The sequence below is a fragment of the Curtobacterium sp. UNCCL17 genome, assembly GCF_000686685.1.
GTDB classification, from domain to species: Bacteria; Actinomycetota; Actinomycetes; order Actinomycetales; family Microbacteriaceae; genus Curtobacterium; species Curtobacterium flaccumfaciens.
In genome coordinates this window covers 115,027-167,681 of record NZ_JMLI01000022.1, presented here as the reverse complement: position 1 = coordinate 167,681, position 52,655 = coordinate 115,027, and the positions used below count along the sequence as shown (strand labels likewise).

The 52,655-nt window shown below is 71.9% G+C and carries 59 protein-coding genes, 1 tRNA gene and 1 pseudogene (1 of these 61 running past the window's edge); 34 read left to right on the top strand and 27 right to left on the bottom strand.

Features of this window, described 5'->3' with window-relative positions; all coding sequences use genetic code 11:
• Both BR70_RS23575 and BR70_RS0104585 read left to right on the top strand, forming a co-directional pair.
• Positions 1–632, top strand: a 632-nt coding sequence (locus tag BR70_RS23575) for a hypothetical protein (protein ID WP_027465105.1), incomplete at its 5' end; no start/stop codon positions are given.
• Positions 633–755: 123 nt separating this feature from the next.
• Positions 756–3,179, top strand: a complete 2,424-nt coding sequence (locus BR70_RS0104585; RefSeq protein ID WP_027465104.1) for an excinuclease ABC subunit UvrA — start codon at positions 756–758, stop codon at positions 3,177–3,179.
• Positions 3,180–3,233: 54 nt separating this feature from the next.
• On the opposite strand, the gene BR70_RS23110 is transcribed toward BR70_RS0104585, so the two are convergent.
• Complete coding sequence (locus BR70_RS23110) at positions 3,234–3,389, bottom strand: hypothetical protein (RefSeq protein WP_155896774.1); 156 nt, start codon at positions 3,387–3,389, stop codon at positions 3,234–3,236.
• Between the two features lie 234 nt (positions 3,390–3,623).
• Between BR70_RS23110 and BR70_RS0104575 the strand changes: the two genes are divergently transcribed.
• Together BR70_RS0104575 and BR70_RS0104570 are read left to right on the top strand one after the other, a co-directional pair.
• On the top strand, positions 3,624–4,454 hold the full coding sequence (locus BR70_RS0104575) for a serine hydrolase domain-containing protein (protein WP_027465103.1): 831 nt from the start codon (positions 3,624–3,626) through the stop codon (positions 4,452–4,454).
• Positions 4,451–4,756 carry a hypothetical protein gene (locus BR70_RS0104570; RefSeq protein ID WP_155896773.1) on the top strand — a complete coding sequence of 102 codons (306 nt, stop codon included), beginning with the start codon at positions 4,451–4,453 and terminating at the stop codon, positions 4,754–4,756. The genes BR70_RS0104575 and BR70_RS0104570 overlap by 4 nt, the downstream gene beginning before the upstream one ends.
• A gap of 18 nt (positions 4,757–4,774) precedes the next feature.
• Here the strand turns inward: BR70_RS0104570 and mtnN are convergent, their stop codons facing one another.
• The gene (gene mtnN / locus BR70_RS0104565) at positions 4,775–5,482 is read right to left on the bottom strand and encodes a 5'-methylthioadenosine/S-adenosylhomocysteine nucleosidase (protein ID WP_027465101.1); all 708 of its coding nucleotides are present in this window, start codon (positions 5,480–5,482) and stop codon (positions 4,775–4,777) included.
• A gap of 57 nt (positions 5,483–5,539) precedes the next feature.
• Positions 5,540–6,460: a serine hydrolase domain-containing protein gene (locus tag BR70_RS19545; RefSeq protein WP_035808065.1), complete on the bottom strand. Its 921-nt coding sequence runs from the start codon at positions 6,458–6,460 to the stop codon at positions 5,540–5,542.
• A 65-nt stretch (positions 6,461–6,525) separates the two neighbouring features.
• Between BR70_RS19545 and BR70_RS0104555 the strand changes: the two genes are divergently transcribed.
• From BR70_RS0104555 to BR70_RS0104540, 4 genes are all read left to right on the top strand, one after another.
• Complete coding sequence (locus tag BR70_RS0104555; protein ID WP_027465100.1) at positions 6,526–6,858, top strand: hypothetical protein; 333 nt, start codon at positions 6,526–6,528, stop codon at positions 6,856–6,858.
• A gap of 107 nt (positions 6,859–6,965) precedes the next feature.
• Positions 6,966–8,093, top strand: a complete 1,128-nt coding sequence (locus tag BR70_RS0104550) for an NAD(P)/FAD-dependent oxidoreductase (protein WP_027465099.1) — start codon at positions 6,966–6,968, stop codon at positions 8,091–8,093.
• Entirely contained in the window at positions 8,093–9,115 is a 1,023-nt protein-coding gene (locus BR70_RS0104545; RefSeq protein WP_197019617.1) for an arsenic resistance protein, read from the top strand. Before BR70_RS0104550 ends, BR70_RS0104545 begins: the two co-directional genes overlap by 1 nt.
• Positions 9,112–9,303, top strand: a complete 192-nt coding sequence (locus BR70_RS0104540; protein WP_155896772.1) for a hypothetical protein — start codon at positions 9,112–9,114, stop codon at positions 9,301–9,303. Before BR70_RS0104545 ends, BR70_RS0104540 begins: the two co-directional genes overlap by 4 nt.
• A gap of 121 nt (positions 9,304–9,424) precedes the next feature.
• Here the strand turns inward: BR70_RS0104540 and BR70_RS0104535 are convergent, their stop codons facing one another.
• Positions 9,425–10,027: a TetR/AcrR family transcriptional regulator gene (locus BR70_RS0104535; protein WP_027465096.1), complete on the bottom strand. Its 603-nt coding sequence runs from the start codon at positions 10,025–10,027 to the stop codon at positions 9,425–9,427.
• 154 nt (positions 10,028–10,181) lie between these two features.
• On the opposite strand from BR70_RS0104535, the gene BR70_RS0104530 reads away from it, so the two are divergent.
• From BR70_RS0104530 to BR70_RS0104510, 5 genes are all read left to right on the top strand, one after another.
• On the top strand, positions 10,182–11,108 hold the full coding sequence (locus tag BR70_RS0104530; RefSeq protein WP_035808062.1) for an alpha/beta hydrolase family protein: 927 nt from the start codon (positions 10,182–10,184) through the stop codon (positions 11,106–11,108).
• Entirely contained in the window at positions 11,105–12,082 is a 978-nt protein-coding gene (locus tag BR70_RS0104525) for an SDR family NAD(P)-dependent oxidoreductase (RefSeq protein WP_027465094.1), read from the top strand. The genes BR70_RS0104530 and BR70_RS0104525 overlap by 4 nt, the downstream gene beginning before the upstream one ends.
• Before the next feature lie 61 nt (positions 12,083–12,143).
• The gene (locus tag BR70_RS0104520) at positions 12,144–12,599 is read left to right on the top strand and encodes a GNAT family N-acetyltransferase (protein ID WP_111100045.1); all 456 of its coding nucleotides are present in this window, start codon (positions 12,144–12,146) and stop codon (positions 12,597–12,599) included.
• Between the two features lie 30 nt (positions 12,600–12,629).
• Entirely contained in the window at positions 12,630–14,096 is a 1,467-nt protein-coding gene (locus BR70_RS0104515) for an SDR family oxidoreductase (RefSeq protein ID WP_027465092.1), read from the top strand.
• 97 nt (positions 14,097–14,193) lie between these two features.
• On the top strand, positions 14,194–14,565 hold the full coding sequence (locus BR70_RS0104510; protein WP_027465091.1) for a hypothetical protein: 372 nt from the start codon (positions 14,194–14,196) through the stop codon (positions 14,563–14,565).
• 206 nt (positions 14,566–14,771) lie between these two features.
• Here BR70_RS0104510 and BR70_RS0104505 read toward each other — a convergent pair.
• Positions 14,772–14,843: transfer RNA gene (locus BR70_RS0104505), tRNA-Gln, on the bottom strand.
• Positions 14,844–14,922: 79 nt separating this feature from the next.
• Here BR70_RS0104505 and BR70_RS0104500 point away from each other — a divergent pair.
• On the top strand, positions 14,923–15,417 hold the full coding sequence (locus BR70_RS0104500; RefSeq protein WP_027465090.1) for a MarR family winged helix-turn-helix transcriptional regulator: 495 nt from the start codon (positions 14,923–14,925) through the stop codon (positions 15,415–15,417).
• A gap of 47 nt (positions 15,418–15,464) precedes the next feature.
• A complete protein-coding gene (locus BR70_RS19540; RefSeq protein WP_051596636.1) occupies positions 15,465–15,941 on the top strand; it encodes a VOC family protein in 477 nt (158 codons plus the stop codon).
• Between the two features lie 6 nt (positions 15,942–15,947).
• Here BR70_RS19540 and BR70_RS0104490 read toward each other — a convergent pair whose 3' ends face one another.
• The 7 genes and pseudogenes from BR70_RS0104490 to BR70_RS0104465 form a co-directional block, all read right to left on the bottom strand.
• On the bottom strand, positions 15,948–17,303 hold the full coding sequence (locus tag BR70_RS0104490; RefSeq protein WP_411913892.1) for an ABC-F family ATP-binding cassette domain-containing protein: 1,356 nt from the start codon (positions 17,301–17,303) through the stop codon (positions 15,948–15,950).
• A 23-nt stretch (positions 17,304–17,326) separates the two neighbouring features.
• Positions 17,327–17,795 (bottom strand): annotated as a pseudogene (locus BR70_RS23920) (ATP-binding cassette domain-containing protein); the annotation flags it as partial.
• 277 nt (positions 17,796–18,072) lie between these two features.
• Positions 18,073–18,471, bottom strand: coding sequence for a PLDc N-terminal domain-containing protein (locus BR70_RS19535; protein ID WP_051596635.1), 399 nt, complete (start codon positions 18,469–18,471; stop codon positions 18,073–18,075).
• A gap of 85 nt (positions 18,472–18,556) precedes the next feature.
• Positions 18,557–18,997, bottom strand: coding sequence for a molybdenum cofactor biosynthesis protein MoaE (locus BR70_RS0104480; protein ID WP_027465088.1), 441 nt, complete (start codon positions 18,995–18,997; stop codon positions 18,557–18,559).
• Positions 18,994–19,506, bottom strand: coding sequence for a MogA/MoaB family molybdenum cofactor biosynthesis protein (locus tag BR70_RS0104475; protein ID WP_027465087.1), 513 nt, complete (start codon positions 19,504–19,506; stop codon positions 18,994–18,996). The genes BR70_RS0104480 and BR70_RS0104475 overlap by 4 nt, the downstream gene beginning before the upstream one ends.
• Complete coding sequence (gene moaC, locus BR70_RS0104470) at positions 19,503–19,991, bottom strand: cyclic pyranopterin monophosphate synthase MoaC (RefSeq protein WP_027465086.1); 489 nt, start codon at positions 19,989–19,991, stop codon at positions 19,503–19,505. The genes BR70_RS0104475 and moaC overlap by 4 nt, the downstream gene beginning before the upstream one ends.
• Positions 19,988–21,220, bottom strand: a complete 1,233-nt coding sequence (locus BR70_RS0104465) for a molybdopterin molybdotransferase MoeA (RefSeq protein WP_027465085.1) — start codon at positions 21,218–21,220, stop codon at positions 19,988–19,990. Before BR70_RS0104465 ends, moaC begins: the two co-directional genes overlap by 4 nt.
• A gap of 106 nt (positions 21,221–21,326) precedes the next feature.
• Between BR70_RS0104465 and BR70_RS0104460 the strand changes: the two genes are divergently transcribed.
• The 8 genes from BR70_RS0104460 (at position 21,327) to BR70_RS0104425 (ending at position 30,579) form a co-directional block, all read left to right on the top strand.
• The gene (locus BR70_RS0104460) at positions 21,327–22,256 is read left to right on the top strand and encodes an MTAP family purine nucleoside phosphorylase (RefSeq protein WP_027465084.1); all 930 of its coding nucleotides are present in this window, start codon (positions 21,327–21,329) and stop codon (positions 22,254–22,256) included.
• The gene (locus tag BR70_RS0104455) at positions 22,253–23,323 is read left to right on the top strand and encodes an NAD-dependent epimerase/dehydratase family protein (protein ID WP_027465083.1); all 1,071 of its coding nucleotides are present in this window, start codon (positions 22,253–22,255) and stop codon (positions 23,321–23,323) included. The genes BR70_RS0104460 and BR70_RS0104455 overlap by 4 nt, the downstream gene beginning before the upstream one ends.
• A gap of 385 nt (positions 23,324–23,708) precedes the next feature.
• The gene (locus BR70_RS0104450) at positions 23,709–24,458 is read left to right on the top strand and encodes a glycosyltransferase family 2 protein (RefSeq protein WP_027465082.1); all 750 of its coding nucleotides are present in this window, start codon (positions 23,709–23,711) and stop codon (positions 24,456–24,458) included.
• On the top strand, positions 24,455–25,114 hold the full coding sequence (locus BR70_RS0104445; RefSeq protein WP_027465081.1) for a TIGR04282 family arsenosugar biosynthesis glycosyltransferase: 660 nt from the start codon (positions 24,455–24,457) through the stop codon (positions 25,112–25,114). Before BR70_RS0104450 ends, BR70_RS0104445 begins: the two co-directional genes overlap by 4 nt.
• The gene (locus BR70_RS0104440; RefSeq protein ID WP_027465080.1) at positions 25,111–25,773 is read left to right on the top strand and encodes a class I SAM-dependent methyltransferase; all 663 of its coding nucleotides are present in this window, start codon (positions 25,111–25,113) and stop codon (positions 25,771–25,773) included. The genes BR70_RS0104445 and BR70_RS0104440 overlap by 4 nt, the downstream gene beginning before the upstream one ends.
• Positions 25,774–25,897: 124 nt before the next feature.
• Positions 25,898–26,143, top strand: coding sequence for a hypothetical protein (locus tag BR70_RS0104435; RefSeq protein WP_027465079.1), 246 nt, complete (start codon positions 25,898–25,900; stop codon positions 26,141–26,143).
• Positions 26,144–26,288: 145 nt separating this feature from the next.
• Positions 26,289–27,908 carry a phosphoglucomutase (alpha-D-glucose-1,6-bisphosphate-dependent) gene (gene pgm, locus BR70_RS0104430; RefSeq protein ID WP_027465078.1) on the top strand — a complete coding sequence of 540 codons (1,620 nt, stop codon included), beginning with the start codon at positions 26,289–26,291 and terminating at the stop codon, positions 27,906–27,908.
• 223 nt (positions 27,909–28,131) lie between these two features.
• The gene (locus tag BR70_RS0104425) at positions 28,132–30,579 is read left to right on the top strand and encodes an MDR family MFS transporter (RefSeq protein ID WP_027465077.1); all 2,448 of its coding nucleotides are present in this window, start codon (positions 28,132–28,134) and stop codon (positions 30,577–30,579) included.
• Between the two features lie 154 nt (positions 30,580–30,733).
• Here BR70_RS0104425 and BR70_RS0104420 read toward each other — a convergent pair whose 3' ends face one another.
• Positions 30,734–31,240: a hypothetical protein gene (locus BR70_RS0104420; protein WP_027465076.1), complete on the bottom strand. Its 507-nt coding sequence runs from the start codon at positions 31,238–31,240 to the stop codon at positions 30,734–30,736.
• An 87-nt stretch (positions 31,241–31,327) separates the two neighbouring features.
• Positions 31,328–32,218, bottom strand: coding sequence for a DNA-methyltransferase (locus BR70_RS0104415; RefSeq protein ID WP_027465075.1), 891 nt, complete (start codon positions 32,216–32,218; stop codon positions 31,328–31,330).
• Positions 32,219–32,358: 140 nt separating this feature from the next.
• Here BR70_RS0104415 and BR70_RS0104410 point away from each other — a divergent pair, with 140 nt between their 5' ends.
• Positions 32,359–32,649 (top strand): GNAT family N-acetyltransferase, encoded by a 291-nt coding sequence (locus tag BR70_RS0104410; protein WP_027465074.1) that lies wholly within the window; start codon positions 32,359–32,361, stop codon positions 32,647–32,649.
• 37 nt (positions 32,650–32,686) lie between these two features.
• Here the strand turns inward: BR70_RS0104410 and BR70_RS22125 are convergent, their stop codons facing one another.
• The 3 genes from BR70_RS22125 to BR70_RS0104395 form a co-directional block, all read right to left on the bottom strand.
• Positions 32,687–33,016 (bottom strand): hypothetical protein, encoded by a 330-nt coding sequence (locus tag BR70_RS22125; RefSeq protein WP_051596634.1) that lies wholly within the window; start codon positions 33,014–33,016, stop codon positions 32,687–32,689.
• Between the two features lie 166 nt (positions 33,017–33,182).
• Positions 33,183–34,232, bottom strand: coding sequence for a lipoate-protein ligase LplAB (locus tag BR70_RS0104400; RefSeq protein ID WP_027465073.1), 1,050 nt, complete (start codon positions 34,230–34,232; stop codon positions 33,183–33,185).
• Positions 34,233–34,363: 131 nt separating this feature from the next.
• Positions 34,364–35,233, bottom strand: coding sequence for an alpha/beta hydrolase (locus tag BR70_RS0104395; protein ID WP_027465072.1), 870 nt, complete (start codon positions 35,231–35,233; stop codon positions 34,364–34,366).
• A gap of 105 nt (positions 35,234–35,338) precedes the next feature.
• Between BR70_RS0104395 and BR70_RS0104390 the strand changes: the two genes are divergently transcribed.
• The 3 genes from BR70_RS0104390 (at position 35,339) to BR70_RS0104380 (ending at position 37,846) form a co-directional block, all read left to right on the top strand.
• Complete coding sequence (locus tag BR70_RS0104390; protein WP_027465071.1) at positions 35,339–36,496, top strand: inorganic phosphate transporter; 1,158 nt, start codon at positions 35,339–35,341, stop codon at positions 36,494–36,496.
• An 11-nt stretch (positions 36,497–36,507) separates the two neighbouring features.
• A complete protein-coding gene (locus BR70_RS0104385) occupies positions 36,508–36,777 on the top strand; it encodes a hypothetical protein (RefSeq protein WP_027465070.1) in 270 nt (89 codons plus the stop codon).
• Positions 36,778–36,901: 124 nt separating this feature from the next.
• On the top strand, positions 36,902–37,846 hold the full coding sequence (locus BR70_RS0104380) for an acetamidase/formamidase family protein (protein ID WP_027465069.1): 945 nt from the start codon (positions 36,902–36,904) through the stop codon (positions 37,844–37,846).
• A gap of 180 nt (positions 37,847–38,026) precedes the next feature.
• Here the strand turns inward: BR70_RS0104380 and BR70_RS0104375 are convergent, their stop codons facing one another.
• Positions 38,027–38,779 carry an SDR family NAD(P)-dependent oxidoreductase gene (locus BR70_RS0104375; protein WP_027465068.1) on the bottom strand — a complete coding sequence of 251 codons (753 nt, stop codon included), beginning with the start codon at positions 38,777–38,779 and terminating at the stop codon, positions 38,027–38,029.
• Between the two features lie 95 nt (positions 38,780–38,874).
• Here BR70_RS0104375 and BR70_RS0104370 point away from each other — a divergent pair, with 95 nt between their 5' ends.
• Complete coding sequence (locus BR70_RS0104370) at positions 38,875–39,285, top strand: MarR family winged helix-turn-helix transcriptional regulator (RefSeq protein ID WP_027465067.1); 411 nt, start codon at positions 38,875–38,877, stop codon at positions 39,283–39,285.
• A gap of 5 nt (positions 39,286–39,290) precedes the next feature.
• Positions 39,291–40,619: an MFS transporter gene (locus tag BR70_RS0104365; RefSeq protein ID WP_051596638.1), complete on the top strand. Its 1,329-nt coding sequence runs from the start codon at positions 39,291–39,293 to the stop codon at positions 40,617–40,619.
• 196 nt (positions 40,620–40,815) lie between these two features.
• On the opposite strand, the gene BR70_RS19525 is transcribed toward BR70_RS0104365, so the two are convergent.
• Positions 40,816–41,709, bottom strand: coding sequence for an alpha-E domain-containing protein (locus BR70_RS19525; RefSeq protein WP_051596633.1), 894 nt, complete (start codon positions 41,707–41,709; stop codon positions 40,816–40,818).
• A 131-nt stretch (positions 41,710–41,840) separates the two neighbouring features.
• On the opposite strand from BR70_RS19525, the gene BR70_RS0104355 reads away from it, so the two are divergent.
• The gene (locus tag BR70_RS0104355) at positions 41,841–42,359 is read left to right on the top strand and encodes a MarR family winged helix-turn-helix transcriptional regulator (protein WP_027465065.1); all 519 of its coding nucleotides are present in this window, start codon (positions 41,841–41,843) and stop codon (positions 42,357–42,359) included.
• Positions 42,360–42,369: 10 nt separating this feature from the next.
• The gene (locus BR70_RS0104350) at positions 42,370–42,573 is read left to right on the top strand and encodes a hypothetical protein (protein WP_027465064.1); all 204 of its coding nucleotides are present in this window, start codon (positions 42,370–42,372) and stop codon (positions 42,571–42,573) included.
• 62 nt (positions 42,574–42,635) lie between these two features.
• On the opposite strand, the gene BR70_RS0104345 is transcribed toward BR70_RS0104350, so the two are convergent.
• The 6 genes from BR70_RS0104345 to BR70_RS0104320 all read right to left on the bottom strand — a co-directional run bounded on the left by BR70_RS0104345 (position 42,636) and on the right by BR70_RS0104320 (position 48,844).
• On the bottom strand, positions 42,636–43,472 hold the full coding sequence (locus BR70_RS0104345; RefSeq protein WP_035808124.1) for an NAD(P)-dependent oxidoreductase: 837 nt from the start codon (positions 43,470–43,472) through the stop codon (positions 42,636–42,638).
• Positions 43,473–43,545: 73 nt separating this feature from the next.
• Positions 43,546–44,466: a M23 family metallopeptidase gene (locus tag BR70_RS23570; RefSeq protein WP_197019616.1), complete on the bottom strand. Its 921-nt coding sequence runs from the start codon at positions 44,464–44,466 to the stop codon at positions 43,546–43,548.
• Between the two features lie 19 nt (positions 44,467–44,485).
• Complete coding sequence (locus BR70_RS0104335) at positions 44,486–44,842, bottom strand: hypothetical protein (protein WP_027465062.1); 357 nt, start codon at positions 44,840–44,842, stop codon at positions 44,486–44,488.
• 135 nt (positions 44,843–44,977) lie between these two features.
• Positions 44,978–45,724, bottom strand: a complete 747-nt coding sequence (locus tag BR70_RS0104330; RefSeq protein ID WP_027465061.1) for a lysophospholipid acyltransferase family protein — start codon at positions 45,722–45,724, stop codon at positions 44,978–44,980.
• Positions 45,725–45,811: 87 nt separating this feature from the next.
• Positions 45,812–47,686, bottom strand: a complete 1,875-nt coding sequence (gene recQ / locus BR70_RS0104325; protein WP_051596631.1) for a DNA helicase RecQ — start codon at positions 47,684–47,686, stop codon at positions 45,812–45,814.
• 9 nt (positions 47,687–47,695) lie between these two features.
• Positions 47,696–48,844, bottom strand: coding sequence for a CPBP family intramembrane glutamic endopeptidase (locus BR70_RS0104320; RefSeq protein ID WP_027465059.1), 1,149 nt, complete (start codon positions 48,842–48,844; stop codon positions 47,696–47,698).
• Positions 48,845–48,880: 36 nt separating this feature from the next.
• On the opposite strand from BR70_RS0104320, the gene BR70_RS0104315 reads away from it, so the two are divergent.
• Complete coding sequence (locus tag BR70_RS0104315; RefSeq protein WP_027465058.1) at positions 48,881–49,804, top strand: EamA family transporter; 924 nt, start codon at positions 48,881–48,883, stop codon at positions 49,802–49,804.
• Between the two features lie 7 nt (positions 49,805–49,811).
• Here the strand turns inward: BR70_RS0104315 and BR70_RS0104310 are convergent, their stop codons facing one another.
• Positions 49,812–50,288: a GNAT family acetyltransferase gene (locus BR70_RS0104310; RefSeq protein WP_027465057.1), complete on the bottom strand. Its 477-nt coding sequence runs from the start codon at positions 50,286–50,288 to the stop codon at positions 49,812–49,814.
• A 94-nt stretch (positions 50,289–50,382) separates the two neighbouring features.
• Here BR70_RS0104310 and BR70_RS0104305 point away from each other — a divergent pair, with 94 nt between their 5' ends.
• Together BR70_RS0104305 and BR70_RS23105 are read left to right on the top strand one after the other, a co-directional pair.
• A complete protein-coding gene (locus BR70_RS0104305) occupies positions 50,383–51,192 on the top strand; it encodes a class E sortase (RefSeq protein WP_231495642.1) in 810 nt (269 codons plus the stop codon).
• Positions 51,189–51,365 carry a hypothetical protein gene (locus BR70_RS23105; protein WP_155896771.1) on the top strand — a complete coding sequence of 59 codons (177 nt, stop codon included), beginning with the start codon at positions 51,189–51,191 and terminating at the stop codon, positions 51,363–51,365. The genes BR70_RS0104305 and BR70_RS23105 overlap by 4 nt, the downstream gene beginning before the upstream one ends.
• Before the next feature lie 32 nt (positions 51,366–51,397).
• Here BR70_RS23105 and BR70_RS0104295 read toward each other — a convergent pair whose 3' ends face one another.
• On the bottom strand, positions 51,398–52,655 hold the 3' end of the coding sequence (locus BR70_RS0104295) for an AAA family ATPase (RefSeq protein ID WP_027465055.1). The gene runs 1,733 nt beyond the window's last position; 1,258 of the gene's 2,991 nt are visible here — the last part of the coding sequence; its start codon lies off the right edge, out of view — the gene reads right to left on this strand; the stop codon is at positions 51,398–51,400.

The window sequence follows — 52,655 nt, the reverse complement described above, 5'->3', positions numbered from 1 at the left end:
TCCTCGGCGGTGCCGCGTTCGGGATCTCCTCCGCCCAGGCCGCGACCCCGAACGTGCACACGGTGTCGTCGTCGTCGTCGTCGAAGATCCCCGCACCCGTCGCCTCGGTCCCCGAGGTCCTCGGTGGCTCCACCGCCGTGAAGCTCGACTCCGGCTTCACCGACGCCCTCACCGCCCTGAAGCTCACCCCCGGCGTCTCGGGCGATGCGACCCTGGCTGACGGGTCGGTGTCGTTCCCGATCACCGCCGGGTCGGTCACCTACTGGTCGCCGGATGGCAACTACCGCCCGTACGTGCAGGGCCTGCTGAACCACGACGACTCGGGTCTGACCCTGAAGGCCGGCGACACCACCGTCACGCTGGAGAACTTCGTCGTGAACCCGGGCTCGTCCAAGCTCTACGGCGACGTCCTCGTCAACGGCAAGGTCGCCGCGGCCAACGCGTTCCTGTTCGAGCTGCACGGCGGCTCCCTCAAGCCCCTCCAGCTCGAGGGCGACAACGCCATCCTCACCGGCACCACCGTCCACATCTCCGAAGACGCCGCCGGCCTGCTGAACAAGACCTTCGGCACCGACGCCGTCAAGCGCGGCCTCCTCGTCGGCACCGCCACCATCACCGCCCAGATCAAGTAACACCTGCCGCAACACCGCTCGACACGAAGAGTCGCTCCGCCGATCAGGGCGGAGCGGCTCTTCGTCGTTCGCGGTTCCGCACCGGTACTGCTTCTCCCAGTGGCCGAGCCTACGATCGAGCGAATGCCCGCTCCTCGCTCGACCCCCACCGACGACCGACCCGGGCCGGACGACTTCATCCGCGTCCGAGGCGCCCGCGAGAACAACCTGCGCGACGTCGACGTGGACATCCCCCGCGACCGGATCGTCGCGTTCACCGGCGTCTCCGGTTCGGGCAAGTCCTCGCTCGCCTTCGGCACCGTCTTCGCCGAGGCCCAGCGGCGGTTCCTCGAGTCCGTCGCCCCGTACGCGCGGCGGCTGATCGCGCAGGGGTCCACCCCGCACGTCGACTCGATCACCGGACTGCCGCCCGCCGTCGCCCTGCAGCAGCGCCGCGGCGCCCCGAGCTCCCGCTCCACCGTCGGCACCATGACCACGCTGTCGAACTCGATGCGCATGCTCTACTCGCGTGCCGGCACCTACCCGTCCGGCGCCGACCGGCTCGAGTCGGACTCCTTCTCGCCGAACACCGTCGCCGGCGCCTGCCCCCGGTGCCACGGCATCGGGACCGCGCACGAGGTCACCGAGGCATCGGCCGTGCACGATCCGTCGCTGAGCATCCGCGACGGCGCGATCACCGCCTGGCCCGGTGCGTGGCAGGGCAAGAACCTGCGCGACGTCACCGCCGTGCTCGGCTACGACATCGACCGCCCGTGGCGCGAGCTGTCGCGCGAGGACCGCGACTGGCTGCTCTTCACCGAGGAACAGCCCGTCGTGCAGGTGCAGCCGAAGCGCGACCGTGTGGCCAAGCCCTACAAGGGCCGGTTCTGGAGCGCCCGCCAGTTCGTGCTGCACACCCTCGCCGACTCGCAGAGCGAGACCCAGCGCAAGAAGGTGCTGCAGTTCGTCGAGTCCGGCCCGTGCGGGCTGTGCGGCGGGACCGGCCTGACCCGAGCCGCCCTCGCCGTCACGATCGGCGGCCACTCGATCGCCGAGCTGAACGCCCTGCCGTTGACCGGCCTGGCCGACGTCCTGCGCCCGATCGCGGCGATCACCGACGCGGCAGCGGCGACGTCGCGAGCATCGTCCGGCGAGCACACCGAGGTCGCCGTGGCGATCTCCCGCGACCTGCTCACCCGCGTCGAGGTCCTGGTCGGCCTGGGTCTCGGCTACCTCGCGCTCGACCGCGCCACCCCGACGCTCTCCCCCGGTGAGAGCCAGCGGCTGCGGATCGCGACGCAGCTGCGCTCCGGTCTGTTCGGTGTCGTCTACGTGCTCGACGAACCGAGCGCCGGGCTGCACCCCGCCGATGCCGAGTCGCTCGTCGACGTCCTCGACGACCTGCGTGCCGGCGGCAACAGCGTGTTCGTCGTCGAGCACGACATGAGCATCGTGCGGCGAGCCGACTGGATCGTCGACGTCGGCCCCCGTGCGGGCACCGGCGGCGGCACCGTCCTGTACAGCGGCCCGGTCGCCGGCCTGGCCGAGGTCGAGGCCTCGGTCACCCGGCGCTTCCTGGAGCCCCGGCAGCCGACCGCCGACCGTGCCGTCCGGTCCCCGATCGGCACGCTCGAACTCCGCGACCTCACCCTGCACAACCTGCGGGGGCTCGACGTCGACCTGCCGCTCGGTGTGCTCACCGCGGTCACCGGGGTCAGCGGCTCCGGCAAGTCGTCGCTCGTCGGCGGCGTGCTGCCCGGCGTCGCGACGTCGCACCCGATCATCGACCGCGTCGTGCAGGTCGACCAGAAGCCGATCGGCCGGACGCCCCGCTCGAACCTCGCCACCTACACCGGCCTGTTCGACGCGGTCCGGGCCGCCTTCGCCCAGACCGACGACGCGAAGGCCCGGGGCTGGACCGCCGGACGGTTCTCGTTCAACGTCGCCGGCGGCCGGTGCGAGGTCTGCCAGGGCGAGGGGTCGGTGTCCGTCGAACTCCTCTTCCTGCCGGGCAGCTGGGCACCGTGCCCCGAGTGCCACGGCTCCCGCTACACCGCCGAGACGCTCGAGGTCCGGTGGAACGGGGCGTCCATCGCCGACGTCCTCGGCATGACCGTCGACGAAGCGGCGCCGTTCCTGGCGTCCCTGCCCGCAGCCGGGCGCGGACTCGAGACCCTCCGCGAGGTCGGCCTCGGCTACCTGCGGCTCGGCCAGCCCGCTCCGGAGCTGTCCGGCGGCGAGGCGCAGCGCATCAAGCTCGCCACGGAACTGCAGCGTGCGCGGACCGGCCACACCCTGTACCTGCTCGACGAGCCCACCACCGGCCTGCACCCCGCCGACGTCGAGCTGCTCACCGCCCAGCTCGCCCGACTGACCGACGCCGGCAACACCGTCGTCGTGGTGGAGCACGCCATGGACGTCGTCGCGAGCGCCGACCACGTCATCGACATGGGGCCGTCCGGCGGTGTCGAGGGTGGCCGGGTCGTCGCCTCCGGCACGCCTGCCGAGGTCGCCGACTCGACGACCAGCCGGACCGCGCCCTACCTGCGGGACCAGCTCGGTCGCTGACGCAGGAGTGCCCGCCAGGATCGCTCCTGGCGGGCACTTCGTGGCTGCTGCTGGTTACCGCTGGACCGCTTCTGGTGCGTCGTCGCGGAAGAAGTCGCTGCCACTGTGCGTGTAGCCGACCTCACCCGTCCGACGCCACTGCTTGCGGACGCGCTTGAAGGTGGTGATGCGTGCAGGTTCGACGTTCTCGTCGCTCGTGTAGGCGCTCATGGCTGATCTCCCTGTGTGATTGGCCGTGGTTCCTTGGCCCCCCGAAATGGACGCTAGCGAGCGCCTCGGAGCCGAGTTCGCAATCCGTCCCGGAACGTCCGTGGAACGCAATTCCGGCCGTGCTGAGAGCCCGATCGCGCCCCTCCGGCACCGGGGTGCTCGTCCACGCCGAACGAGGATCCCCGCATGACCTGCTGCGATCATGGTGGCTTCGACCAGATCAGGAGGACGAGCGTGACCGCTGCGAACCGAGCCGTGATCATCGACGCAGGGGGCGACGTCACCGCCGACCTCGGCGATCGCTACGAAGCGAGCGCGCTGGTGGAGTGGGCGAGTGTCACGAAGACCGTGACCGCCGCCGCCGTGCTCGTCCTCCTCGCTGAACGGGACATCTCACGGGACACCCCTGCCCGGGACCTGTTGCCGGACGTCCCCGACGACGCCACCTACACGGTCGACGACTTGATCCGACACCGCTCGGGCCTGCCCCGTGTGCACCAGGGCATGTCGGCCGGGATCGTCGGCGACCCGTACGCGGACGTGTCCGAGGCGGACGTCACGCGTGCGCTGCGCCAGACCCCGACGACACCGGGTGAGCGGGAGTACTCCAACCTCGGCTACGCGGTGCTCGGTCGGCTGCTCGAGCACGTCACGCAGGAGGCATGGTCCACGGTCGCCGAGCGGACGGTCCTGGCTCCGCTCGGCATCACGAGCGCCACCCTCGACCCGGCACCCGAACGACGAACCCTGCTCCGGTCGTGGCGGGGCCGTCCCCGTGAACCCTGGACCGTCGGATCAGGTCCCTACGCACCGGCCGCCGGGATCTGGTCGACCATGTCCGACCTCCTGCGCTTCGGCGTGGGGATCGGACGCATCGAGCCGGACTTCCTGGCGTGGGAGCACCGCGACGGGCTGATCTGGCACAGCGGGCAGACACGGGACGCCGGCGTCTGTCTGCTCCGTCACGGCGACGTCACGATCGCGTCGCACGCCCTCGGCGCAGCGCCCGGAGCCGCCGACCGGCACGCCGTCCGACGCCTCCGTGCCGTGGGAGTCGTCGCGTGAGCGCCGGCACGCGAGCTGGAGATGTCCTGCAGGTGGCCCTGGAAGACTCCCGGCAGAGCTCGTTCAAGCGTCTGGCCCGGACGACGGCGGCGCTGGCCCTGGCCGCGATGGGCGGTGCCGGTGAGGACTTCCTGCCGAGCTTCGACCTGGTCATCCGCCGTCGTGACGACGGCGCGGAGGTCCTCCGGACGCGAGCCGGAGACGCGGATCAGGCCGAACGGCTCCTCGAGACCGTGGAACGAGACCTGGACGAGAAGGACGTCACGACGTTCGTCAGCGAGTGGCGCGTCATCGAGCGCTGAGGGAGCGCGCGGGCGGACTCAGGAACGCAGGCCGAGCACCAGGTCGTGGACCACGCGCGCTGCGCGTGCCGCGGCGTCGTCCAGGTGCTCGCGGAACTCGGAGCCGTCCGGCGCGCAGAGGTCGCTGATGCACCGGACGGACACGAACGGCATGTCGTGTACGTGGGCGAACTGCGCGATGGCGGCCGACTCCATGTCGACCGCGGCCACGTCGGGGAACGCGACCCGGAGTGCGCGGGCACGGCCCTCGGTCACGAAGACCTCGCTCGAGCCGATCGTCGCCGATCGCAGCGGCCACGCGATGTCGGCGCCCATCGCGAGCTCGACGAGCCGGGCATCCGGCGCGTATCCGGTCGGCATGCCGGGGACCTGGCCCAGGGCGTAGCCGAACGCGGTGGCGTCGGCGTTGAGGTTGACGTACCGGTCGCCGACCACGACGTCACCGATGGCGACACCGTGCATGAGCCCGCCGGCGGTCCCGACGCTGATCACCGGGATGCCCGGGCCGAAGTCGTGGAAGCCGTGGGCGACCGCGGCCGCGGCGTTCGTGAAGCCGATGCCGCTGCGGCGCACGACGACAGTGGCGCCGCCGATGTCGAGCAGCTGGTGCGGGTCGTGGCCACCGACGGGGCCGTCGAGGACGGGGACGCCGCCGAAGAGGTCGGCGAAGGCCGAGACCTCTTCGCTCATAGCCGCGATGATGATCGCGACGGGTTGCTGCTGCACTGATCGATCTTCCCACGCCGGGCGCTCGCGGACGTGCAGGTCAGATCGTCGCGGTCGCTACCGGGAGGGGTCCTGCCGGGCCAGCTCGTCGGCGACGAAGGCGGCGAGCGCGTCGGCGCCGAAGTGGTCGTCGGCGGTGATGGTGACGACGGTGTCGTTGCTCGCCTCGGTCTCGTCGAACAGCAGCATCTGCCCGTACGCACCGTGCAGCCGCCAGAGCCGCCCGGGGCCACCCCACCCCGCCATCGCGTACCGCTCGTAGCCGGGGCCGGTGCCCTCGCGCTCCACCCAGTCGGTGTGCATCGCGTCGCACCACCGCGCGCTGACGATCCGCTGTCCGTCGACGACCCCGCGGTCGCGGATCAGGTGCCCGACGCGGGCGAGTTCCTCGGTGCTGAGCGACAGCCCCTCGCCCGCGGCGACGAACCCGTTCGGGCAGCGCTGCCACTCGACGTCCCGGAGGCCGAGCGGCGCGAACAGCCGCTCCGCGACGAACGCGCCGACGTCGCCGACCCGGGTCTCGAGCACGCGCATCGCGGTGTAGGTGCTGGCGTTCGCGTACTGGAACACCCGGCCGCGGGACGGGCGCCGCAGGAACTCGGCCGCCAGGTCCGGCCAGTCCGTCATCTCGGTCGGCGACCAGGGCATGTCGATCCCGCTGGTCATCGTGAGCAGGTGGCGGAGGGTGACCCGGTCGACGCCGTCGCCGAGCGCGAGGCCGGTGCCGGCCAGGTACGTCGCGATCGGTTCGTCGAGGTCGACCAGGCCGTCGTCGGCGGCGATGCCGGCGGCCAGGACGCAGACTCCCTTGGCGGCGGAGTGGACCTCGCGCCGGACGTCGGGGGTCCAGTGGTGCTCGGCGACGTCATCCGTGCCCGGAGCCGCAGTCCGCGTGCGCACGTGGATGCCGTGTGCGGCGAACCCCGTCGCGTCGATGTGCCGGACGACGGCGTCGAGGATGGTCGCGGCGGTGTGCACACCCCATCTTCTCGTGGCCGGGCGGCTGCGGGGACGGGCAGGGGCCGCCGCGTACCGTCCGGCTCGTGTCCGACGAACAGCCCCGCCGCCCCGATCCCACCCGCGTCGGCGACCAGCCCGCACTCCGGACGGCGTCGGGCTCGAACTGGCTCGTGTGGGGAGCCGTCACGGCCGTCATCGTCGCCGCGGTGATGGTGCTCATGGCGATCCGAGCGCCGGCGATCGGCTGGCCGGCGCTGGTGCTCGTCGTCGTTTTGTTCGTGGCGATGGTCGTGGTGCGGACGGCCGTCCGGCCGCAGCGGGCCCGACTCGTCACCCTGGCCGTGCTCGACCTCGGCATCGTGGTCGTCGGACTGGTGGCGACCCTGGCGGTCCTGTACTCGACCCCGGTGGGCTGATGCTGCGGTAGCTTGTTGGTAACGCTTCTCACTAAGATGGGGCTCAGCGGCCACACGACAGTGGCCGTTCCATCGACGCAGCCGCAGCTGCTGGGAAGACCGACCCCATGCCAGCACCACACCCCACCGAGACCCTCGACGCCCTCGTGGTCGGAGCCGGACCGGCCGGCGTCGGCACCGGCCTGGCACTCCATGCCGTCGACGGCCTGCTGTTCGGCGTCGTCGAACGCGGCGTCGTCGGGGACACGTTCCGGCGGTGGCCCGAGCACCAGCGGTTCCTGACGCCGTCCTTCACCGGGAACGGGTTCGGGGCCACCGACCTCAACGCGGTCCACCCGCGCACCTCACCCGCCTACAGCCTGGGGACCGACTACCCCTCGGGGCCGGAGTACGCCCGGTACCTGCGCGGCGTCGTCGCGGCCTTCCACCTGCCGACCCTGCTCGACACCGAGGTCGAGCACATCGAGCCGGACGACGACCGCTTCCGCGTGACCACGAGCCGCGGCCCCGTCGTCACCCGCAACCTGGTCTGGGCCGGCGGCGAGTTCTCCGACCCGGTCCTGCCCCGCTGCGCCGGCACGTCGCTCGGGGTGCACGCGTCCGCCGAGGCAGCCTGGGTGGCGCGGTCCGGACACGTGGTGGTCGTGGGTGGCTTCGAGTCCGGCATCGACCTGGCGTGCCACCACGTCGAGCAGGGGGCGACGGTGACGGTCGTCGACCCGTCCCACCCCTGGGACGCCGGCAGCGGGTCCGACCCGTCGTTCCGCCTCGCCCCGCGGACCCGTCAGCGGCTCGCGGCCGCGCGGGCCAGCGGACGCCTCGCCCTGGTCGACGACGGACAGGTCACCGGCATCAAACGGTCCGGAGAGGGGTTCACCGTCGGCGTCGCCGGACGGACCGCCTTGGTGTCGGACGTGCCACCGATCCTCGCCACCGGGTACGGCCCGGGGCTCGGGCCGGCCGCGAGCCTGTTCGACACCCGCGCGGACGGCTGGCCGCTGCTCACCGAGGACGACGAGTCGACCACCACGCCCGGGCTGTTCCTGGCAGGCACGGCGCTCCGGCACGGTGGGCTGCAGTTCTGCTTCGTGTACAAGTTCCGGCAGCGGTTCGCCCACGTCGCCCGCGTCATCGGCGAACGAGCCGGGCGCGACTGCGGCGCCCTGCAGGAGTGGGACGACGCCGGGATGCTCACCGACGACCTGAGCTGCTGCGGTGTCGAATGCGCGTGCTGATGCCGGCACAGCGGCCCGCCCGCCCCGCCGGTGCACGACTCTGGGCCACCCCCGCGATCGTCGGCGGCGCCATCCTGGTCGGGTCGGTGATCGGCGGGGCCTCCCCCGCGAGCGGCGACGCCATGGGCTCCGTGGTGGACCCGTTGGTGATCACCCTGGTCGTCGCCCTGTTCGTCGACGTCCCACTGCGCCGCCTCCCACGGACGACGGGCGCGTGGAAGGTCATCGGCATCGCCTGGAGCATGAACTTCCTGCTCGCCCCGCTCGTCGCGTTCCTGCTCACCCGCGTGGCCCTGCCTGGGCACCCCGCCGTCCAACTCGGCGTGATGCTGTACTTCCTGGCACCCTGCACCGACTGGTTCCTGGCGTTCACCCGCCTGAGCGACGGGGACACCGCTGTCGGGGCGACCCTGCTGCCGATCAACATGGTCACCCAGCTGCTGCTGTTCCCGGCGTGGATCACGGTCCTGGGCGGCAACGCCGGCATCGATGCCGTGGGGACCGTCGGCACCCTGCTGCAGTGGTTCGTCCTGCCCGCCGCGATCGCCGTGGTGATCCGCCTCGGGATCTCACTGCTGCCGGACGGCGCTCGAGCCCGCGCCGCCGCCCTGCCCGGCCGCGCGGTTCCCTGGATCGTGGGCGCGATGGTCGCCGGGCTCTTCGCCTCGCACATCGCGCTGCTGCTGGCGAACCTGCCGGTGTTCGTCGCCGTGCTGGGGTGCGCGGTGGTCTTCTTCGCCGTCATGTTCATCGCAGCCGAGTGGGCGTCACGCCTCGCCGCCCTGTCGTACCCGCGGTCGGCGCTGCTCGCGATGACGACGGCGGCCCGCAACGCGCCCCTGATGATCGGGCTGACGAGTGCCGCACTCCCCCACCAGCCACTGGTCACCACGGCGATCGTCGTCGGCATGCTCGTCGAGTTCCCGCACCTGCTCGCGGTCCGCCACCTGCTGCTGCGTCGGCGACGTGGTCAGGACGCCGAGCGACGCCTGCGCGGCACCGCAGCGTGGGGGCACCCGTGACGCATCGGGTCCGACTCGTCGTCGTGCCCACCGAGCGGCGGGTGATCGAGACCGAGCACGACGACCGGCGGACGGCGCTCCTGCTCGCGCTCGGCCAGGTGCCGCTCGGGTACACGGTCACCGACGTCGACGTGCTGCCGGAACACGAGGACACAGAGGGCTGCCCCGCGGAGCCGGGCGCAGTCTGAGCGGGGCGCTCCGACGGCGCTGGTGCGGCCCGAGACGGTCGCGACGCCGGACGGGAGGCCCGTGACTGGCCCGCACCGCGCCTCCAGTCCGGTGCCGGTCGCGACCAGTGCACGTGGCCGGCTACGCGCTGTCGGCCACCGTCGGCTGCGCCTGCCGCAGCCCGATGACCAGGAGGGTCACGATCATCCGGACGTCGTAGTCGGGGTCCTGGGGACTCCACGCCACCAGGTCGCCCACGGCCCGGAGCAGCTGGTAGGGCGGGGTCGGTGCCGCCACCTCGCCGGACGCCCGCGCGGCGTCGAGCAGCCGGCCGAGCACGGGCACGAGCTCGTCGACGAACAGCGTGTGCAGCGCCGTGAAGCCGTCGGCGTCGCCCTCCCAGACACGCGCCAGGCCGTGCTTGGTGCCGAGGAAGTCGACGAACTGGTGCACCCAGCGCAGCAGGGCGGCGAACGGTGTCGGCTCGGAGTCGAGCAGCGCCGGCCCCGCGTCGACCAGGGCCTCGATCTGGTGCCGGTAGACGGCGACGACCAGGTCCGAACGGGTCGGGAAGTGCCGGTAGAGCGTGCCCACCCCGACACCGGCGGCGGTGGCGACCTCGCGGACCGGTGCGCCGACGCCCGAGGCCGTGAAGACCGCGGCAGCGGCGTCGAGGATCGTGCGCTCGTTGCGCTCGACGTCGCGACGGCGACGCGGCACGGGGTCGGTCGACGGGGTGCTCATGCGTCGATCATCGCACGACACCGACACGATGCGGAACAACGCTCCGCTTCCTCTTGCAATCCGGATCGTTGTTCCGTATCGTTCCGGAACGTCGCTCCGTTTCGGACGACGATCGCTCCGACCACGGGCGACACCGCATCCCGGAAAGGCCCACATGGCACCCACAGCACCTCGAACGCAGGTCATCAGCGTGCGCCCCGTCACGCTTCCCGCACCCTCGCGCGGTCAGGACCTCGAGGTCCGGATCACCGCACCGACGACCGGAACGGACCTGCCCGTCATCGTCTTCGCCCACGGCTTCGGCCAGTCCATGACCGGCGGCGACCCCCTGGTCGACCACTGGACCGCGAACGGCTTCGTCGTCGTCCAACCGACCTTCCTCGACGCGAAGGCCTACGGGCTGACGCTCGAGGACCCGCGCTACCCGACCATCTGGCAGACGCGCGTCGACGACCTCGAGCGGGTGCTCGACGACCTCGACCAGATCATCGACGCGGTCCCCGGCCTGAGCGGGCGTGTCAACACCGAACGCCTCGCCGCGGTCGGACACTCGTGGGGCGGACAGTCCGTGGGCATGCTGCTCGGGGCCCGCGTCCTGGACGCCGACGGGCGGCCGGGCGAGGACCGCACCGACCACCGCGTGCGCGCCGGGGTCCTGCTGTCCACCACCGGGATCGCGCGCGGCGACCTCGCGCCATTCGCGCAGGAGCACTTCGCGTTCATGAGCCCCGACTTCAGCCAGCTGCACACCCCGTCACTGGTCGTCGCCGGCGACCACGACCAGTCCCAGCTCTCGACGCGAGGTCCGGACTGGTTCACCGACGTCTACCACCTGAGCCCCGGCGCGCGGCACCTGGTGACCGTCCACGGCGGCGAGCACCTGCTCGGCGGGATCCAGGACTACGAGTCGACCGCCACCACGGACGAGAGCCCCGAGCGTGTGGACCTCGTTCGCCACACCACGACGGCGTTCCTCCGGACCGAGCTCGGGCTCGCCCCCGACGCGTGGTCGGCGATCGCCGACGCCGTCGGCACTGCCACCGCCGTCGGCCACATCGAATCGAAGGAGCACCAGTCGTGATCACCGACCAGCACCCCCTGCCCAGCGGCTTCACCGCCGCGTCCACCGCCGCCGACGTCCTGCACGGCGTCGACCTGACCGGCCAGAACGTCGTCGTGACCGGCGGACACAGCCGCCTCGGCCGTGAGACCAGCCGCGCCCTCGCGGCAGCCGGCGCCGACGTCACCGTCGCCTCCCGCGACGTCGACCGGGCATCCGCAGCCGTCGCCGACATCCCGGGGATCAACGTCGAGGCCCTCGACCTCACCGACCCATCGTCGGTCGATGCCTTCGCCGCGCGCTGGTCGGCCTCCGGCCGCCCGCTGCACATGCTCGTGAACAGTGCCGCGATGCTCTTCACCCCGGACCGCCGGCTCGACGGCCGCGGCAACGAACTGGCGTTCTCGACGACGCACCTCGGGCACTTCCAGCTCACGCGGGCGCTCCTCCCCGCCCTCCTGGAGGCCCGTGGTGCGCGGGTCCTGACCGTCACCTCCGGCGCGGCGCGGTTCGGGCAGATCCGGTGGGACGACCTGACGTTCGCGCACGGGTACGACCCGGTCACCGCGTACGGGCAGTCGAAGCGGGCGAACGTCCTGTTCACGGTGGAGCTCGACCGGCGGTACGCCGACCAGGGCATCCGAGCCTTCGCCGCGCACCCGGGCGTCATCATCGGACCCGGCCCGCACGACCCGACGGTGCTCGCGTCGTACCGGGAGCAGGGACTGGTCGACGACCACGGGGTGACCGTCATCGATCCCGAGGTCGGCAAGAAGACCGTCGAGCAGGGCGCCGCCACGCTCGTGTTCGGTGCCGCGAGCCCGCTGCTCGACGGCGTCGGCGGGGTCTACCTGAAGGACAGCGACGTCGCCGTGATCGACGACCGGGTCCTTCCCCTCACCGCGGACCGGATCCCGTCGGACGCGAACTCGGCGATGCTCGACGCCGACGATGCCCGGCGGCTGTGGGAGGTTAGCGAGGGACTCCTGGCCTGATCACCGTCGGCCGGGGGCCTCGTCTGCCCACTGTTCTCGTCGTCCTCGCTACTGTGTGACGGTGCTGACCGTGCGGATCGAGAGCCCCCGACAGGACGACGTCCTGCACCTGCTGCAGCAGGGCGACGACTACGGACTGAGCCTCTACCCGGCCGAGAACTACCACGCCCTCGACGTCGACGACCTGGACCAGCCCGACGTCACGTTCCTGGTGGCGCGCGAGGACGGCACCGCCCTCGGCACGGTGGCGCTCGTCGACGCCGGCGACGGCACCGGCGAGGTCAAGCGCATGTTCGTGAGCGACGCCGCGCGTGGGCTCGGCGTGGGGACGCGGTTGCTCGACGCCCTGCACGACCGGGCACGCGCGGTCGGCATCGGGACCGTCCGGCTCGAGACCGGTCTGCCGCAGGCCGCGGCGATCGCGCTCTACCGGAAGGCCGGGTACGCGGACATCCCCCGGTTCGGCCCGTACGTCGACGACCCGACGAGCGTGTGCATGGAGCAGCAGCTCGTCTGATCGGTGCTCGGTCCCGACGTAGGATCGCGTGTGAGCTCCGAGCACCCCGAACCCAGCGGCATCGACCCCGACGACCTGACCGTCGCGCTCCGGGTGCTCGAGCAGCTGCCGTCGATCGACGAGACGCACCCGGACTTCATCCGGGTCCGCCAGGCCACCGCGAAGATGTTCAAGGCCGTCAAGCGCGCGCACCGTCTCGAGAAGCGCGGCGTCATCGCCGAGGCCGACCGCCGAGTGATCGCCGCCACCGCCACCGGGGCCGCCGACCGGATCGACGACGAGACCCGCGGCGTCCTGATCAGCGCCTCGACCGCGTCGACCACCGCGGGCACGCTGCTGAAGTCACGGCCCTGCTACATGTGCAAGCAGCACTACACGGTCGTCGACGCGTTCTACCACCAGCTCTGCCCGGCGTGCGCGCGCATGAGCCACGCGAAGCGCGACGCCCGGACGGACCTGACCGGCAAGCGGGCGCTGCTCACCGGCGGTCGCGCGAAGATCGGCATGTACATCGCCCTCCGGCTGCTGCGCGACGGGGCCCACACCACCATCACCACGCGGTTCCCCCGCGACGCGGTGCGCCGGTTCGCGAGCCTGCCCGACTCCGCTGACTGGATGGACCGTCTGAAGGTCGTCGGCATCGACCTGCGCGACCCCGCCCAGGTGATCGGACTCGCCGAGGACGTCGCCGCGTCCGGCCCCCTCGACATCCTGATCAACAACGCCACGCAGACCGTGCGCCGGTCGACCGGGGCCTACCAGCCGCTGGTCGACGCGGAACTCGCGCCGCTGCCCGACGGACCGCTGCCCGAACTCGTGACCTTCGGGCACACGAACGACCAGCACCCGCTGGCGCTCGCACGCTCGGTGGCCGCGCACCCGATCCTCGCGGCCGCCGCAGCCCGAGCCGACGAGCTGACCGAACAGGCGATGGCGCCGGGGTCAAGCTCGCTCGAACGACTCGCCCTGGGCACCGCGATCGACGCCGGTGGCCTGGTCCCCGACCTGCACGACGAGAACTCGTGGACCCAGCAGGTGGACGAGGTCGACCCGCTCGAGATGCTCGAGGTCCAGCTGGCCAACACCACGGCGCCGTTCATCCTCATCTCAAAGCTCCGCCCCGCGATGGCCACCAGCACGGGACGCCGCACCTACGTGGTGAACGTCAGCGCCATGGAAGGGGTGTTCGGCCGCGCCTACAAGGGGCCGGGTCACCCGCACACGAACATGGCGAAGGCCGCCGTGAACATGCTCACCCGTACGAGCGCGCAGGAGATGTTCGAGACCGACAACATCCTGATGACGAGCGTCGACACCGGCTGGATCACCGACGAACGGCCGCACCCCACGAAGGTCCGGCTCGCCGAAGAGGGCTTCCATGCGCCGCTCGACCTGGTCGACGGCGCAGCCCGCGTCTACGACCCGATCGTCCGGGGCGAAGCGGGCGAGGACGTGTTCGGTGTCTTCCTGAAGGACTACGCGCCGAGTTCGTGGTGACGAGCGGCTGACCGTTGGATCCGTCACCATCCGCACAGGATCGACATCGGATCAATCCGTTCAGTCAACGTCAGCGGAGCCAACCCGGAGTTCTGAAATGCTGGAAGTCTTCTTCCTCTCGTCCATGGACAGCAAGCGGTTCTCGACCGTCTTCCGGTGCACGGTGGAACGACCGATCGAGCTCCCGAACGGTCACCATGCGCTGATGGTGAGCTGCGATCCGCCGTTGAACGGTCAGGAACTCGGCCACCCGCTCGGCGTCGGAGAGTTGTTGCTCTGGAGTCGGTTCGAGGACGAAGACCTCTGGACGTTCCCCGCCTTCCCGCACTTCGTGCAGATCAGCCTGTTTGACGCCGACCTGCATGTCCATGCCATGCCCGCGAGCATCGCATGGGGCGAGATCTACAAGACCGAAGCCGACGCGCACGCCCATGAGATGAGCGCTCGCCCGCGCTCCTCGGCGGAGTGATCGAGTTGCTCGGCAAGCGCCACCAGTCACGCGAACCTCGCGACGAGGCAGCAGGAGGCGATCCGATCGAGGTCACGACCATGCCCCTGGACATACCAGTGGCGGCCTGACCCCGCTGAAGATGCCACGGGAGGTCCGAGCACGTCCGGAGGCTCCACGGAGCGAACACACCGAACCGATTCCGTCGATCGGCCAATCGGTCCCCGCTCCGCCTCCAGGATTCGAACCCGGACCTAACGGCACCAAAGGCCGTCGTGCTGCCATTACACCAAGGCGGAACGCACCCGGAGGTGCTCCTCCATCCTCCCACGACCGACGAGGCTGGCTGTCCGCTCCGGGTTCGGCCAAGATGGTGGGATGCCGCATGAGGACGAGGTCGATCGCATCGTCGCGGCGTGGGGTCGTGAGCGCGCCGACCTCGACTTCGGCCCGCTCGAGGTGCTGTCCCGCGTGGACCGGCTCGCCCGGCACCTGGACCGTGCCAGGCGGACGGCGTTCGACGCGAGCGACATGGAGCCGTGGGAGTTCGACGTCTTGTCGGCCCTGCGGCGGGCGGGTGAGCCCTACGAGCTGAGCCCGAAGACCCTGCTGCAGCAGACCTTGGTGTCGAGCGGCACGATGACGAACCGGGTGGACCGCCTGGCGGCCCGCGGCTTCGTGGGGCGACGGACCGACCCGAAGGACGGCCGCGGGATCCTCGTCTCGCTGACGGGCAAGGGCCGGGTGGCGGTGGACGCGGCGATCGCGGACCTGCTGGCCGCCGAGCGGGACATCCTGTCCGGGGTCTCCGCCGACGAGCAGGGCCAGTTGGCCGGGCTGCTCCGCCGGCTCATCCTGGGCCTCGGGGACTGACCGACAGCGTGACACGGGCCGAGCGGCCCCGGCGTAGCGTGCGGCGCATGCACGCCATCACCCTCGCCGTCGCCGACGTCGCTCGATCGGCCGAGTTCTACCGCGCCCTGCTCGGCATCGAGGGCAGCGGCGTCATCGGGACCGAGTACCCCGCGACCGAGACGCAGGCCGGCGGCACCACGGCGATGTTCACCCTCGACGACGGCCTGATCGTCAGCGTCTACGGCCGTGACGACATGGCGAAGGACTCCGGCGTGCAGCTGGCCACGGCACCGAACAGCACGATCGGGCACTTCACGGGCAGTCAGGCAGAGGCCGAGGCGTTCCTCGAGCGAGCACAGGCAGCGGGCGCCACGATGGCCGAACCGCCGTACACACGCCCGTGGGGCATGTGGTCCGGCTTCTTCCAGGACCCGGACGGCCACCTGTGGGAGGTCGTGGCGAACCCCGGTGGTGGGGCCCCCGAGGACGCCACCCCGGCGGACAGCGGCCAGGACGCGGTCGACCCCGCGTCCGTCGAGTAGACCGCCTCAGACCCCGAGCAGCTCCGCGACCTCGAGCCAGCGCTCCTCGAGCTGCTCGACCTCGGCCTCGAGCGCACCGAGCTTCGCCTGCAGTTCGCCGAGTCCGGCGTAGTCGGACTGGTCGTGCGTCGCGAACTGGTCGAGCAGCTTCTTGCGGTCCGCGCCGACCTTCGCGATCTTGCGGTCGAGCGCCGACATCTCCTTCTCGGCCGTCCGCCGGTCCGCTCCCGACAGGGCGGACGCACCAGCGGCCGTGGACCCGGCCACGGCACCGGCCGAGCCGGTCCCGCCGACGGTGTCGGGCCTCCCGGCAGACGCGGCGGCAGCCGCAGAGGCGGTCCCGCCACCGGTTCCGGCCTCGCGCAGACGCATGTACTCGTCGACGCCGCCGGGCAGGTGGCGCAGGTGCCCGCCGAGCACGGCGTACTGCTGGTCGGTGACGCGCTCGAGCAGGTACCGGTCGTGGCTGACGACCAGCAGGGTGCCGGGCCAGGTGTCGAGCAGGTCCTCCATGGCGGCGAGCATGTCGGTGTCGAGGTCGTTGGTGGGCTCGTCGAGGATCAGCACGTTCGGCTCGTCGAGCAGGATGAGCATGAGCTGCAGGCGCCGCTTCTGCCCACCGGACAGGTCCTTGACCGGCGTGGAGAGCTGCTCCGAGGTGAAGCCGAGCCGCTCGAGCAGCTGCGACGGCGTCATCTCCTTGCCGTCGGCGACGTAGCTCGTCTTCTTGCGGGCCACCACCTCGCGCACGCGGTCGTCGGCGAACTGCTGCAGGTCGGCGAGCTGCTGGTCGAGCACCGCGACCTGCACCGTCTTGCCGGTCTTCACCCGCCCGCTCGTCGGCTGCAGCCGGCCAGAGACCAGGTTGAGGAGCGTGGACTTGCCGGCGCCGTTCGGGCCGAGGATGCCGGTCCGCTCCCCCGGTGCGATGCGCCACTCGATGCGGTCGAGGATCTGCGTGCCGTCGAACGAGACGCTCACGTCGAGCAGGTCGACGACGTCCTTGCCGAGGCGCGCAGTCGCCGTCCGGGACAGCGCGACCGTGTCGCGGATCGGCGGGACGTCGTCGATCAGGGCGTTCGCCGCGTCGATGCGGAACTTCGGCTTGCTCGTGCGGGCCGGGGCACCGCGGCGGAGCCACGCGAGCTCCTTGCGGGCCAGGTTCTGGCGGCGCTGCTCGATCGTGGCGGCCTGCCGGTCACGCTCGACGCGCTGCAGGATGTACGCGGCGTAGCCACCTTCGAAGGGGTCGACGACGCCGTCGTGGACCTCCCACGTGTCGGTCGACACCGCGTCGAGGAACCACCGGTCGTGCGTCACGACGACCATGCCGCCCTGGTTCGACGACCAGCGGCGGTTGATGTGCCCGGCGAGCCACTCGATGCCCTCGACGTCCAGGTGGTTGGTCGGCTCGTCCAGGAACAGGACGTCCCAGTCGCCGACCAGCAGCCGCGCGAGGGCCACACGGCGACGCTGCCCACCGGACAGCTCGTCGACGCTGACGTCCCACGGGATGTCCGAGACCAGACCGCCGATGATGTCGCGGATCTTCGGGTCACCGGCCCACTCGTGCTCCTCGAGGTCGCCGACGACGGTGCTGCCGACGGTCGCGCCCTCGGGCAGGATGTCGCGCTGGTCCAGGTAGCCGATGGTCAGCCCGCGGCGGTGCGTGACGCGGCCGCCGTCCGGCTCGAGGCGCTGGGACAGCAGTGCGAGGAGGGTCGACTTGCCGTCGCCGTTCCGGCCGACGACGCCGATCCGGTCACCCTCGTCGATGCCGAGGGTGACGTTGTCGAAGACGACCTTGGTGGGGAACTCGAGATGCAGGTTCTCGGCGCCGAGGAGATGTGCCACGCGTCAAGGGTAGGTGGCGCGGCGGGGTGGTGGGTGCGGGGCGGGTGGTCGGGGTGCTCGGCCGGCTCTGGGCGCACGGTGCGCGCTTGTTCGAGTGGTGCGCGGGTGGCGGGCTCGTCGCACGGTGTGCGCTTGTTCCAGTGGTGCGAGGTTGCCCACTCGATGCGAACCCGTAGCGGCACACGGAGCGCGCAACCTCGCACCAGCCGACAGACCGCGCACGGTGCGTCGGCGAGGCGGCGCTCCGCTCGTCGGCACGTCGGCCTGGAGGCCCTGGTCAGCTCGCGGGGGCCGCGTCGCCTTCGCCCGCGGCCTCCTTGGCACGCTTCAGGCGGGCCTGCGCCTCCCAGTACTCGATCTCGCGCTCGAGCTCGGCGAGCTCCTGCTCGGTACCGGTGACGCGCTTGGCGCCGTGGGCACTGCGGGCGTCGCCGAGGGTCGCGTACCGGTCCTCGTGGCGGGTCGGCTCGATGTAGCGACCGTGGTTCCGTTCGCCCGGAGCCCAGTCGTGGCCGATGGCGAACCAGACGATGCTACCGACGACGGGGACCAGGATCACGAGGATCACCCACGCGATCTTCGGCAGGCCTCGGATCTGGTCATCCGTCTTCGTCAGGATGTCGATCAGGGCGAAGACCAGCAGGATGACGGTGATCCCGGGCAGCAAGACGCTCATGTTCGCGATTCTATGGATCCGCTTGGAGTCTCACCATGCCCCGAACGAGCGTCCCGGTTGCGAAGGTGCACAGGGTGGGGGCCGGTCACAGCGCCGCGACCCACTCGTCCGTCCCGTCGGTGAACCGCTGGTGCTTCCAGATCGGGACGCGCTCCTTCACCAGGTCGACCAGGGCACCGCACGCGGCGAACGCCTGCGCCCGGTGCGACGACGACACCGCTGCGGCGAGCGCGACGTCGCCGATGCCGAGCGCCCCGACGCGGTGCAGCACGGCGATCCGGACGTCGGGGTGGTCCTCGGCGATGGTCCGGGCGACCTCGGTGATGACGTCGCCGGCGCTGGGGTGCCGCTCGTAGTCGAGCGCCGTGACGCCCTTGCCACCGTCGTGGTCACGGACGATGCCGGCGAAGGTCACCACGGCGCCGTCCTGCTCGGTGGCCACCACGGCTGCGACCTCGTCGACGCTGATGTCGCGGTCGACGACGTCGGCGAGCACGACCCGTGCGGCGGCCTCGGTGCTGCTCACGAGGCGCTCCGCGGGGCGTGGCCCTCGCCGTGCACCTGGGCGACGACGTGGTCGAGCACACCGTCGAGCACGGCGAGCCCGTCGGACACCCCGCCGCGCGACCCGGGCAGGGTGACGAGCAGGCAGCCGGCGTTCGTGACCCCGGCGACGCCGCGGGTGAGCAGCGCGGTGGGGCCGGCACCCGCGAGTCCGCGTCGACGGATCTCCTCGGTGATGCCGGGTAGTTCGAGGTCGATCAGCCCCGCCACCGCCTCGGGGGTCCGGTCGGTCGGGGTGACCCCGGTGCCGCCGGTGGTGATGACCACACGTGCGTCGGCCAGGAGTTCGGCGGTGACGGTCTCGGTGATCGCGCCGCCGTCGGGGACGATGATCGGGTCGCTCGTGGTGAACCCGCGGTCGCGTAGCCAGTCGACGATGACGGGTCCGGTGCGGTCGAGTGCGGGGTCGGCGGCGGCCTGCGTGGACACCACGACGACGGCGGCCCGGCCCCTGGTCGGCTCGGCGGTCATCGGTTGCTCCAGTCCCCGGAGCGCCCGCCGTGCTTCTCGAGCACGCGCACGTCCGTGATCACGGCCGCTCGGTCGACGGCCTTCACCATGTCGTACATCGTCAGGGCGGCGACGCTCGCCCCCGTCAGGGCTTCCATCTCGACGCCGGTGCGCGAGGTCGTGCGGACCGACACCTCGATCAGCACCCGGTCGTCGGAGCCGGTGATGTCGACCTGCACGCCGGCGATCGGCAGCGGGTGGCACAGCGGGATCAGGTCGGAGGTCTTCTTCACCGCCATGATCGCGGCGATCCGGGCGGTGCCGACGACCTCGCCCTTGGGCAGCGAGCCGTCGAGGATGCGTGCGACGACGTCGGGACGGGTGACGACGGTGGCGGTGGCGGTGGCCGACCGGTCGGTAACGGCCTTCGCGGAGACGTCGACCATGTGCGCGCTGCCGTCGGCACGGACGTGCGACAGCTGGTCGGAGGCGGACGGGGCGGTCATCGGAGGCTCCAGACGGTCAGGGGGTCGCCGACCTCGACGGTGTCGACCCCCACGGGGACGTGCACCAGGTGGGTGGCGGCGGCGTAGTGCACGAGCAGGTGCGAACTCGGCCCACCGACGAAGTGCACGGCCCCGTCCTGCACCCGGCCGCGACGGACCTGGTGCTTGCCGACGGGTGAGCCGGCAGCGGACGCCGCCGGCAGGACCTGCGCGGGCCGGTCCGGCACGAGTCCGACGGCGGCGGCGAGCAGGGGACGCAGGAACACCTCGAACGAGACGAGCGCCGACACCGGGTTGCCGGGGAAGGACACGACCGGTACGGCGCGACCGTCTCCGAACACGACGCTGCCGAACGCCTGCGGCCCACCGGGTTGCATCGCGACCGGCGTCACCGCGAGCCCGCGGGGTTCGAGCGCCTGCCGGACGACCTCGTACGCCCCGGCGCTGATGCCCCCGGTGGTCAGCACGAGGTCGGTCCAGTCCCCCACAGCTGCATCGAGCGCCCGGTCGAAGGCAGCGACGTCGTCGGGCACCCGGACGGCCCGCGAGTCCGCACCGACCTGGGCGAGGGCTGCCCGCAGCGCGATGCCGTTCGCGTCGCCGATGGTCGCCGCGTCCGTGTCGGCGCCCTGCAGCTCCGAGCCGGTCGACACGACGAGGACCCGCAGCGGTCGGCGCACCGAGACGGCCGTCACCCCCGCAGAGGCCAGCGCCCCGAGCAGCGCCGGCGTGACCGGGGAGCCGGCCGGAGCGAGCTCGGCACCGGCGGGCAGGTCGCTGCCGGTGACCCGCACGAAGGTGCTGGCGGTCAGGTCGGCGGGCACCGTCACCCGGGGCAGCTCGAGCGCCGCCGGGAACGCGCCGGGCTCGGTCGCCTCGACCGGGAACACCGCGTCGGCGCCGGTCGGGATCCGTGCACCGGTCATGATCGGCGCGGCCGTGCCGGGCTCGAGCGGTTCGGGCACCACGCCTGCGGGGATCGGTTCGACGACCCGGACCTGCTGCCCCGCCTCGGCGACCCGCACCGCGAACCCGTCCATCTGGCTGTTGTCGAAGGGCGGCAGCGGAACGGGCGACAGGACGGCGGCCGCGAGCACGCGGTGTGCGAACCCGGCCCCGAACCCCGCGCCGACGAGTTCGTCGATCGGCAGTTCTTCTGCTCCGAGGCCCGCCACCACCGGCGCGAGCAACGCCGCCAGGTCGTCGCGGTGCTGACCGATCGTTCGCACAGGTGCCTCCGAACAGGGGTTGGTGGCGCCGTTCCCGGTTCGCCCGGTGGCGCCGTCAGTAGCGTATCCAGCGCGCAGCCCGCGCCGACGACCAACCGGAGGACCTGTGGAGAACGACGAAGCCGTGACGATCGGTGTCATCGGAGGCTCCGGCCTCTACCAGCTGTTCGAGGAGGGCACCGCCGACGAGCTCGACGTCCCGACCCCGTTCGGCCCGACGTCGAGCCCGATCAGCATCGGCACGATGGCCGGACGACGGGTCGCGTTCCTGACCCGCCACGGCCGTGAGCACTCCGTCGCCCCGCACCGCATCAACCACCGTGCGAACGTCTGGGCGCTCCGTTCGCTCGGCGTCCGCGCGATCGTGTCCTCGAGTGCCGTGGGCGGCCTGCACCCCGACTACGCCCCGGGCACCTTCGTCGTGACCGACCAGCTCATCGACCGCACCTGGGGCCGCGCCGACACGTTCTTCGAGGACGACGTGCAGCACCTGTCCTTCGCCGACCCGTTCGACCCGACGCTCCGCCGCGCGGCGATCGACGCCGTCGCCGGCCTCGACGTGCCGTTCCGTCCGACCGGCACCTGCGTCGTCATCCAGGGTCCCCGGTTCTCCACCCGCGCCGAGTCCGTCTGGCTCCGCCAGGCCGGCGGCCACACCATCAACATGACGATGACGCCCGAGGTCCCCCTGGCCGCCGAACTCGGCATCGCCACGGTGAACCTGTCGTTCGTCACCGACGCCGACGCCGGCCTGGCCCCGACCGAGGACGAGGCCGCAGCTGCCGCCAGCGGCCCCGACGTCGACGACGCCGGTGCCGTCGTCACCCACGCCCTCGTCATGGAACGGCTCGCCCGCGCCAACGAGGTCATCGTCCGCGCCATCGGCCAGATCGTCGCCGCCATCCCCGCCGACTTCACCCCGCGCGAACTCGTCCCGACCAGCGCGAGCGCCAGCATCATGCAGGCCCAGCCCACAGGCCCCACCGCCACGCAGGCCCAGCCCGCCGCCACCGCCACCACGGGCGCCACCGCATGACCCGCCTCCTCGTCACCGGCGGCGCCGGCTTCATCGGTTCCGCGATCGTCCGCCGCGCCCTGGCCGACGGCCACGAGGTCCGCGTCCTCGACTCCCTGCGCGACGACGTGCACGGCGACCCCGCCGAGGTCGTCCGCGCCCACCAGCAGCAGGGCATCGCGTTCGTGCACGGCGACGTCCGTGACCGGGTCGCCCTCGACGCCGCCCTCGACGGCATCGACGTCGTGTGCCACCAGGCAGCCAAGGTCGGCCTCGGCGTGGACTTCCAGGACGCCCCCGACTACGTCTCGTCGAACGACGCCGGCACCGCCCACGTCCTCGCCGGCATGGACCGGCACGACATCGGCCGGCTCGTCGTCGCCAGCTCGATGGTCGTCTACGGCGAGGGCGCGTACACCACCGCCTCCGGCGAGCCGACCCGTCCGCCGGCCCGCCGCCGCGAGGACCTCGACGCCGGCCACTTCGACCCCATCGGCCCCGACGGTCAGCCCCTGCTGCCCGGCCTGATCGACGAGTCCGCCGCGCTCGACCCCCGCAACGTGTACGCGCAGACGAAGGTCGCGCAGGAGCACCTCGCCTCCAGTTGGGCCCGTGCCACGGGCGGCCGCGCGATCGCGCTCCGCTACCACAACGTCTACGGGCCGGGCATGCCGGCGAACACCCCCTACGCCGGTGTCGCGTCCCTGTTCCGCTCGGCGCTGGCCCGCGGCGAGGCACCCCGGGTCTTCGAGGACGGCGCCCAGCGACGCGACTTCGTGCACGTCGACGACGTCGCCGGTGCGAACGCAGCCTCCATCGCGGCGACCGCCGACCTGCCGTCGGACACGTTCCGCGCGTACAACGTCGGCTCCGGCACCGTGCACACCATCGGCGACATGGCCGCCGCGATCGCCGGACCCGACGGCCCGCAGCCGGTCGTCACGGGCGAGTACCGCCTGGGCGACGTCCGCCACGTCACCGCGAGTTCGGCACGCATCGCCGCCGAGCTCGGCTGGCACGCCGAGGTCGACTTCGAGGCCGGCATGCGCGACTTCGCGACGGCACCGCTCCGCAGCGCCGTCCGCTAGCCGGAACGCGTGAGCGGGCCGGTCGGCGCGAGCGACGCCTGAGAGCACGGCCAGCCACCGGACGGGAGGGCCGTGACGGCCCCGCCCCGCGCCTCCCGTCCGAATTCCCCGCCCCCACGGCCCCGCAGGACGCCGTCGTGTCGGCACCATGCCCCCTGCTGCGTGAGACGCCGCCGCATCCGGCGGCGTCTCGACGACACGACGGCGTCTTGCGGAACCACTCGCGGAACCCACGCGCGCACCCTGTCCCCCGTTCTGGGGACCGGACGCGGATCGAGCGCGCTGAACGACCAGGACCCGGCAGTTTCCTGTACCCCGCAGCGCGTCGTCGTGTTGTGTCGAGTGCATGCCAGGACAGACCCGTCGATCCGACCGACCGCACCGAATGACGGACATGACTGTCGACGTGATCCTGCCGTGCCTCGACGAGGCGGACGCCCTGCCGAAGGTCATCGCGCGCCTCCCCACGGGTTACCGGGCCATCGTCGTCGACAACGGGTCGACCGACGGATCGGCCGACGTCGCCCGCGCCCACGGTGCCCTCGTGGTGACGGAACCCGTCAAGGGGTTCGGTTCGGCGTGTGCCGCCGGGGTCGCCGCGGCAACCGCCGACTTCGTCGCGTTCTGCGACGCCGACGCCTCGATGGACCCGGCCGAGCTCCCGCCCCTGGTCGACCGCGTGGCCAGTGGCCGCGTCGACCTGGCACTCGGCCGTCGCGTCCCGACCGGCCGCGGCGCGTGGGCCCCGCACGCGCGGTTCGCGAACCGCGTCCTCGCCGTCCTGATGCACCGCGCGACCGGCTACCGCCTGCGCGACCTCGGCCCGATGCGTGTGATGCGCCGCGAGGACCTCGTCTCCCTCGACCTGCGCGACCGCCGCAGCGGCTACCCGCTCGAGATGGTCCTGGCCGCGCACGCCGCCGGCTGGCGCGTCGACGAGTCCGACATCGGGTACGCGCAGCGCATCGGCGACAGCAAGGTCACCGGAACGCTCCGCGGCACGATCAACGCGGTGCGGGACATGTCCCGTCTGCTCCGTGCGTACCGCCGGGAGGCCCGTGTCCGGGTCGTCGCACCGGGGCCGCTCCGCCAGGCGGCCGAGTCCACCCCCGTGGTCGAGGAGGCCCGCTCGTGACCGCCACCCACTCCAGCGACGCTGCTCGCGCCGACGTCACCGTCGCCGTCGTGGCGAAGGAGTGCCTGCCCGGCAAGGTGAAGACCCGGCTGACGCCGGCGCTCTCCCCCGAGGGCGCCGCACGCGTCGCGTCCGCGAGCCTCGCCGACACCCTGGCCACCGTCCGCGCACTGCCCGCGGCCCGCCGGGTCCTGTTCTTCGACGGCGACGTCGTGCCCGCCGCGGCCGACGGGTTCGAGGTGCTGCACCAGCCCGGTGGCGGTCTGGACGAGCGCCTCGGGTTCCTGTTCGACGCCGTCGACGGTCCGCTGCTGCTCGTCGGCATGGACACTCCGCAGGTGTCCACCGCGGACCTCGCCCCGGTGTTCGAGGACGCCGCCCGCGACGCCTGGTTCGGCCCGGCCGAGGACGGCGGCTTCTGGTCGCTGTACCTGCGACAGCCCACCGGCGACCTGCTGCGCGGCGTCCCGATGTCGCGCGACGACACCGGAGCCGTGCAGCTCGCACGCCTGACCGATGCCGGACTCGACGTGGGCGTGCTCGGGGAGCTGCTCGACGTCGACACGATCCCGGACGCCGAGCGGGTCGCCGACCTCGCTCCCGACTCCGACTTCACCCGGGCACTCCGTGCCGAGACCGTGGGGAGCACCCGATGACCATGCACGCACCCGTCTCGTTCGGCGCCGGCGGCGGCGAACCGTACGCCCGTGCCCTGCGCACCGACGGCCACCTACGCCTGACCGATGCCGACCGCCCCGACGCCGTCACCACGATGGACGTCGGCCGTTGGAGTGCCGCCGCCGACCGCGTCGACCGCTCGCTCCTCGACGACGTCGACGGCGGGGTCATCGACATCGGTTGTGGTCCGGGCCGGATGCTCGTCGCCGCACGGTCCCGGGGCATCCCGGCACTCGGCGTGGACGTCTCCGCCGAGGCCGTGGCCATCGCGCAGCGCGCCGGCGGCACCGCCCTGCAGGGTTCCGTGTTCGACGCCGTGCCCGACGAGGGTCACTGGGACACCGCGCTGGTGATCGACGGCAACATCGGCATCGGTGGCGACCCGACGGCCCTGCTCGCCCGCTGCCGCGAGATCGTACGAGCCGGCGGCCGGGTCATCGTCGAGACGAACCCCGAAGCCGCGGCCGACCGCGTGTACACCGCGCGGGTGGTGGACGCCGACGGCAACGAGAGCGCCGGGTTCCCGTGGGCCGAGGTCGGCCTCGACGCCCTGCACCGGCACGCGGCGGACGCCGGAATGGTCCCGCGGCAGAGCTGGACGGCCGAGGGCCGGAACTTCTGCGAGCTGCTCGCCTGAGACCGACACGCGCTTGTTTTGCACCATGCAAGACAAGCGCGTAGAGTGATGGTCATCCAGCCGACGGCGTCGCGGTCGCCGGCTCGGTGACCTGCGGACCTCGGCACGACGACGAGGAGCACCCATGCAGAACCGTCAGAACCCCCTGGGCGGCGCCTACGTGACCGGCCTCGAGACCCGCACCGAACTCGGCGCCTTCACGGGCGACGCGACCCGCAGCCCGGTCGGCAGCTACACCGGCACCGGCATCGGCCGAGCACTCGGCCGCTTCGTCGACACGCAGTTCCGCCGTCCCGGCACCGCGACGTCCTCGACGCGCACCGTGACCGGTTCGTTCCGCACGGCGACGGGTTCGTTCCGCACCGCCTGAGGCACCTGCCTCCACAGACCGCGAGCGGTCGTCCGCCCCGGGTGTCCCCCCTCAACCCGGGTGGGGCGGCCGCTCGCTCGCGTTCCCCCGACCTCCGATGCACTTCCCCCGAACGCGCCAGGGCGGCCGATGCCAGGATGGACGCATGAACGACCGCGCCGGCACCCCAGCGACCGCAGACGACCTCGTCGACCTCGACGAGCTCCTCGCCGCCTACCACGACCGAGTGCCCGACGTCTCGGTCCCCGAGCAGAAGGTCGTGTTCGGCACGTCCGGACACCGCGGGTCGTCGCTCGACACCGCCTTCAACGACACCCACATCGCCGCGATCACGCAGGCGATCGTGGAGTACCGCCGCGAGCAGGGCACCGACGGGCCGCTCTTCATCGGCCGCGACACCCACGCGCTCTCGGCCCCCGCCGAGCAGACCGCTCTGCAGGTCCTCGCCGCCAACGGCGTGCGCGTGCTCGCCGACAGCCAGGACGGTTTCGTGCCGACGCCCGCGCTGAGCCACGCGATCATCCGCTACAACCGCGCCGGCAACCCGGACACGGCCGACGGCATCGTCATCACGCCGAGCCACAACCCGCCCCGCGACGGCGGCTTCAAGTACAACCCGCCGCACGGCGGTCCCGCCGACAGCGACGCCACGAGCTGGATCGCGAACCGCGCGAACGCGATCATCGAGGGCGGCAACGCCGAGGTGCAGCGCACCGAGGACGCCGCGCCCGAGCGCTACGACTTCCTGAACACGTACGTCGCCGACCTCGAGAACATCATCGACATCGCCGCGATCAAGCGTGCCGGCGTGAAGATCGGCGCCGACCCGCTCGGTGGCGCCTCGCTGCCGTACTGGAACGCCATCCGCGACCACTACGGACTCGACCTGACCGTCGTGAACCCCGAGGTCGACCCCACGTGGGCGTTCATGACGCTCGACTGGGACGGCAAGATCCGGATGGACCCGTCGAGCCCCTCGGCGATGGCCTCGGTGCTCGCTCGCAAGGACGACTTCGACGTGCTGACGGGTAACGACGCCGACTCCGACCGGCACGGGATCGTCACGCCCGACGGCGGACTGATGAACCCGAACCACTACCTCGCGGTCGCGATCGAGTACCTCTACGCGCACCGGCCCGAGTGGCGCGACGACGCCGCGATCGGCAAGACCCTGGTGTCGTCGAGCATCATCGACCGCGTCGCCGAGTCCCTGGGCCGTCGCCTGTGGGAGGTCCCGGTCGGCTTCAAGTGGTTCGTCCCCGGCCTGATCGACGGCTCCGTGGCCTTCGGCGGCGAGGAATCCGCGGGTGCGTCGTTCCTGCGCACCGACGGCACCGCGTGGACCACCGACAAGGACGGCATCATCCTGGCGCTCCTGGCGTCCGAGATCGTCGCCGTCACCGGCAAAACCCCGTCGCAGCTCTACGCCGAGCTGACCGAGCGCTTCGGTGCCCCGGTCTACCAGCGCGTCGACGCCGCGGCCTCGAAGGAGCAGAAGGCCCGCCTCGGCAAGCTCGACGGCGACGCCATCACCGCGGACACCCTGGCCGGTGACCCGATCACCGCGAAGCTGTCGAAGGCCCCGGGCAACGACGCAGCCGTCGGCGGCGTGAAGGTCGTCACCGACAAGGCGTGGTTCGCCGCGCGCCCGTCGGGCACCGAGGACGTCTACAAGATCTACGCGGAGAGCTTCGTCGGGCAGGAGCACCTCGAGCAGGTGCAGCGTGAGGCCAAGGAGATCGTCGACGCAGCCCTGGGCGCGTAGCGCCCTCGTCGGACGGGCTGCGGGTGTCGGACACCGCAGCCCGTCCGCCGGAACCGAGCCGGGCCTCCAGGCCGTGTGCCACCGGGGCCCACTGGGCGTACCGTGACTGCCGATCCACTCAGGAAGCCGTCTCGGTGCGACCGAGCACTTGCGGCAGTTGTAACTTTGCAGGCAGCGCAAAAATCGTTCTGCCAGCGCATCGGTACCCCGGGAGACCCTGCTCATGACCCAGACGGCGACCGCCCCCGCGGCCCCCACCACGGCGTCCAACGTCGTGATGAACCACCGACAGATCCTGTTGGTGATCTACGGCCTGATGGCCGGCATGTTCCTCGGTGCCCTCGACCAGACGATCGTCGGCACCGCGATCCGCACCATCGGTGACGACCTGCACGGACTCGACCAGCAGGCCTGGGTCACCACCGGGTACCTCATCGCATCGACGGTGACGACCCCGATCTACGGCAAGCTCTCCGACATCTTCGGTCGCCGGCCGCTCTTCATCACCGCGATCGGCATCTTCATCGTCGGTTCGTTCGCGGCGTCGTTCTCCGACTCGATGCTCATGCTCGCCGGGTTCCGCGCGCTGCAGGGCCTGGGTGCCGGCGGTCTGATGTCCCTGCCGCTGGCGATCATGGGCGACATGCTCGCCCCACGCGAGCGGGCGAAGTACCAGGGCTACTTCCTGGCGGTCTTCGGCATCTCGTCCGTCATCGGGCCGCTCGTCGGCGGCGTCTTCGCCGGCGCGGACCAGCTGCTGTTCATCGCCGGCTGGCGCTGGGTATTCCTGATCAACGTGCCGATCGGCATCATCGCCCTGTTCATGGTGCTGACGTTCCTGCACCTGCCGAAGTTCGGCGACCGGGGCAAGCCCCGCATCGACTGGTGGGGTGCGACGCTCGTCATCGTCACGCTCGTGCCGCTGCTGCTCATCGCCGAGCAGGGCCGCGAGTGGGGCTGGGACTCCCCCGCCGCCTTCGCCTGCTACGCCATCGGCGCCCTCGGCCTGATCGCGTTCATCATCGTCGAGCGGGCCATGGGCGACGATGCGATCCTGCCGATGAAGCTGTTCGGATCGCGGGTGTTCTCGATGTCCGCGATCCTGTCCGTGCTCGTCGGCTTCGGCATGTTCGGCGCGATGCTGACGATCCCGCTCTACCTGCAGATCGTCAAGGGCGTGACCCCGACCGAGTCCGGCTTCGCCATGCTGCCGATGGTGCTCGGCCTGATGATCTCGTCGATCGCCTCCGGTCAGATCATCTCGCGGACCGGCAACTACCAGGTCTTCCCGATCACCGGAACGGCGTTCACGGCGATCGGCTTCACGGTCCTGACGTTCCTGACCGCCGACCGGCCCCTGTGGTTCCTGATGCTCGGCATGTTCGGCATCGGGCTCGGACTCGGGCAGCTCATGCAGACGCTGACCCTCGCCGCGCAGAACTCGGTGTCACCGCGGGACATCGGTGTCGCCACGAGCGCCGCGACGTTCTTCCGCCAGATCGGCGGCACGATGGGCACCGCTGTCCTGCTCTCCGTGCTGTTCACCCTGATGCCGACGAACATCAGCGCCGCGATGCAGAACGAGTCCGACCTGAAGAGCGCGCTCAACGCCGCGATGACGCCCTCGGTCGCGAACGCGTCGAGGAACCAGGGCGTGATGGACGAGATCTGGACGAAGATCGTCGACCCGGTGCAGAAGAAGGTGCAGGACGGTCTCGACCAGGGCACCGCGCAGGCGAAGCAGGCCGCCGACGCCGCCGTGACCAAGCAGGTGACGGCAGCCGTGCAGCAGCAGGTCGCCGCGGGGACCGTCCCGGCCGCCGCAGCGGACACGATCATCGCCCAGCAGGTCGACGACGCCAAGCCCGCAGCCGAACAGCAGGCGCTCGAGACGGCGGCCACGAAGGCGAACGCCTCGGTCGTCGACGGCACGCTGCAGATCGACTACTCCGACAAGGGGCAGCGGGAGAACGTCGTCGAGCAGGTCGCCCCGACGCTCATCAAGCAGCTCAAGAGCGGCGACTCGGCCGCGAGCTCGTCCACCGACTCGGCGACGAGCGACACGTCGTTCCTGAACGGGGCGGACCCCCGGCTGAGCCGTCCGTTCCTGGTCGGGTTCAGCGACTCGGCCGTCCGCGTCTACTACGTCGGCCTCGCGGTGATCCTGCTCGCGTTCGTGCTGACGTGGTTCTTCCGGGTGCCGCCGCTCCGCAAGACCTCGGCGCTGCAGGAGCAGGCCGATGCCGCGCGCACGGCTGCCGGTGCGGGGTCGGACGGGAGCGCCGCTGCAGCCGCTGCCGCCGCCGCACCTGGAGCCGGTCCGGTGCCGACGGGGTCGTTCCCGACCTCGCCCGACGTTCCGACGTCGCCGGACGTGCAGCCGCGGTCCGCCCGGGCTGCCGGAGCGTCGGACGTCTCGGTGCTGCCGCACGGGGTCGACGACACCCGCGCGCCGCTGCCGAACGCCACGACGCACGGTGCACACTCGGCGGCTGCGCCGGTCGACGAGCCCCCGACGACGACCGGCGCCATCCGGACCCGGGCTGCCCACGCCGCCCCGGTCGTGGAGCCGGACGCCCACGGGGCCGGAGCCGATGCGGCGGAGGCGAGCCGGGCCTCCCGGCCGGACGCTGACGACGCGCACGCACACGGGCGGCACTCCGCGGAGTAGTCGGCGCTGGCGCTCGCTCGCTCATGCCGAACGACGAGGTCGCTGTCGTACGACAGCGACCTCGTCGCATCTGCGCGCGTGCAACTGTTGCGGCCGCGCGGGAGCGACACCGTCGACGTCGTGCGACATCGACATCGACGCTCCCGTGCGGAGGCTACGAGCGCTCTCGCTCGCGCATCTCGACGTAGTCCCCGGCAGCGCACGCCGAGGTACCGCTGACCGTGTCGCCCCCACCGAGGTCGGAGGACTGGAACCCGATGTCCGCCACGCCGTCCCCGCTGCCGTCGACGCCGCTGGAGGACGCGTCGGCATCGGAGAACCGCTTCGTGTCGAGTCCGCGCTCGCCCCACAGCTTCTCGAGCGTCCGGATCCCCTGCTCGACGTCGCCGCGATCAGCACGGGACTTGATGTACGTGTAGTTCACACCCTCACCGACGCCGCGCTCGTCCTCACACGTGCCGAGCCGCGGCCCTTCCTGGGCCGTCCACGTCCCTCCGAGCGCATCGGTCGTGTCGTCGACGAGCTGCTGGATGCTGCGCTTCGCATCGGCCGGCTCCTGGGTCGGTCGGTTCTCCATCTGTCCTCCAGAACAGCCGGCAGTCGTGCCGACGATCGCGATCGTGGTCACGGTGACTGCGATCCACTGCCTCAGGGCGGTCATCGGTGTCGGTTCTCCGTTGGGTCGTCGGGTCGAGGGATCGTCGGGTCGTCGGGTCGAGGGAGCCGTTGCCGTTCTCGGTGCCGCGCCTCAGACCGCCGGCGCTGCGTCCCCCGCCGCTGCCGCCGGCGCTCCAGCCACCTCGAACGACGCACCCGGCAACCGCTTCCGCATCACGTCGATCGCCGCAGGGTTGTCGTCCACCAGTACGTACCGCCGCCCCAACGCCTGTGCCACGGCGCCCGTGGTCCCGCTGCCCGCGAAGAAGTCGAGCACCCAGTCCCCCTCGCGTGAGGACGCCTGCACGATCCGCCGCAGCACCCCCTCGGGCTTCTGCGTGGGGTAGCCGGTCTTCTCGCGGCCGGTCGGCGAGACGATCGTGTGCCACCAGACGTCGGTGGGCAGCTTGCCGCGCTCGCGCTTCTCGGGGGTGACGAGACCCGGCGCCATGTACGGCTCGCGGTCGACGGCCTCGGAGTCGAACCAGTACCGCGACGGGTCCTTCACGTAGACCAGGATCGTGTCGTGTTTCGTGGGCCAGCGCGTCTTGGACTTGGCACCGAAATCGTAGGCCCACACGATCTCGTTCAGGAACGACTCACGGCCGAACAGCGCGTCGAGCAGCACCTTGGCGTAGTGCGACTCGCGGTAGTCGAGGTGCAGGTACAGCGTGCCGTCGGCGGCGAGCAGCCGCCAGGCCTCGATGAGTCGGGGTTCGAGGAACGACCAGTAGTCCTCGAACCGGTCGTCGAAGCACATCAGGTCGCCGCGCACCCGCTCGTAGGTCCGGCCGTGGAATCCCATCACGGGACCGTCGGCCTTCGGCACGGCGGACGTCGCGTGCCGACGCTGGTACCGGCCGGTGTTGAACGGCGGGTCGAGGTACACCAGCGTGAAGGACCCGTCCGGGTAGGCGGGGACCACGTCGAGGGCGTCGCCGAGGACGACGCGGTCCGGGCCTCGGTCGTCTCCCCTGCGCACGGACCCATTGTCGCGCACCGAGCGAGCACGCTCGACGCGCACCGCACCGCACCGCACCGCACCGCACCGCACCGCACCGCACCGCACCGCACCGAGCGAACACGCACCGCACGCCCAGGCCCCGGCGTACGGTCGAGTGCATGGCAGCAGCACCCGAGGTCCGCAACGACACCGACAAGCAGCAGTACTCCCTGATCGAGGACGGCGAGGTCATCGGCCTCGCGGCGTACGAGATCGACGGCGACGAGATCCGCTTCGTGCACACCGAGGTCGATCCCGAGCACCGCGGTGGTGGCCACGCGTCGATCCTGGTGCAGCACGCCCTCGACGACGTGCGTGCGAGTTCGTCACGCCGGGTCGTCGCGCAGTGCAGCTACGTGCACGCGTGGATCGAGCGGCACCCGGACTACCAGGAGCTCACGACGCGCTGACGCGGGCGACGCACAGACGAGCGCGGCGCCCGTCCGCTCAGTACGAGCGGTCGTGCGTCCCCACGCGGGCCTCGTGCCGCCCGGCGCTCCGCACCGTCGGCACCCGGATGAGCACGCTGCCGCTGAGCAGGTCGTGGTCGTCGTCCGCCGGTGACGGGGCCTGTTTCGGCAGGCGCGCCTGCCGTTCGTACTCGGCTTGCGTCTCGTGCCGGGTCGGTGCGAACACCTCGTCCAGCATCCCGACCATGCCTCCGGATCCACCGCTCCGCTGGGATTTGTTCGACAGGTCGATCCACCCCATGCGATCGGCGATCCACACCACGACGGCCACGGCGGCCACCGCCCCCAGGAAGATCAACCAGTTCACGGCAGCGACGCTACGTGGGCTGCGCGGCGAGCGGATCAGCCGCGCGGGGGATTCTCATCATCCACACGTCTGGTTCATGAGGTCGAGGCGCACACTCGAGGAAGCGGCGGCCGGGACGTCCCCCCTCAGCTCCGGCCGTCGCGTCCACCGTCGATCGGAACGGGGCTCACGGCACCCGCTCGAGCCACTCCTTCGTCGCGAACTTCGTCCGCACCAGCTCCTGTGCCCGCTCGCGCTCGGCCTCGGTCACGTGCCCCTCGGTCGCCCCGTACAGGCGGGTGAAGGTGCCGATCAGCCGCTCGATGATCTCGGCGCGGGACAGCCCCGTCTGCGAGCGGAGCGGGTCGACGCGCTTCGCGGCGCTGGTGGTGCCCTTGTCGCTCATCTTCTCGCGCCCGATGCGCAGCACCTGCACCATCTTCTCGCCGTCCATGTCGTAGCTCATGGTGGCGTGGTGCAGCAGCGAACCGGTACCGAGGCGCTTCTGGGCGGCACCGCCGATCTTGCCCTTGGTCGAGGTGATGTCGTTGAGCGGCTGGTAGTACGCCTCGATGCCGAGCGACTTGAGCGCCTCGATCACCCATTCGTCGAGGAACGCGTACGAGTCGGCGAAGGTCATGCCCTGCACCAGGTCGGACGGCACGTAGAGCGAGTACGAGATCACGGCACCGGCGTCCATGAACATCGCGCCGCCGCCGGAGATCCGTCGGACCACCTGCACGCCGTACTTCTCGGCGCCGGCGGGGTCGACCTCGTTCTTGAGCGACTGGAACGAGCCGATCACGACGGCCGGCTGGTCCCACTCCCAGATGCGCAGCGTGGGACCGCGACGGCCTGCACCGACCTCTTCGGTCAGCACCTGGTCGAGCGCGAGGTGCTCGTTCGGGCTGATCGGCCCCTCGTGCACGATCTGCCAGTCGTGGTCGCGCCAGGTCGAGGCCCGCGACAGCGCGCGGCGCACCGCGACGCCGACGGACTCGGGCGTGAAGCCGAGCAGCACCGCATCGGTCGGCAGGGCCGCCCGCACGGCTGCGGCGATGCCCGCGGCGTCGGTGGTGGCGGGGAGCCCGTTCACGGCCGCGTCGATGAGCGGCAGCGCATCGTCGGGTTCCAGGAAGAAGTCACCCGCCAGGCGGAACTGCTGGATCGTGCCGTCGACGACCTCGAGGTCGACGACGACCAGCTTGCCTCCGGGGACCTTGTACTCACCGTGCATGCCGCAACCCTATTCCGGACGGCCGACTGCCCGGCAGTGGGCCGGCCTGGTGACGGACTGGAGGCCCGTGGCGGCGTCGCCACGGGCCTCCAGTCCGGCACCGGTCGCGTCGCAGGACGCGGCGAGTGCCGTCAGCGCGCGGTCACACGGTCGAGCCACGCGACCAGGTCGCCGATGACCTCTGCGCGGTTCGTCTCGTTGTAGACCTCGTGGCGTGCGCCCTCGTACACCTGCACGGTCACGTCGGACAGCCGGCCGCGTCGGCGGTACGCCTGCGCCAGACGCTCGATCGAGCGCGGACCCCCGAGGGTGTCGTCGGAGCCGACCTGCAGCAGCATCGGCAGGTCGTGCGGGATCCCCCGCCGCGGCACCCCGAGCAGCCGGAGGGTGTCGGCGAGCCCGAACAGCCCGATGACGTCGGCCTCGACCGCCAGGGGGTCGAGCGCCATCGCGTCGATGATCGTGCGGTCGCGGGTGAGCCACTCGTACTTGGTGGGACCCGACCCCGCGTGCCGGGCGTTGAGGTCGCCGCTGTTCATCCAGCCGGGCAGCCGGTAGGCACTCGCGGACAGGACGACGCCGTCGTAGCGGTCGGATGAGGTGTTCACGATCCGCTGCGCCATGAGCGACCCCCACGAGTGCCCGAGCAGCACGAGCGGCAGCCCGGGTTCGTCGGCCCGCGCGACCGCGCTCATCTGCTCCACCGCGGCGATCGCCGCGCGCAGCCCGCCGGGGCCGAGCCGCCCGAGCTTGGCGTGGTCGCCGTCCCACTGGGTCAGGCCGGTGCGTCCGTGCCCGCGGTGGTCGTTCGCGTGCACGGTGTAGCCGGCGCGCACCAGGTCCTGCGCGAGCGGTTCGTACCGGAGCCCGTGCTCCCCGACCCCGTGCGCGATCTGCACGACACCCTTCGGCCGCGCCGCACGCCAGGTCGAGTAGACGATCTCGACGCCGTGGGCGTCGGTGAACGAGGCGTCGCCGCGAGCGGCGGAGAAGGTGGGCACACTCGCATCCTTTCAGACACTGCCATCCTCGCAGACGCGCTCCATCCCGGACCTGTTCACCCGGCGTTCACGCAGGGGGTTCCGGGCGGGCCTAGCGTCCTGCGCATGGACGTCATCGTCATCGTCACGCTGGTGATCGTCGTGGCCCTCGTGTTCGACTTCACGAACGGCTTCCACGACACCGCGAACGCCATGGCCACGTCGGTCGCCACGGGAGCGCTCAAGCCCCGGACCGCCGTGCTCATCTCCGCCGTGCTCAACGTGGTCGGCGCGTTCCTGTCCACCGAGGTCGCCAAGACCGTCTCGCAGGGCATCATCCGTGAGGGGCAGGACGGCATCCACATCTCCCCCACGATGATCTTCGCGGGGCTCGTCGGCGCGGTGCTCTGGAACCTGGCGACCTGGTACCTCGGGCTGCCGTCGTCCTCCACGCACGCGCTCTTCGGCGGGCTCATCGGCGCCTCGATCATCGGGGCCGGTCTGAACTCGATCAGCTGGGCGACGGTGGTGTCGAAGGTCGTGCTGCCGGCGCTGCTCTCCCCGGTCATCGCCGGGGTGATCGCCCTGGTCGCGACGTACCTGGCGTACGTGCTCACGAAGAACGCGACGACGCACGGTGCGGCGACGGGGTTCCGGCACGGGCAGACGATCTCGGCGTCGCTGGTGTCGCTCGCACACGGCACGAACGACGCGCAGAAGACGATGGGCGTCATCACGCTGACCCTCATCGCCGCGAACTACCAGGCCGCCGGCACCGGTCCGGCGCTCTGGGTGATCCTGGCCTGCGGGCTCGCGATCGGCCTCGGCACGTACATGGGCGGCTGGCGGATCATGCAGACCGTCGGCAAGAAGATCTCCGACGTGCAGTCGCCGCAGGGCTTCGCCGCCGAGACGAGCTCCGCCGCGACGATCCTCATCTCGTCGCACCTGGGCTTCGCGCTCTCGACGACCCACGTGACGAGCGGCGCGGTCGTCGGTTCGGGGCTCGGCAAGAAGCTCGCCGACGTGCACTGGTCGGTCGTCGGCCGCATCGTCGTCGCGTGGGTGATCACGCTGCCCGCCGCTGCGGTGGTCGGGGCGCTCGCGACCTGGCTCGCGTCGACCTCGGCCTTCGGGCTGGTGCTCGTCGCGGTCCTCGCCCTGGCCGGCGGGCTCACCTTCTACGTCCTCGCCAAGCGCAAGCCGATCTCGCACGAGGACATCACCACCGAGTCCGGGCCGGCCGAGCAAGCCGAGCCGCAGCCGACCGGCGCGACGAACTGAGGGGAACGACGATGGACATCGACTTCACCGCGATCGGCACGGTCGCCGGCGTCGGCTTCGTGGCCGCCGTGGGCCTGGTGCTCGTGTACACGCTCGGCCTCCGGTTGCTCGGGACCGGGCAGCCGGACGACGCGGGCGGCGAGCGCACGCAGTACTCCGACGAGACCCCGCGCTCCGGGCACACCCCGCCGGCGGCACTGGCGGGAGCCGTGGTGTGCTTCGCGCTGTGCATCGCCGCGGTGCTGGCGGGCATCTGGTTGACGATCCCCCAGTTCCACTGAGGACGTTCCTTCCCAGAACACCCGCGATGCCTGGTGGAATCGGGCGTACCTGGTCAGAACTTCCGACCAGGCACGCCCGATCCGACCAGGCACGCCCGGAACCCCCGCCTGGGATGATCGACGGGTGACCACCCACCACCACCTCGACGCCACGGTCGACTCCGCAGTCGACGTCTTCACCGCCGAACGCCAGCCGGTCCTGACCGTGGAACCGGGCGACACGGTGACGGTCCGAACCCTGAGCGCCGCGGGCTACACGGAACGCCAGCCGGGCCCGGGCCTGGACGCCCCGACCCTGATCGACCCGCGCCGGGGCCACTGCCTGGTCGGGCCGATCGCCGTCGCGGGAGCACGTCCGGGGATGGTCCTGGCGGTGCACTTCGACGGCCTCGTGCCCGACGACTGGGGCTACACGGCCTCGGGTGGGGTCGACTCCCCGGTGAACCGCGCACTCGGGCTGACCGATCCGGCGTCGCGCGGCCCGCTGCTCTGGGACGTCGACGTGCCCGCCGGAGTCGCCGTGAACCAGCTCGGCCTCGGGGTGCGGACGGCACCGTTCCTCGGCGTCGTCGGCGTCCCACCCGAACCCACCGGGGAGCACTCGACGATCCCGCCCCGCACGGTCGGCGGCGGCAACGTCGACTGCCGCGAGCTGATCGCCGGCTCCACCCTGTACCTGCCCGTGACGGTGCCGGACGCCCTGCTCCACGTCGGCGACGGGCACGCGGCCCAGGGCGACGGCGAGGTCTCCGGGACGGCGGTCGAGTGCGGCATGACCACGACGATGACCCTGACGCTCCTCGACCGGGCTCCGGTCGACGGTGTGCACGCCGACACCCCCGCCGGACGCATCACCTTCGGCTTCGATGCCGACCTCAACGTCGCGACGGCCACGGCGCTCGACCGGATGGTCGACTGGATCGCCGGGCTGCACGGGATCGGCCGCGCCGAGGCACTCGCGATGGCGAGCGTGGCGGTGAGCATGCGCATCACGCAGGTCGCGAACCGCACGTGGGGCGTGCACGCGCTGCTCCCGCACGACGCGATCCTGACGGACGCGCGGCACTGAAGGACGGGAGGCCCACCCACCGCGAGCCGACCGGCGCACGCTGGGCGGGCCTCCCGTCCGACGGTCCTTCCCATCGCACCCGCGCTGGAAAGCGGAAACGGGCGTACCTGGTCGAAAGAACCGACCAGGTACGCCCGTTTCGACCCGGCACGCCCGGAACGACCAGGTACGCCCGACCCGTCAGTGGGCGGAGTAGCCGCCGTCCACCAGGTGGTAGCTGCCCGTGATGAACGAGGCCTTGTCGCTCAGCAGGAACAGCACGAGCGCGGCGACCTCGGCGACGGTGCCGAGCCGCTTCGTGGCGTGCTCGTCCTCGAGTGCCGCGACTGCCTCGGGCGAGAGCGACTTCCGGAGCAGCGGGGTGTCGATGAACCCGGGGCCCACGGCGTTCGTGCGGACGCCCTGCGACGAGTACTCGAGCGCGGCGACCTTGGTCAGTCCGGCGAGCGCGTGCTTCGAGGTGACGTACGCCGCGTTCTGGGCCATCCCGACCACGCCGAGCACCGACGCCATGTTCACGATCGCGCCACCGCCGGCGGCCACCATCGCGGGGATCTCGTAGCGCAGCCCGTAGAAGACGCCGTCCAGGTCGACCGCACGGACGCGGTCCCAGGCGGCGATGTCGTACTCGCCGATCGGCTGCGGTGCCGCAGCGATGCCGGCGTTGTTCACGGCGAGGTGCAGCGCGCCGAACGTGTCGACCGCGAACTGCACCATGCGCTCGTTGTCCGCGGCGACCGCGGAGTTCGCCTCGAACGCGCGAGCGGTGCCACCGGCCTCGACGATCGACGCGGCGACGCGCTCGGCGCCCGCCAGGTTGATGTCGGCGACGACCACCGTGGCGCCCGCCGCTGCGAGCTCCTTCGCGACGGACTCGCCGATGCCGCTGCCACCACCGGTGACGACGGCGACCTTGCCCTCGAACTCGGACATGTTCTCCTTCTCTCTCGGCAACACGTGTTGTCTAAGAGCACGGTACACCCGAAATCCAGTTCGTTCGCTGAACTAATGAGCTAGGCTAACGACCGATGACCGACGCCACCGACCTCCGCATCGCGGTGAACCGGCTGTCCCGCACCCTCCGTGCCCAGAAGGCCGACTCGAGCGTCACGGACGCGCAGTTCTCCGCCCTCGCCCGACTGCACCGCGACGGCGCCATGACCCTGGCCGACCTGAGCCGACAGGACGGCGTCACCCCGCCGTCGATGACGAAGACCGTCGCGGTGCTGGTCGAGCGGGGCCTGGTGTCCAAGTGCGGGCACGGCGACGACCGCCGCAAGGTGCTGCTCGGTGCGACATCCGCCGGAGCCGCCTTCGTCGAGGAGACCCGACGCCGCCGCGACGGCTGGCTCTCCCCGCGACTCGCAGCACTCACCGCCGCCGAGCGGAGCACCCTCGCCGACGCCACCGAGATCATGAGGAGGCTGGCCCAGCAGTGACCGCCATGTTCCGCTCCCTCGCCGGACGCAACTACCGCATCTGGTTCGCCGGGGCCCTGGTGTCGAACGTCGGCACCTGGATGCAGCGCACCGCCCAGGACTGGATCGTGCTGACCCAGTTCTCGGACAACAACGCCGTCGCGGTGGGCATCACGATGGCCCTGCAGTTCGGCCCGCAGCTGCTGCTCCTGCCGCTCACCGGGCTCGCAGCCGACCGGTTCGACCGCCGGAAGATGCTCATGCTCACCCAGGGCCTGATGGGACTGCTCGGGCTGGGGCTCGGCGTCATGGTCCTCACGCACACCGCCACCCTGCTCGCGCTGTACGGCTTCGCCCTGGCACTCGGCATCGTCGCCGCGTTCGATGCCCCGATCCGGCAGGCCTTCGTCTCCGACGTCGTGCAGGGCGAGGACGTCTCGAACGCCGTCGCCCTGAACTCCGCGTCGTTCAACGCCGCACGCCTGATCGGCCCCGCGGTCGCCGGCGTGCTCATCGCGGCGATCGGCTCCGGATGGGTGTTCGTCATCAACGCCGGGTCGTTCCTGGCCGTCCTGCTCGCACTCCGCTTCGTCGACCCCGCCCAGCTCGCCGAACGGGTCCGGGCAGGCCGCGGCAAGGGACAGATCGTCGCCGGCTTCCGGTACGTCCGCACCCGACCGGACATCGTCGTCGTGCTCTGCATGATCTTCGTCGTCGGCACGTTCGGCGTGAACTTCCCGATCTTCACCTCGACGATGGCGCGGGTCGAGTTCCACCAGGGCGCCGGCGAGTTCGGGCTGCTCAACTCGGTGATGGCGATCGGCTCGGTGCTCGGCGCGCTGCTGTCCGCCCGCCGGGACAAACCGCGGATGCGCACCCTCGTCCTCGCCGCCGGCGGGTTCGGGCTCGCGTGCACGGCCGCGGCCCTCGCTCCGACGTACTGGACCTTCGCGATCGTGCTGGTGTTCGTCGGGCTCGCGTCCCTGACCTTCATGACCACGGCGAACGCCCTGGTGCAGACCACGACGAAGCCCGCGATGCGCGGCCGCGTGATGGCGCTCTACATGGCGATCTTCGCGGGCGGCACCCCCATCGGCGCCCCGCTCGTCGGTGCCGTCGCCGACGCCTTCGGCCCGCGCTGGGCGATCGTCGTCGGCGCGGCCTCGGGCTTCGTCGCACTCGGGATCGCGCTCGTCTGGCTCGTCCGGTACCAGCGGGTCCGGCTGCGCTACGACGCCGACTCGCGGCTGCACCTGGCGATCACGCACGCCGTGCCGGTGGTCGGCTCACGCGCGGCGCTCCGCCGCGAGCTGGAACGCGACGAGGCGCTCGCCGACCGCTCCAGCGCCGTCTGACGGACCGGCGGGTCGCCCTGCCCGTCGGCCGACGGCCCGTGACGCACCGGCCGTCGGACGGGAGGCCCGCACCGGCGCCGCCACGGTCCTCCCGTCCGACGCCACCCGGGCCCACGGCCGCGGTCACGACGCGCGGACCAGCCGCCTTCCGCCACACGCGCGCCGAGCCGGCGCCGAACACGGGCTCCGGGTGGGTTCAGAGGACGGGTGCGGACGACGCGAAGACACGCTCGTCGAGGGCCGCGGCGACGCGGTCGGCAGCCACCGCCAGCCGTTGCCCGACATCACCCGCCACCGCGAGCGCCGACTCCTCGGGGATGCCGTCGAGCAGGGCGCGGACCTCGTCGAACCCGGCGACCTCGTCCGCGACGCAGGACGGGGCGACGTCGGCCAGGCACTCGGCCGCGCGGTGCACGGTGAAACGCAACGACCGCGGGCTGTGGGCGTCGAGGAGCAGGAAGGCGGCGGCGTCGGACGGCACCGGTGGGTGGTCGCGTCCGCGCAGGAAAGCCTCGCCCGCGCCGCACGCCCGGAGCGCCGCCGTCCACGAGGTGACCGCGTCCGGCTCGAGCAGCCGTGACGCCAGCAGCCGTGCGGTGGAGGCGCAGCGGGTGAGTGATCGCCCGAGGGTGAAGAACTCCCACACCTCGTCACGGCTGGCGTCGCCCTCGACCACCCCGATGGCGAGGGCACTGCGCTCCCGCACCCAGCCGAGGAACTCGTGCGCACGGTCGGGGGCGATCTTCCGGGGCATCCGCGACCGCGTGACGTCGAGGCAGTCCCAGAGCTCGCTCGAGACGACCTCGCGGGCACGGCGTGCGTGGTCGCGGGCGACGGCGACCGCGGCGGCGATGGACGCGGGTTCGTGCCGGTCGAGCGCGAGGGCGTCGACGGTGGCGGCGCGGTCCGGGTCGTTCGCGGGGCCGGTGGTCCCGATGACGCTGCGGAGCTCGGTGGACACGAGCCGGTCGTCGTCGAGGGTGCCTGGTTCGCGGCGGGCGACGTAGACGTCGAGCAACCGTGCGACGACGTCGGTGCGCTCCACCGCGCTCCCCACGTGGAAGACGTTCCCCGCGAGGCGGCTCAGCACGGCTGCTCCTGCATGTCCAGAACCTAACGAGCCGGCGTTGCCGGGGTGTTACAGAACCGCGTCACGGGTGTTGCAGGTGTCCCGTCTCCGCGCTCGCTAGACAATCTAACTAGAGCGTCTAGCATTGGGGCATGACGTCCGAGGTGATGACCAGCACCGCGGGGTACTGGTACGAGGACTCCGCGGTCTCCGCCGTGGACGTCCTCAACGCCCTGCGGCGGTACCGAACGGCCGAGAGCGCTGCCCAGCGCCGAGCGCGCGAGGCACTGGGGATCGGCGAGAACGCACTGCTGGCGCTCCGGTTCCTGATCGAGGCCGAGCACGACGGCCGCACCGTCAACGCGAAGGACCTCGCCGAGCGGCTCGAGATCACGGCGGCGTCGACGTCGGCGCTCGTCGACCGGCTCGTCCGCAGCGGTCACGTCGAACGGCACGCCGACCCGAACGATCGCCGTGGCGTGATCCTCACCGCCACCGGCACCTCGATGCGGCACGCGCTCCGGGTCATCGAGGAGCTCGACGCCCGCGCGCTCGAGGTCACCGAGCACCTGCCGAGCAACGAGATGGCCGTCGTCGTGGACTTCCTGGACGAGATGGTCCGCGTCGTGGACGAGCTCGACGGCGGGTCGGACCACCTCCGTCGCGCGTAGCCTGGTCCGCATGGACCCTCGCGGCGAGCACCACCCCGAGGACGACATGCCGTTCGCCGAGCTCGACTCGCGGGCCCGTGCCGACGCAGCACTCCGACGCATCCAGGCCGGGTCCGATCCGGCTCGTGAGGCGTTCGACCTCGCCAACACCATGAACGACGAGGCCGTGGGGCGGCTCACGAAGCGCCTGCGGCGGTTGTTCCGTCGGGGCTGATCAGTCGGCGGAACCGTGCGTGTGCGTGTGCGTGTGCGCGTGCCCGTCCCCGTCCCCGTGCGTCAGAACGCGGTGCCGACCGCGGCGATGTCGTCGCCCCCGTGCCCTGCCGCGCTGGCATCGGCGTAGACGCGCCCGAGTGCCTCGAGCAGCGTGGTGGACACCCCGGCGGTCCGGGCGGCATCGGTGATGAGTCCGATGTCCTTCCGCAGTCCGTCGAGTGCGAACTGGGCGGGGAACTCGTGGGCGATCATCGCGGCACCCTTGGTGTGGGCGTAGGCGGAGTCGCTCGCGCTGCCCTCGATCGCCTGCAGGAACAGCGCAGGGTCGAGCCCGAGTGCCGCCGCCAGAGCCAGGGACTGCCCGGTCGCCGCGGTGATCGACGCGATCCAGGCGTTCGCGGCGAGCTTGAGTGCGGTGCCGTCGCCGACGTGGTCGCCGGCACGGACGGTCTTCGCGCCGATCGCGTCGAGCACGGGGTCGACACGGTCCAGCAGGTCCGCGGGGCCGGCCGCGAGCATCGTGAGCTTGCCCTGTTCCGCGGGGGCCTTCGTGCCGAGCATCATGGCCTCGACCAGGGTGATGCCGTACTTCTCGGCCAGTTGCACGACCGTCGCGGTGCCGTCGACCCCGATCGTCGAGGCCTGCACCCACACGGCGTCGGTCGGGGCGTCACCAGCGGCCTGCTCGAGGACGTCGACGACCGCATCGGTGTCGAACAGGGTGAGCAGGACGACCTCGGCGTGCTCGACGGCACTGCCCGGGTCACTCGCCACCGTTGCGCCGCGGTCCCCCAGGGGTGCGGCCTTGTCGGCACTCCGGTTCCAGACCGTCACCTGGTGGCCGTCACGGAGCAGCGATCCAGCCACGCCGGCGCCCATCGCACCCGTCCCCAACACCGTCACTCGCACGTGCGTCTCCGTCCTGGCGCGGCTCCGTACCGCGACCGTCCCGACGCTACGCCCGCCGCCGTCAGAGGAGGCCGCGAGCCTGCAGCCAGGCGGCCGGGTCGATCGGGGTGCCGGCCACGATGACCTCGAAGTGCAGGTGCGCGCCGGTCGAGACACCCGTGTTGCCGACGGCCCCGAGGCGTTCCCCCGCGCGGAGGACCTGGCCGGGGCGGACGTCGATCGCCGACAGGTGCCCGTACCGGGTCGCGGTGCCGTCGGCGTGCTGCAGGAGGACCTGGTTGCCGTAGCCACCGAGCACACCCGCCGAGACGACCCGGCCGGGCAGCGCCGCGACGACCGGGGTCCCGATGGCCGCGGCGAAGTCGACCCCCTGGTGGTTCGACGAGCAGGCCGCGCAGCCGACGACCCAGCGGGAGCCGAAGCCACCGGCGTCGGGGACCGCACCGACCGTGGGGCGGACGGCTCCACCGGTCGGGCCCGAGCCACCGGGGACCCGGAGGGCTGCCGCGGCACGACCCACCGAGAAGTCGTCGCGGCCGGCGGTCGGCCCGGACGAACCGTCGGCGACGAAGTGCTGCATGCCGGCCGATGCCGACGTGGCTTCCGGAGCGGCCGGAGCGGCGACGGCGGTCTGCGGGGAGCCGACCGCGACGAACAGGCACGTGACGGCGGTCACCGCCGCGGCGGGCAGTGTCCGCCGGGCGGGGATCCGGAACGACGCGAGGCGGCGGCGCGCGGGAGCGGCGGCCTGCGTGGGCCGGGTCGGCCGCGCGGCCAGCGTGGACCGGGTCGGCCGTGCGGACTGCGCGGGCCGGGTGGAAGCCGGGGTGGCGGGAGGGGACACCGCCACCCCGGCGGCTCGGAGGGGCCCGGGCTGTGCAGCGTGCCGTGCACGGCGCAGCGGGGGCTCGGTCGGTCGGTCGGCGGTACGGCGCTCGGCTCCGCGCGGGCGCCGGGGCAGACCGTCGTCGAGGGTCGTCATCGTGCGGTGACCGGCCCGGTCAGACGCGGACGACGCCGTCACGGGCGATCCGGTCGAGCTCGCACACGACGGCGTCGACGACCGCTCGGGTGATCGCGTCGGCGACGGTCTCGACCAGGACGAGGTGCTCGGGACGGATCGTGACCTCGGTCACGAGGGCCGATGCCACCCGCACCGGGATCTCGTCGATCGCGGCGACGAGGGCGGCCGGCACCAGCGTGGAGTCACCGGGGCGGACGGGCGCGGAGATCGGCGAGGTCGGCACCGGGGTCACGACGGCGAGCGCCGGCGACGGGGTGGAGTGCACGGTGGAGTGTGGAGCGTCGGCCTGATCGCGACGCTGGGCGATGGAGTCGAAGAGCGGGGTGGAGGACATGCTGCGGACGGTCCGATCTGGATGTCGTGGCTGGTCGTTCTCGGGCGACCGGCGATGGCGGCGTGCCGAGCGGCACGTCCGCCATTCAACCATCGATATTTCAGATGTGCAATAGTGACCGGACAGTCGCAGCGATCAGTCCGGGTCGACGGCAGCCGCGGTCGGATCGTCCGGCTGCAGTGCACGACGGACCCGTTCCACGATCGTCGCGGGCGGGTTGTTGTAGGCGTTCGCCGGCTCCTGGCCGCTGAGCTCCTGGATCGCCGCCATCACCGCATCGGTCGCGTGGCGCCGAGCACGACCGGACGACGCCTCGCCGAAGGACGACAGGTCGATCGGCTGCCCGAACTCGATCGTCACGCGGGCGAGCTTCGGCAGCCGGGACCCGACCGGCTGCACGTCCTCGGTGCCGGTGAGCGCGACGGGCACCACAGGGGCACCGCTCGTCAACGCCAGCCACGCCACTCCAGTGCGGCCCTTGTAGATCCGGCCGTCGAGCGAGCGCGTGCCCTCCGGGTAGATCGCGAACGCCTCGCCCTCCTGCAGGCGTGCCAGCCCGAGGTCGAGGGCCTGCTGGGCCGCCGCACCCGCGCCACGCTCGACCCCGATGGCGCCGATGCCACCGAAGAACGCCCGCGAGACGGCTCCCTTGAGCCCCGAACCCGTGAAGTACTCCTGCTTCGCCAGGAACGACACCTTGCGCGGCGCCATGAGCGTGATCGCGGGCGAGTCGATGAAGGATCGGTGGTTGCTCGCGAGGATCACCGGGCCACGCTTCGGGACGTTCCGACGACCGATGATCTTCGGCCGCCACAGCAACCGGGCGAGCGGGGTCACCACCGCGCGACTGAGCACGGTGGCGAACTTCGTCGAACCGGACACCGGACCTCCTCGTGGTGACGAGCTACCGAGTGTAATGAGGCGCGCGGAGGGCACATGCCCGGAACGGCATGCAGTGGTGGCCGGGCGTCAGTCGGCAGCGGCGACGACGTCGAGGACCGCTCGCCCGTAGCGCTCGAGCTTCGCCGCGCCGACGCCGGAGATCTCGCCGAGCTGGTCGACGTCGGCCGGGCGGACGGCGGAGATGCCCCGGAGCGTCGCGTCGTTGAACACCACGTACGCGGGGACGCCCTGCTCGCGGGCCTCGGCAGCACGCCAGGCACGCAGGGCCTCGAACAGGCCGACGGCTTCCTGCGGCATGTCGGTGACGACCGTTCGTCGACTGCTGCGGCCGGCCCGCGGCGCCTTGACCGGGTCGCGACGCATCCGCACCTGCACCTTGCCGGTCAGGACCTCGGCGCTCGTGGGACTGAGGACGACCGTGCCGAAGCCGTCGCCCGACACCGCCGCGTAGCCCTGGGCCAGCACCTGTCGGGCGACCGCGCGCCACTCACCCTCGGACAGGTCGGCACCGATGCCGAAGGTCGCCAGGGTGTCGTGCTGGAGTTCCTGCACGCGGGGCGACCGCTTGCCGATCAGGATGTCGACGAGGTGCGAGACGCCGTACCGCTGGCGGCGCTCACGCTCGAGCCGCACGACGGTGGACAGCAGCTTCTGCGCGGGGACGGTGCCGTCCCACGACTCCGGCGGCGCGATGCACGTGTCGCAGTTGCCGCACGCCGTGCTCTCCTGCCCGAAGTACGCGAGCAGCCGCACCCGGCGGCACTCGATCGTCTCGCACAGGCTGAGCATGGCGTCGAGGTGGGCGCTGAGCTGCCGACGGTGTGCGGCGTCGCCCTCGGACTGGTCGATCATCCGCCGCTGCTGCACGACGTCGTTCAGGCCGTACGCGAGCCACGCGGTGGCCGGCAGCCCGTCACGACCCGCACGGCCGGTCTCCTGGTAGTAGCCCTCGACCGACTTCGGCAGGTCGAGGTGCGCCACGAACCGGACGTCGGGCTTGTCGATGCCCATGCCGAACGCGATGGTCGCCACCATGACGACGCCGTCCTCGCGCAGGAACGTCGACTGGTTGCGGGCACGCACCCGGGCGTCGAGGCCCGCGTGGTACGGCAGGGCGTTGATCCCCTGCTCGGCCAGGGCGGTCGCGGTGCGCTCGACGGAGTTGCGGGACAGGCAGTACACGATGCCGGCGTCGCCGCTGTGCTCCGTGCGGATGAAGGTGAGCAGCTGCTGCAGCGCGCCGGTCTTCGGCTCGATGCGGTACTGGATGTTCGGCCGGTCGAAGTCGGCGACGAAGTGTGCGGCATCGTCGAGGCCGAGCCGGGCGGAGATCTCGCGGTGGGTCTGCGGCGTGGCGGTGGCGGTGAGGGCGATGCGCGGCACCGTCGGCCACCGCTCGTGCAGGACGCTCAGCTCGAGGTAGTCCGGGCGGAAGTCGTGGCCCCACTGGGCGACGCAGTGCGCCTCGTCGATGGCGAACAGCGAGACGCGCGCCCGGTCGAGGAGCGCACGGGTGGACTCGAGCCGGAGCCGCTCGGGCGCGAGGTAGAGCATGTCGACCTCGCCCTGCACCACGGCACGCTCGACCCGGGACCGTTCGTCGGGGCCCTGCGTGGAGTTGAGGAACGCGGCCCGGACGCCGTTCGCCGCCAGGGCGTCGACCTGGTCCTGCATGAGGGCGATGAGCGGCGACACCACGACCCCGACTCCGTCGCGGACGAGCGAGGGCACCTGGTAGCAGAGGGACTTGCCACCACCGGTCGGCATGAGCACCAGGGCGTCACCACCGGCCACCACCTGGTCGATGATGGCCGCCTGCTCACCGCGGAAGTCGTCGTAGCCCCACACGCGGTGCAGCACGTCGAGCGCAGCGGCACGGGGTGCGGACACGGCAGCGGGAGCAGGCACGGCAGCGGGCGCGGGCGCGGGCGTGGTGCTCATGCCACGAGCCTACGGGCGACCGGCGACACCCACCGCACTGTCCACAGCACCGTCCGTGCCGGAGTCGGCACGGTGGTCGGAACCGGCCACGTCGTCGGCGCGGGCCGGCGTGGTGGCCCAGCCCGTGCCTCCAGGCCGGATCCAGCGGACGCCGCCCGCCCAGGCCGGGGTCACACCGCGGAACCGGGGTGCCTCGTGCCCGGCGAACCGGCGGTCCAGCCCCCGCCACCACGCCAGGAACTCGACCATGCCCCAGAACGCGAGCGACGTGACGAGGGTGACGAGGGTCCCCTGCCAGGTGCCGTTCGCGTCGGACGAGGTCAGGTCGACCTTCGACCAGCCGGGCGCCTGCAGCACGAAGATCATGATGTTGTTGAAGGCGTGCTGCAGGACCGTGGCCTCGAGCCCGCCGGTCCGGAGGACGATGATCGCCGCGATCAGGCCGAACGAGCCGACGTCGAGGATGCCCCAGACGTTGTAGCCGTTCGGGATGTGCAGCACCGCGAAGACGACCGTCGAGACCGCCACGGCGATGACCGTGCCGACGCGACGCGGGATCCACGACGCGACGGTCTGCATCAGGAATCCGCGGAAGATGTACTCCTCGGCCGCGCCCTGGAACGGGACGAGCACGACGACGAGGGCGATCGTCAGGGTGAGGGTGCCGAGGGAGACCGTCGACTGGCCGATCGCGTCGTGGTTCCAGGCGAAGCCGCCGTCGGTCGTGATCATCCCCCCGTCCCAGAACAGGCCGGTCTGGACGACGAACATGACCGCGGCGATGACGAGCGTCGGCAGCAGGCACCACGCCGTCCAGGCCCACCGGACCCGGAACCGCGTCGACGACAGGATGCCGGCCGGTCCGATCCGCGCGATCTTCACGGCGAGCAGGACCCCCGGTAGCAGGACCACGAGCGACACCAGGGTCAGCGAGAGGGTCAAGGGATCGGTCGGGTCCAGAGCACCGCTCTGCAGGTCGTCGAGCAGGCCGTAGAGCCCGGACGCGCCCCCGACCGCGGCGACCGGGATGAAGTAGGCGACGGTGATCAGCACCTGCGACACGAGGTACCACCCCGCCAGGAACGCGAGGGCGACGAGCGGCCGCCACCACCTCCAGCGCGCGTCGATCCGGGGCAGGCGCTGGTAGGGAACACTCACGCACCGCAGGGTACCGGCCCGGGCAGGATGGGAGCCGTGCTCACCGTCCTGTTCGGCCTGTCCGGCGCGATCGTCTACGGGTTCGCCGACTTCCTGGGCGGACTCGCCTCGCGCCGGGTCCGCCCGGTCGTCGTCACGGCGGCGGCCGCCGCGATCGGGATCGTGCCGCTGCTCGTCGGACTGGTGGTCCTCGGCGGCGTGTTCTCGTGGCCGGCCGCGGTCTGGGGTGCGGTTGCCGGCCTCTCCGGCGGTGTCGGGGTGCTGCTGCTCTACGCGGCACTCGCGATCGGCCCGATGAGCGTGCTCTCCCCCGTCACCGCCGTCTTCGCGGCCGTCGTGCCGGTGCTCGTCGCGGTGTTCCGTGGCACGGTGCTGTCACCCGTGGCCACCGGCGCGCTCGTGGTCGCGGTCGTCGCGGTGGTCCTGGTCGCGGTGGTCCGGGACGCCTCGGGCGCACGGCTCACCGCTCGGGGCGTGGTCGCGGCCGCCGTCGCCGGGTGCGGCTTCGGCGGGATCGTGCTGGCCTACGACATGACGCCGTCCGACTCGGGCATCGCACCCCTCGTGGTCGCGCGGGTGCTGCAGGCGGTGCTGCTGGGTGCGGCGGCGATCGTCGTCGTACTCCGGATGGGAGGCCCGGTGTCCGCCCCGACGTCGGCCCGCCCCGACGGGGCTGCCGTGACCCCCGGGCGTCGGCCGGGTCGCGGATGGGGTCCGCGGCTGCTGGTCACCGTGGCCGTGTGCGGCGTCTTCGACGCGATGGCGAACGTGTTCATCCAGGCGGGGCTGCACAGCAGCGACGATCCGGCGACCCTGCCCGTCGTGAGTGTGCTCAACGCGCTCTACCCGATCGGCACGGTGGTGCTGGCCGGGGTGGTGCTGCGGGAGCGGTTGACCGCGCAGCAGTGGATCGGCATCGTGCTGGCGTTCGTCGCGTCGGTGGCGCTGGCGTTGGCGTAGCGCGCGGTCAGGCGTCGGGGATGAGGCGCTTGCCGAGCGAGACCGTGCGGTCGTCGGTGTAGCCGAGGGACGCGTAGAACCCGAGCACCTGCTCGTTGCCCGCACGCACCTGCAGGTTGAGCTTCGGGCAACCGAGGTCGGTCAGGAGCCGCTCGAACTCGGCCATCAGGGTGCGACCGAGGCCGGAGCCCTGCAGGTCGGGGCGCACGGCGAGGTAGTTCACCCAGCCGCGGTGCCCGTCGAAGCCGGCCATGCCCGCGGCGACCACGCCGGCTTCGGCGGTGTCGGTGTCGGTGTCGGTGTCGGTGTCGTCACCGTCGGTGGCGTCCGGCTCGGCGACCAGGAAGAGTTCGGGCTGAACGGTCAGCTTGCGCGCGATGTCACGTCGGGGGTCGTTCCAGGGTCGGACGAGCCCGCAGGATTCCCACAGGGCGACGACCGCGTCGGTGTCCTCGGTGCGGAAGGGGCGGATCCGGTACTCCATGCCCCCACGTTAACGGGGGTGGGGAGAACGTCGTCACCGGCCTGTCGTCGTGATCTGATAGACCTGTCCGACCACCCAGCCGATCAGGAGCCCCGTGACCGCACACGACACCATCCCGTCGCGCCGCAGCGCACGGGACGACGAAGCCGGCTCGCGGTCCCGGCGTTCCCCGCGCAGACGCCAGACGGTCGGCGGCGCGATCGTCTCGCTCATCGCCGAGTTGCTCATCATCGCGGGCGCCGGCACCGGCCTGTACGTGGTGTGGACGGCATGGTGGACCGACGTGGTCGCCGTGAACGAGCAGACGAAGCTCGTGCAGGGCCTCGACCAGGTCAAGACCCCGAAGGTCGAGGGCACCGAGCACCGCGGCACCGCACCCGTGCTGGACGAACCGCCGGCGCTGTCGGACGTGTTCGGGACGATGCAGATCCCCCGGTTCGGCAACGACTACAACCGGCCGATCGGCGAGGGCACGGATCGTGAGAAGGTCCTCAACACCATCGGGCTCGGGCACTACCAGGGCACCGCGATGCCCGGCGCCCCCGGCAACTTCGCCGTCGCCGGACACCGGGTCACCTACGGCAAGCCCCTCAACCAGATCGCGGAGCTGCAGAAGGGCGACTCGGTCGTGGTCCGGGTCACCGACGCGAAGACGAAGTTCGACGTCTGGTACGTCTACAAGGTCACCGACAGCCAGATCGTCACGCCCGACAAGATCGAGACGATCGCGCCGGTGCCGAACAAGCCCGGCGTGGAACCGACCGCCCAGGACCGCTGGCTCACGCTGACCGCCTGCCACCCGATGTGGTCGGCGGCGGAGCGGTACGTGACGCACGCGAAGCTCGACTACTGGATGCCCGCGTCCGAGGGCACCCCGAAGGAACTCTCGGAGACGGCCAAGTGATCTTCCCCCTGGTCTGGCGGCTGCTGCCCGGCCCCACTGTCCTGAAGGTGCTCGAGCTGCTGGTCCTGCTCGCAGCGATCGTGTTCGTGCTGTTCCAGTGGGTGTTCCCGTGGATCGCGGCGGACATCCTGCCGCCGCCGGACGGTACGGTGGGGGCCACGCCGACCCCGTAGCGCCTGGTCAGGTCAGGTCAGGTCAGGTCTGGTCAGACCGTCGTCGTCACCCGCGACCCGCCGGTCGGGGTGCGGCGCACGGCGATCCGCTCCGGGATCCGCTGCTTGAGTTCCTCGACGTGGCTGACGATCCCGACCTGTCGCCCGCCCGCGGTCAGTCGGGACAGCTGTCCGATGACGTCGTCGAGGGTCTCGGGGTCGAGCGTGCCGAACCCCTCGTCGACGAAGAGCGTGCCGAGCGAGACCCCGCCGGCCTCGGCCTGCACGACGTCGGCCAGCCCGAGCGCCAGGCACAGTGACACGGTGAACGTCTCGCCGCCCGACAGGCTGCGGGGGTCACGGACGGTGTCGGTCGTGTGGTCGTGCACGGCGAGGGCGAGCCCCGTCCGTCGTGACCGTGACCCGGACTCCCGTTCGTCGGAGGTCTCGAGGGTGAAGCGTCCGGCGAGCATGCCGCGCAACCGGTCGTTCGCCGCCGCCACGACGTCCTCGAAGCGCCGCATGAGCACGTAGGTGCCGAGCGTGATGCCGGTCGGGTTGACCGATGCCACGCCGTTCGCGACGTCGGCGAGGCGGACGACGGCGCGGCTGCGGGCCGAGGTCTCCTGTCGCGCACGGACGGTGCGGTGGACCTCGGTCGCACACTGCTCGACGGCCTCGGCGCGGTGCGCTGCGGTCACCGCGAGCCGGGTGGCCTCGTCGAGCTCGGCCGTCGCGCGGACCCGTTCGGCCTGCGCCGCCGGCACGTCGAGCTGCTCCGGATCGTCGTCGGCGGCCTGCACCACCGCGGGGTCCTCGAGCCCTGCCCGCACGACGGCGCGCTCGGACTCGGCTGCGCTGATGCTGCTGCGGAAGCGCGCGACGGTGTCGGGGTCGAGGAGACCGGCTCGTGCGGCAGCGACGTCGGGGAAGGACTGCTCGTCGAGGACCCGGGCGACCTCGGCGCCGCGCTCGTCGCGGGCGCGGGCCGCGGTGGCCGCGCGGTCGTCGGCCTCGGCGACGGCACGGAGCACCGTCAGCCGCCCGTCGAGTTCGTCGACCACGGCGTGGAGCGAGACAGGCGAGCGGTCGTCGTCGCTGTCGAGCAGTGCTGCGAGCCGCTCGATCGCGTCGTGCACCGATCGCAGGTCGGCCTCGAGCCGCTCGGCATCGGAGGCCGCGGTCGACGCGAGCACCGTGCGCCGGGCGTCGAGGTCGTTCCGCTCACGCTCGAGCGCCCGGGTCGCGGTGTCGTGCGCCGTCCGCTCGCGCTCGTGCTCCAGCACCAGCGCCGCAGCCTCGTGCGCCGCT

Coding starts and splice junctions, on each gene's coding strand:
- BR70_RS0104335 (WP_027465062.1), bottom strand. CDS start 44,842: ATGTCCTCCACCCCGCTCTTCGACTCCATCGCCCAGCGTCGCGATCAG.
- BR70_RS0104425 (WP_027465077.1), top strand. CDS start 28,132: ATGACCCAGACGGCGACCGCCCCCGCGGCCCCCACCACGGCGTCCAAC.
- BR70_RS0104410 (WP_027465074.1), top strand. CDS start 32,359: ATGGCAGCAGCACCCGAGGTCCGCAACGACACCGACAAGCAGCAGTAC.
- BR70_RS19540 (WP_051596636.1), top strand. CDS start 15,465: ATGCACGCCATCACCCTCGCCGTCGCCGACGTCGCTCGATCGGCCGAG.
- BR70_RS0104475 (WP_027465087.1), bottom strand. CDS start 19,506: ATGACCGCCGAGCCGACCAGGGGCCGGGCCGCCGTCGTCGTGGTGTCC.
- BR70_RS0104390 (WP_027465071.1), top strand. CDS start 35,339: ATGGACGTCATCGTCATCGTCACGCTGGTGATCGTCGTGGCCCTCGTG.
- BR70_RS0104370 (WP_027465067.1), top strand. CDS start 38,875: ATGACCGACGCCACCGACCTCCGCATCGCGGTGAACCGGCTGTCCCGC.
- BR70_RS0104310 (WP_027465057.1), bottom strand. CDS start 50,288: ATGGAGTACCGGATCCGCCCCTTCCGCACCGAGGACACCGACGCGGTC.
- BR70_RS0104435 (WP_027465079.1), top strand. CDS start 25,898: ATGCAGAACCGTCAGAACCCCCTGGGCGGCGCCTACGTGACCGGCCTC.
- BR70_RS0104530 (WP_035808062.1), top strand. CDS start 10,182: ATGGCACCCACAGCACCTCGAACGCAGGTCATCAGCGTGCGCCCCGTC.
- BR70_RS0104400 (WP_027465073.1), bottom strand. CDS start 34,232: ATGCACGGTGAGTACAAGGTCCCCGGAGGCAAGCTGGTCGTCGTCGAC.
- BR70_RS0104585 (WP_027465104.1), top strand. CDS start 756: ATGCCCGCTCCTCGCTCGACCCCCACCGACGACCGACCCGGGCCGGAC.
- BR70_RS23110 (WP_155896774.1), bottom strand. CDS start 3,389: ATGAGCGCCTACACGAGCGACGAGAACGTCGAACCTGCACGCATCACC.
- BR70_RS0104365 (WP_051596638.1), top strand. CDS start 39,291: ATGTTCCGCTCCCTCGCCGGACGCAACTACCGCATCTGGTTCGCCGGG.
- BR70_RS0104450 (WP_027465082.1), top strand. CDS start 23,709: ATGACGGACATGACTGTCGACGTGATCCTGCCGTGCCTCGACGAGGCG.
- BR70_RS0104440 (WP_027465080.1), top strand. CDS start 25,111: ATGACCATGCACGCACCCGTCTCGTTCGGCGCCGGCGGCGGCGAACCG.
- BR70_RS0104455 (WP_027465083.1), top strand. CDS start 22,253: ATGACCCGCCTCCTCGTCACCGGCGGCGCCGGCTTCATCGGTTCCGCG.
- BR70_RS19535 (WP_051596635.1), bottom strand. CDS start 18,471: ATGAGCGTCTTGCTGCCCGGGATCACCGTCATCCTGCTGGTCTTCGCC.
- BR70_RS0104550 (WP_027465099.1), top strand. CDS start 6,966: ATGCCAGCACCACACCCCACCGAGACCCTCGACGCCCTCGTGGTCGGA.
- BR70_RS0104510 (WP_027465091.1), top strand. CDS start 14,194: ATGCTGGAAGTCTTCTTCCTCTCGTCCATGGACAGCAAGCGGTTCTCG.
- recQ (WP_051596631.1), bottom strand. CDS start 47,686: ATGAGCACCACGCCCGCGCCCGCGCCCGCTGCCGTGCCTGCTCCCGCT.
- pgm (WP_027465078.1), top strand. CDS start 26,289: ATGAACGACCGCGCCGGCACCCCAGCGACCGCAGACGACCTCGTCGAC.
- BR70_RS0104355 (WP_027465065.1), top strand. CDS start 41,841: ATGACGTCCGAGGTGATGACCAGCACCGCGGGGTACTGGTACGAGGAC.
- BR70_RS0104545 (WP_197019617.1), top strand. CDS start 8,093: ATGCCGGCACAGCGGCCCGCCCGCCCCGCCGGTGCACGACTCTGGGCC.
- BR70_RS0104375 (WP_027465068.1), bottom strand. CDS start 38,779: ATGTCCGAGTTCGAGGGCAAGGTCGCCGTCGTCACCGGTGGTGGCAGC.
- moaC (WP_027465086.1), bottom strand. CDS start 19,991: ATGACCGCCCCGTCCGCCTCCGACCAGCTGTCGCACGTCCGTGCCGAC.
- BR70_RS0104350 (WP_027465064.1), top strand. CDS start 42,370: ATGGACCCTCGCGGCGAGCACCACCCCGAGGACGACATGCCGTTCGCC.
- BR70_RS0104420 (WP_027465076.1), bottom strand. CDS start 31,240: ATGACCGCCCTGAGGCAGTGGATCGCAGTCACCGTGACCACGATCGCG.
- BR70_RS0104535 (WP_027465096.1), bottom strand. CDS start 10,027: ATGAGCACCCCGTCGACCGACCCCGTGCCGCGTCGCCGTCGCGACGTC.
- BR70_RS23570 (WP_197019616.1), bottom strand. CDS start 44,466: ATGACGACCCTCGACGACGGTCTGCCCCGGCGCCCGCGCGGAGCCGAG.
- BR70_RS0104385 (WP_027465070.1), top strand. CDS start 36,508: ATGGACATCGACTTCACCGCGATCGGCACGGTCGCCGGCGTCGGCTTC.
- BR70_RS0104500 (WP_027465090.1), top strand. CDS start 14,923: ATGCCGCATGAGGACGAGGTCGATCGCATCGTCGCGGCGTGGGGTCGT.